Raw genomic sequence first — 57,671 nt, 5'->3', positions numbered from 1 at the left:
CCTTCGCCGGGGCACTCGACGGATCGGCGCTCCGGGCGCTGGCGGAGAATCCGGCCATCCGGATCCTGTTCGGGCCACCGGTCGCGCTCGACGATCCCGGTGGGTTCACCGTGTGGCGAACGGGGACGCCGGTACAGGTCCTGGTTGCCGTGTGGGCGCTTCTGACCGCGACCCGGCTGACCCGTGGTGACGAAGACGCCGGTCGCGCCGACCTGCTGCTCGCCGGACGGCTCCGGCCGCTGGACCTGGTGATCCGGTGCCTGATCGCCTTGGGTGCCGCGGCGGTCGTCATCGCCTCGGCCGTGGCGCTGGCCCTGCTGCTCACCGGAACCAGGCCCGCCGGTGCGCTCATCCACGCCGCCGGTCTGCTCGGCGTGATCCTAACGTTCGCCGCGGCGGGAGTGCTCGCGGCTCAGGTCCTGCCTACCCGTTCGGCGGCGACGGGCCTTGCCGTCGCTGTTCTCGGCGCGGGGCTGCTCCTGCGCATGCTCGCGGACGGCGCCGAGACGCTCTCGTGGGTCGCGTGGCTCACCCCGTTCGGCTTGACAGGCGAAGCGTCGCCATACGCGGGCAACAAGGCGGCGCCGCTACTCGTACTTTTCGCATTCCCGGTCGTGCTCACCGCCGGCGCGAGTGTGGCCGCCGTTCACCGAGACGTCGGCCGTGGCCTGCTCAACCCGTCCGGCTGTCGCCGGCCGCGGACACGGCTGCTCGGTTCCATCACCGGCTTCGCCGTGCGGCGCACCCTGCGTGCCACGGCGGGCTGGGCCCTCGGAATCGTCGCGTACTTCTTCCTTGTCGGGGTTTTGATCTCCTCCGTTCTCCGTTTCCTGCAGGAGAACCAGCGGTTCGCGGAGCTCGCGGGCGCGGCCGGGTTCGCCGGCCTCGGAACCGCCGAAGGGTTCGCCGCCGCTATGTTCGGTCTCCTTGCCATCCCTGCCGGTCTTTACGGCGCCACCCGGATCGCGGCTTTCGCCGTAGACGAGGCCGACCGCAGGTGGACGCCCTTACTCGCCCTGCCCATTCCACGCCGCAGATTCGCCCTTACGGAGATCACCGTGTCGGTGGTCGCGTTGCTCGCGCTTCTCGCCGCGGCAGGGCTGTCGCTCTGGACCGGTGCCACCATCGCGGTCGCGCCACTCGGCCTGGTCTCCGCCCTGACCGGCGCGTGGAACGCGGCGCCGGTCGCGTTGCTCTCGCTCGGTGCCGCGGTGTTCGCCCTCGGCTGGGCGCCGCGTGCGGTCGCCGTGCTCGGCGCGCTCCCCGTCGTCGGCGGCTTCCTTCTCAACGTCGTCCTGCGAAGCGTCGAAGCTCCGTCATGGCTGACTTACCTGACACCCTTCGGCCATCTCGCCTCGGTCCCGGCCGAGCCGCCGAACTGGAGCGCCATCGTCATCCTCCTCGTGACAGCGGGACTTCTCGTGCTCGCGGGCCTGGTCGGCTACGGCCGCCGGGACCTGAGCACCTGACCCCGATCACCTGGCGGCTCGAGAGGAGATGCGGTGCATGGGTTCTACGTCGTTGATGGCGTCGCCGGGTCCGTCTGGTCACCTGCGGGGGCGTAAGCCTCGTGGTACCCGTTGCGGCGTCCGAGTCCGGCGGCGAGCACCGAGGAGGCGGCCGAGGTGAGCAGGACGGTGGCATCGGTCAGGGTGAAGGAACGCCTTCGGCGGCTACGTCGCGCTTTCCGTCTATCTGCCCGCTTACTTGAAGGCCGCTTACGGGCTCACTCAGACCGACGTGGCCAACCGGATAGCCGGCTTCGTGCTCCTGGCCGTGCTGATGCGCCCCGCGGGCGGGTGGCTGTCCGACCGGATCGGTCCGGTCCGGGTCTTAGCCGGAGTCTTCGCGTTAATCGCCGCCGCGGCCGCGGTCACGGCGTTCACCCCGGCGCTGATGCCGGTCGGCACGATCACCTTCCTGTCCATGGCTGCTGCGCTCGGCGCCGGCAGTGGTGCGGTCTTCGCACTCGTCGCCCTGCTGGCACCGGGGAACAAGGTCGGTTCGGTCACCGGGATCGTCGGCGCCGCGGGGCTCACCACTGGGTGTCTGGCCGATCAGACGGATTGCTTCGAGCAGGGCTTCGCGGGTGGGGAGTGTCGAGTCGGTCATAGCCTGAAACCGTATCTGCGGGCTTGTGCGGATGGCCATCCCCGAAACGCGTGTGGCGGGTCCGCCCAGACTCGTGCCTACCGACGACCTGCCGACTCAAGGGAGTAACGCTGTGGCTGGCGGCAACGACTTGATGTGGGAGGTTGGAGGCCGCGATGCAAGTAATTCGGGAGCTGCTAATGGGTTTGGGTTTCTTGACCCTGTTGGCTCTGATTTGCGTTGCTGTCTACCAGTGGAGGGTCTGGGACTCGAAGCGCGCGGAGCGGATCATGCGGAAGTACAGGCGGAAACATCCACCCCTTGACGAGTAGGCGTGCCGCCCGTCGCATCAAACCGCCCCCCCCCCGAACATACATGCCTGGGTGACGATGGCGACATGACCGCGCTCCGGCTCCGCTTGAACGGCACCCTGCTACAGGGACCTGCTCGACTCGCTCGAAGACGATAGGAACCTCAACGTCTTCGACCTGCGAGTTCCCCCGTTGCCGAGGTGCGAGCTCTGCGATCTCAACGCGCCGACCCTGCCGGAGAGGATCCGCGCACACGGGTGAAACAGACCGCCACGGGCTCGTTACGTACGTCGGCCACCGTTCACCCACCGCTGAAACGTCGCCATCGACGAACTCGGCCGAATGACCGCGGCCGAGTCTCACATCGAGTACATCGATGACCACGGCTCCTATTGGGCCGGCCCGAAGGCGCATAGCACAACGGGATACATGCCGGTCGGCCACGACCGCGGCGACGGTGCTGGAGCACTCCTTCGAACCTTGGGGAGCCGCGATCGAACTGATGCACTGCCGGGACGTCGAAGTCATGTTGTCCGGCCCAGCAGGGTTGTCGCCGGTGCTGTTGCGGGCGGTGGCGAGCCTGCTCATGACGTACTTGCCGCCAGTTCCGTGACGCATCCCGGAACTGGCGGGCTCGGTTGGTTGCTCCCGTGAGTCAGGTAGGGGTGAGGTCCGGAGGTGGTGTAGCTTCGATTTGCATTGCCTCAAGTAAACTCGGCGGCGTCGACGGCCTCGTCGCGAAATAAGGCAGCGTTCTCCATGCTGTCTATTGCGCGTGCTGGCACGACCAGCCGGCCACGAACTCGTACGGCGGGAAATGAACCGGAGTCGATTGCACGATATAGTGTCATTGGTGACATGCGTAGAATTCTCGCGGCTTCGGCAACACTGTGGAAGCGTGGCGTCTCGGGCTCGTCATCTAGATTTCTCATTTTGGCCCCACTGGCTTAATCTGGCGCGTCGATGTGGGAAGGCTGCTGGTGTGCATGAATTGAAGGCCTGTGCTATGGGCCGCGTATTTGACGTGAATAGCGTCGTTCATGAACGAAAGTAGGCTCAAGTGGAATAAAGCCGACTTTCTCTCGATCACGGGTGAGTGCTGGCTCCGGAGTAAAGTAAGCGAATCGCGTTTGGTGGTGAAACGTTGGATACGTAGCGAATGGGGAAGCGTTTATGGTGTGAGCGACGTGCCTCTTGGTGAGTTCTTTCCACGCTGAACGCCACAACGTTTGTTCGTCTAGATGAGTGCGTCGCAGGCGTTGATAGTTTGCTGAGCCAAGGCTTAGCGTGTGGGGGGTGTACAGAATAGTGGGGGATTGGGTTAGGAGGCGCGATAATAGGTCGGCTAGGCGCTTTGTGAGTTGCCAGCTGTCGCAATCGTTGGGGCCGCCGTGGTAGCTATGGGTGCGATGAATGAGACCGAACAGTTCGGCTGTGTCACGTGCTCGCCGAACTGATTTGGGATCAAGGAGAGACCTCTCGGCCCACGATCGGACCGACATCGATCCGGATCGGGTGACGATGGCGGTCGCGATGGCGTCGAGCGCGGCGTACAGAGTTGCAGGCTTTACAGAGGCCTGCGTAGCGGGTGAACGCAGCAGATGCAGGGACGCTGTTATGCGCAGGAGCCGGCGTGTCAGGGCGATCTTGTTGCGCTGATCGCTGCTGGGCCCCGCCGGTGACTGCTGCTGAGTTGGACTAGTTCGGCGGCGGCGGGGACGGTCGGTACGCGCTTCCTCGAGCGCGGGTAGCCAGCGTTCGGTGCGCCAGCGTGTATTGCCGAGATACCGTGCTTGTACTGGGGAAGCTTCTGTGAAGTGTCGCCATGCGACATCTTCCAGGAGGCCCCGCTCGGCGTCGACGATCGTTTGGGCAGGGGCCCAGAACCAGCGTTGCCAGGCTTGTTTGCCGATTTCGGCTGCCTTGCTCCCGGGGCGGTTTGCTGCTCGCCATGCCTGGTCGGTGGTCCAGAGCGCGCGGGCCCGCCCGAGAGCGTCACCGTATTCGCCTTCCGAGCGGCTTCTGGCATGCGGCGATCGTGAAGGGAGCAGATGTGGACGAGATCGAGCGCAGAGTCGGGGCCGGTTTCGCGTAGGTGCGGGTAGGTCGCGTGCTTCCAGCGTGCCGTCGATGATCGGGCTGGCGAAGCCGAGACGGTGAGGCGCGGCAGTGAGGCGAAGTGTGGAGCGGACAGTCGCTGAGATGGCATGGTGTCGCGCGAGCTGAGCACAGAGGTTGCGAAGTTCCTGACGAAGCTCCGGCGGGACGAGGGCGATGAGATGCAGGTGGCCGGGTCTGCCGGAGGAGCGTCGCAGCCAGGGAAAGCCGAGGCGTTCGCACCAGGATACGAGGGCGTCGCCGAAGGCATGTCCTGCTTCAGGTGGTGCACCAGTGTCACTGGGATCGATGTCGATTCCGCAGGCAGCCGGGTGCAGGGTGCCGACGATACTAACTGCGTTGACAGGCCGATCGCCGGCGTGGGCGCGTCGCTCGTGAACCGCGGCGACGGCGGTGTTGTCGGCGGCGATGTAGATGTACGGAGGGCCGAAGAGCGTGTTGTCGAGTTCGGCTAGAGCCGGGTCCTGGGCAGTGCTGCTCAGGTCTTCGTGGCCGCATAGTTCGTCGGTCAAGCTGTACATGTGGATCACCAGTGGTGCGGTTGGGAGGTCTGGACGCTGGCGGATGCAGGAGCCAGTGCGGAGATCACGTGCATCGGCGGTTTCGCTACTGGTGAAGCCTCCGGACTGTGTCATTCGTGGTGTGTGCTGGCGTCCGGGTGGTCCAGGGGTGCAGGGTCGGTAGCTGGTAGTTCCGTATCTCGCTGGGGATTGCGGTGATGCGGAGAATGCTGGCGGTCCAGGTCATGCCGATGCCGATGCCGATGAGCGCGACATGGTCGCATGGCTCGACGGCGTGGCGCGTCAGCAGGTGTGTGAGGCCGATGAGCTGGTCGTTGGGGCCGACGTGGCCCCATTGGTCGCCGGCGTGGATCAGGGTGCGCTCCGGGGGAGCCTGAGCGGTTGTAGGCATTGACGGTGCAAGAGACGATGTCCGTAGTGCGGCAGAAGGACCCACCTCAGGTCGGCGGTGCCGAGTTGGGCGTGGTTGAGCGCTTCGTCCACGACGTAGGTCAGTCCGGTCGTGTTGCGCTGATGTATGGATGCGGCGCCGACCGTGTCGGTGTAATGGGCTTTGCGTTCGCGGATGGCTTCGATCCCGACTTCGGTGGTCCCGGGTGGCTGGAACCGTGTCGCGCCGCGGTGGAGCTGTTCCAGCGTAGGGTCGTTCCAGGAACTTGTCGCGAGGATTTCGGCCAGGCCGGGCTCGCGGCCGATGATGAGTGCGGAGCCGCCGTCGCCGTAGGCGATGTCGCGGTCGGCGGTGAGGTGGTCGAAGGCAGGCGGTCCAAAGGTTTCGCCGCCGGTGAGCATGACGGTTCCGGCGTCTTTGCTGCCCGCGAGGATGCGTGCGGAGAGGTCCAGGCCGCCGATCAGGGAGTTGCTCATGGCGTTGATTTCGGTGGCGATGCCGGGGCCGGCGGGGAGGCCGAGGCGGGAGCGGACGTAGGCGGCGCGTGACCAGAAGTCGAGTCCGCGGGATCCTCGCCAGATCGCGGCGTGGAAGTGAAGGTCGGGCACGGCCAGGGGTCCGTCGGTGGTCATAGCGAGACTCGCGAGCGCGTTGCGGCCTGCTTGGACCGCGAGGTCCATGCCGGTCCGGCCGCGGGCGAGGGAGATGGACCGCTGTCCGGTCGGGGAGTCGGTGCGGCGCGTCGAGGCGGCGGTGAGTTCGCGAACCGGCACGAGGTCGCCGAGCGCGGCTCCGACGCCGCGGATGTGGATGTCAGTCCAGCGCATGTGTACTCCTGGTTCCGGTCGAGCGATGGTGCAGGTCGCGGACGATGGCCTCGGGGGAGGTGTAGTAAGCGCGTAGGTGATGTCGGGACAGACCCGAACAGGCCGCGACTTCGTCTAGGGACAAAGCTGTCTCGTCACTGTCGCAGGTGTGGCGGGTCAGCAGGTCCTGTGCTGTGGCCAGGATGGTTGCTCGCATCGGAGTCTCCGGACGACGTTGTGGAGGCGTGAGGGGTCAGCGGATGCGGCGGACGTGACCGGTGCGGCGGCTCATGAGCCGGTGCATGTGGTCGTTGCGGAGCTTGTCCACTTGCCGGAGTACCCGTGGCCTCAGATCGGGGAGGTACTCGATGTCGGCGCTGAATCCCGGATCGCCACGAAAACAGGTGATGAGTACGGAGGCGTTGAGACTCAGATTCACTACGCAGTAGGGCATATCCGGTGGGATGTAGATCATGTCGCCGGGGCGGGGCAGAGCTGTCTCGAGGTGGTGTCCGGACAGGATCGCGGCGTATCCGCTGATGATGGTCAGTATTGCCTCGGTGGTTCGGTGACGTTGGGGCGTGGTGGTCTTTCCGCCGGGGATGTGCATGCGCCCGGCGGAGACCGCGCGAACGTGCACGGCTGGTGCGTAGATGATCGCGGTGTTGGCGCTGCCGTCGTCGTGGACGTGGGTGTCGGCACCGGTCGGTGGCCGGTGAACCGCCCTGCTTGTGCTGGTCATGACCTGCTCCTGACGGCGTGGGTTAGTGGAGGATGGGTGTGCGGGCGAGCTTTCGGGCGAGTCGTATGTTGGCGGCGGCGGCCTCGGGTGGGCGTCGGCCGAGTCCGCAAGATGCGGCAATTGTCCTGATTGGACGGTCAAATTCGTCCTCCGCGAGCTGGAGTGCGACGAAGGACGCTGCGGCGTGGCTTTCGTCGACAAGTCCCGCGATGATGTCGATATTGCTGCGGAGGTGCCCCAGCGCGCGATAGAAGGCGCGGTCGGTTGGTGGCGCGCTGGTTCCAGTGCACAGTGGGATGTGCGCGGTCGGTATGGGGTAGCCGGCCTTGGTCAGGCGGCGTTCGAGGGCGTTGAGGTAGAGGACGGCGGCGACCAGGTCCGTGGGTTCGAACATCGGCCGATGGGCCAGGTCGCCGTAGCAGAGGTGGATGATCCAATTGATCTCCGGCGGTGCGGCGGTGATCAGTTCTGCGGCCTGTTTCGCGAGCCCGAGGGCGAGCATCTTCCACAGCGGCCGCGGCGTGCGCTCGAACAGGGTGAGCACAGCAGGCGTCTCGAGCTGGAAGGTGACTTCGGCGTCCCAGCGATTGTGGATCTCGAGGACGTCCTCGATCAGCGCGTCGCGGAAGATCGGCAGTGCCGCGAGGGCGGGGCGGGGGGTGCCGAAGCAGAAGTAGCTGAGGTCCAGGGCGTTGGGGATCGATACCTGGTGTGGCGGTAAGTCCCCGGTTGTGCGCAGGCGTGGGCGGGTGGCCATGGCGACGGTGACGTCGCGGACGCGGCGCAGGGAGACGTCTTCGGGGGCGAGGAACCGGCCCGGTGCGAGGCGGTAGGTCGGCATGTCGTCATACCCGGCCGAGTTGCCGGTTCGGCGAGGCAGTAGAGCGGGGACGTTCGTGAGGTTGTCGAGCCAGTCGATGATCCAGCGCGGGTCGCGGTCGCTGGGGAGCGTGAGGAGGTTCGTGTCGGCTCCATGGTCGAGGAACCATTGCATGGCTTGCAGGTCGGTCTTGGACACCGCGGGTGGCAGTGAACCGACGAAATGGATCGACCGTTCGGAGATTTCGTCAGAGTAGGCGTGGGTGCGAGGGGTGGTCTCGGAATGGATGGTCGTTGACATGCTTTCTCCCCGTCGTGGGTAGGAAATCTCGGTGGGTATGGGGTGTGGGCGGCGCGGGGAGTTTCGCCGCGGTGCGGTGTTCGGCGGGTGGTCTGGCGGTGCACGTGACCCGTCCTCGTGTGGAGGCGAGGACGGGTCACGGCGTCGCCAGGTGGCTGGAGTTAGCCGGTGACCGGAAGGGATCCCGGTTTCGGCTGGGGTTTGGGCGCCTGCCGGGCCTCGGGGGCGTCGTGGTGGTTAGCGCGGTCCCCGGGACGGTTTGGCTGTGAGGCCTTGGGCGGCTCTCCGGGCTTGGTGGGTGTTGGGGTGCCTGGCGGATTGGTGACAGGAGGCGTGCCGGTGCTGCAGGAGACCGTCGCGACGGTGATGGTGAGCGCTGTGTTCTTGCGTGGTTCGCTCGTGGGTACGGTCGTGGTGCTACCGGAACCAGCTGCGGAGACGGTGATGACGGCGGCGGTGGCCTTGCCCTGGCCGGACGCGCCGGGGCGAACGGTGAGATTTCCCTTGCTGCCGCCGGGACCGCTGACGGTGGTCTTGCCGTTGCGGCAGGTGGCAGAGAACGGGCCGACTGTGGTTCCGCCTACGCGGACGGTGGCGACGGTCGCTTCGGCGAGCCCTGCGCCGGCCTTGACGCTGACTCCGCTGGCGACGACGGCGCCGGACTTGGTGGAGACCGATCCGCCGCCCGTTTTGATCGCGCCGCTGCTCGACACGCTGGGTTGTGGCGCGAGGGATTCGGCGCCACTGACGGAAATGCCGCTCGCGACAGAGATGGTTTCGGCGTGCGCCGGGGTGAGGCATGACGTCGCTCCGGCGGCGAGGAGAGCGCCGATGCTTAGTCCGGTGAGCATGACGCGTGTGTGGGCGTTATGGAATGCGGATGTGGTCATGATGGTCGCCTTCTATCGCTGTGGTCTGAACTTCAGTTGATGAGGACAGGGGTGCCGAGGGGCACTTCGGTGCTCAGTAGCCGGAGGGCGTCCGCGGGCACACGGATGCATCCGTCGCTAGACGGTTTTCCGAAGACGTTTGGGGTGGGCCATCCGTGGATTCCGGTGGTGCCGGGGCCGCCGCCGAAGGTTTCGAGGCTGGTGGAGTGCGTGCCAAGTGGAAGGATCACGGGGCTGAACTGCTGTGTCGGGTCGATCAGGGAGGCCAGCACGAACGTCCGTCCGGCCGGGGTCTCCGCGTTTGGTTTCCCGATTCCGACTGTCCATCGTCCAATCAAGCGGCTTCCATGGTGAAGGGACAGCTGGAAGGAACTCTGCTCGACTGTGATGAGATAAGGGCTTGTCGCGTGTTCCAGAGAATCGTCCTGAGTGGACAACCATCCGGTGGCGCCGTTGGGTCGAACTGGCAGGAGTACTTGCACCCAGCCTGGTTCCTCGACGATTACGGGCACCCAGGTGTCGGAGGTGATCTGCTTGGGCGGCAATGCGGCGATGGCGTCTTTGCCGGGGGCGGAAAACACGGGAATCGTCCTGTTTGGATGAACGACATGCCCGGTGGGCGCCTGGCTGGGTTGGAGATCAGGGGGAGCTTCGTTGATGACGTCGAACGTCGTGGCCTTGGGCAGGCTCGCCAGATCCGATACAGCGGGCGGCGCTGCGGGCCGGTGTCCTGCTGTCGTCGCGGTACCGGTATTGAGTGGCGTGCCCGACTCGTCGAAGAGGTTGGTCACGAACAAGGGCAAGAAGGCGCATGCCAGAAGAGCCAGGCCGGTGCAGGCAAGGAAACGTGTGAAGCTGACTGCGTCGGACACGTAGCGCGGCTTCTTTCGCCACAGTTTCTTGCTGTGTACGTCCTCGGGAAAGGGTTCTTCGGTCACGACGAGTTCTCCGGGTTTGTTTGGGGTTGCGGTCTTCGCCGTGCCCGCCCCCGACGAACGGGCACGGCGAAGGGAGCTAGCGGGCAAGCGAAGAAACGAACGCGGGGCCCGGGGTACCTACACCTGTGACGGGGTCCCAACCGCGGCCGCTAGCGAGGTTTTGCGGCTGGGCGTCGAAGTCGACCAGGTAGCTGCCTGCCGCGCCGGGGACCTTGGCGCCGGGCAGGGCGTGCATCACCGGTGTCCACACGCCTGCCTTCTGCGGCACGACGTCGACGAGCACGGAGGGGGCGTCGCGCAAGGCGTAGAGAGCGGGATTCAGCAGACCCCCACGCTGTGTACCGCCGCGGGCCTGCTGCGCGTTCGCAGCCAGGCCTGCCATCAGCGGCGCGGCCAGCGATGTGCCGCCGGAGACGCTGAGGCCGTAGCGGCCCGAGGTGTCGGTGTAGCCGATCAGCAGTCCGGTGTAGGAATCTGCGAGTGCGGCGACGTCCGGGATTGCTCGCCGCCCGTTGGAGACGCTGGCGGGAACGATTCCCTGTTGCCACTCGGGCGCGTCGTAAAGGGCGGACGGCCCACCGCCGGCTCCACCGGCGAAAGGTCCGTCCGCATCAGACTGCGGAACCCACTTCTGTCCGGTCAGCGTGTTACCGCTGTTCTCCCACCCGGTGAGGACTTTGGGCTTGTTGTCCTGGCCGAGCCCCACTGTGGTGCCGCCGACGGCGGTGACGTACGGGCTCGTGGCGGGGAAGCTCGCAGTGGGTGTCCCGACGGCACCGCTGTTGTTCCCGGCGTCGCCGCTCGACACCATGATCGACTGCCCTTGGATGGAGGCTTGCAACGCCATCTGGTTGAAGAGATCCCGTGCGGCGGGCGGCATGCGCCGCTCGCCGTCCGCATTGCCCCAGGAGGCGCTGATCACGTCGGCGACGTTGTCCCCGACCGCCTTGTTGAATGCCTCGTACAAACCGCCGATGCAGGACCTCGCGGCGTAGTAACGAAGTTTCGCCGCCGGTGCGATCGTGTGCGCGGCTTGCACATCGAGTGTCTGCTCGACGTTCCAGCTGCCGGAATCGCATTCCTTCTCGTCGGTGAAACCGCCGTCGGGAAGAACCTTGCTGTACTGGCCGGCCGCGAGCCCCGGTGTCTTGGTGTCTGCCGCTGCCCGGTTGATATCGGGGCCCAGCGTTGTTGAGTCGTAGGCGCCGACGATGCCGATCGTTGTTCCCGCGCCGGACTGGCCAGGGTTCAGGCCGTACATCGCGCGCACCGACGGTCCGGTGTAGCCGCACAGGAAGTTCGACTGGGCTCCGGCCGGATACTTCTGTGGTACGTCGCGGTTGTTCTGCTCGCCCCACCAGCGTGCACAGGTCTGGGCCTGGGCGGTCGCATGCGGAATGGTGTGCTGGGGCCTAATGGACTTCTCGCTGTCGTCGAGACCGAGGACGGCGGTGATGGAGGTCCTGAGTGCCGTCGGCACGCTGATTGGCGCCTCCGGGGCGACGAGCGTGGCGATCCGACCGGCGACCTTATCTCGGTAGGTGGCTAGCTGTGTGCCGAACGCCTTCTCCAAGACCGAGGTCGGGGCGTGGGCTTTGATCATGAAGCGGTTACTGCTGACTTCTTCGACCGAGACCCCCTGCCCGGTTAACCAGTCGCGCACGGAGTTCACCGCAGCTTCGGTAGGGGCGAACCGGTCGAGGAACTGCCGCGAGGTGAGGAAGTTGCCTCGCTCGGGGTTGTTCGGTGATGCCAGGCGTGTGGCAAGCGCGTGCGCGGAGGCCGGGTCGCGTAGGGAAAGGGCGACCTGGATCTGACGGACGGACTGATCGTTCGCTTCCCCCGTGCGTGATGGCGGTGTTGCCCACGACGGCACCGTCCCAGCGACGGTGGCACGGGCGTCGGCATTGAACGGCTGGGCCGAGGCCGGTGCGACGGTGGCTATCGTCGCGGCGGCCAAGCCTGCGACAGCAGCACTTAGCCAGGCGTTTTTCGGCATGGAAGTCCCCTCATGCGTAATCACGGAATGTAAATCGAATAGATGTGGGCGCGAATGTGCCCGAAACGAATTCCTCGGAACCCGACAGTCCTACCGAGGCCCTCGGAGTGACTTGCCGGATGGCCGGCGTGATGGGCGAGCGAGCCGTGTGCGGCGTTCACCGCACAGGACGCGACGCCTGCGGCGGTCCCCGCGCGTGGTATCCGCCGTCGGCAGTGGCTCCCGGAGTGTCCATTGAAGCCTTCAATCTTCGGACGCTGGAAGTGCGAAAAACTGGACGATCTGAGATCAAGGTAGGCCAAAGCGGCTAAAGCGTCAACTTTCTAAGACGATTAATGTGATCGGTGGACGCCAGCGGAGCAGGACTCCGCAGGCTGGCTCCATGGCGGATGGCCGGGTGGCCTTACCTGGGCCGAGGTGAGTAGATCCACTCAGTCGACAGGTCGACCGGTGCGGATACACCTGAATGGACTAGTTCCCATGTCGGGAACGCGGTGGACAACACGTCACCGTGTGGCACGATCCAATACCGGGGAGTGAGGGGGTCGATCAAATGGCCGAAATGCGAGAGGTGGCGAGCCCAGCAAACGGCGCTCGGCCATATCTGACGCTGGCCGAGAGGTTTCGTGCTGAGGTGGTGTCACTATGCGACGAGCGCGGCTGGACATTGCGCGAACTGAGCCGGCGGGCCTTCCTCGACGTCGGTTTCCTCAGCAAGCTGATCCGAGGTCTGGTGCCTGCCACGGTCGACGTCGCCAGAGCTCTTGATACTGCTTTCGGCACTGAATCCAGGCTGCAGAACCTGGTCATCCGGATTCGATCCGACCTTCATCCGCAACTCCCCGTGGGCAGGGAATTCGTCGGCAGGGAGAGCCAACGCGCACGGCTCGACGGCCTCGTGGCCCAGATGACGACAGACTCCCCTGCCGCAGTGGCGGTCCTCGCGGGCCCGGCGGGGGCGGGAAAGACCTCTCTCGCGGTCCACTGGGCCAACTCGCAGAAATCGGCGTTCGACCTGATCTTGTGGGCTGATCTCTACGGATTCACCGGCGACCAAAGTCAACGGGCTGAGCCTGGCGACGTCCTCGGTGAGCTACTGAAGGGCCTGAGTGTCTCAGCCGGTCGTATCCCGGTCACCGAGACCGAACGGCTGCAATTACTTCGCGGCAATCTCAGCGGTCGCACCGCGCGTGTGCTCATCGTGCTCGACAACGCGGTCGACCTGGCCCAAGTGAAGCCGGTACTCCCCGGGACACCGGGAACCCTGGTGCTCATCACCAGCCGCAGGCGAATTCGGGGACTGGCCCAGGTCGCGCGCACGGTCCACGTCCCGATACCGCCGATGACCGAAGCCGACAGCGTCGACCTCCTCAGCTCGCTGATTGGGGCTGAACGCGCCGCGCAGGAACCCGAGGCTGTCGCGCGCGTCGTCGACCTGTGCGCGTCGCTGCCGCTGGCGCTCTCCATCGCCGGGAACCTGATCTCCGCTGATTCCAGGACCAGTGTGACCCAACATGCTGAGGCACTTGCGGATCGCGGCCGGCTACGCATGCTCGACGGCGACCACGCCGGCATCGGTGTGCGCGCAGCGATCAGCTGGAGCGTCGCGTCCGCCCAGCCCGAGGAAGCTCGCTTGTTCCGCCTCCTCGGTATCCACCCGGGACCGAGGTTCACCGCTGGCGCTGCCGCCGCACTGGCCGGGATGACCGAACCCGAGACACTCCCACTGCTGGATCGGCTCGTGGACGCACACCTGATCCAGCAACACCAACAACGCCAAGGCGGCGGCTACCGGTTCCACGATCTCCTCCGCGACTATGCCACTGAAGAAATTCAGGACCCGCGCTGGGAAAACGAACGCCGCGACGCGACGGAACGCCTGATACGGTGGTATGTCCACAGCTGCCATGCCGCAGACCTCGCCCTGACACCGCGCCGTGATCACCATGAACCACTCGATGCGCCACCAGCCGGCATCTATCCCGCGACGTTCGACGACGCGAGCGCCGCGTTCGCCTGGTGCACAGCGGAGCTTCCCAACATCACTCCGGTCTCGCAGCTCGCGCTTGATCATCAGATGTGGTGGGAAGCCTGGCGAATACCGACCGTGCTCATCGACTACCACATCTTCGCTCGACCGTTCCACGTCTGGACGAGCAGCATGCAGATCGCGCTGACCGCTGCCGAGAAAGCGGAGAACGACCTCTGGCTAGCCGAAGTCGCGGACAAACTCGCGGCAGCCTACTCACGCATGCGGGACTACGACCGTGCGGACGACCTGAGCCGTCGGGCAATCGCACTGACCAAAGACCGCGTTCCCGTCTATCCGCGCCTGGGCTGGTCCTACATGAACCTCGGTATCAGCGCGCACGTTCGTGGCGACATCGCAACGGCGGTCGACCTGATCGGCCACGGTGTGGACGCGTTCGTCGCTGGGGGCTCGCGCATCGGCGAGCTTGCCGCACGTATCGAGTGGGGTACCTCACTCCGGGACGCCGGTGATCGCGACCGGGCGCTCCAGCAAGGCCGCATGGCGCTGGCAGCGTTCCGGGCCGACGGTGATTCCCACGGGCTCGCGTCTGCACTGGCTCCGCTCGCGCGCACATGCCGAACCTTCGGGGAACTCGACGAAGCACTGGCGTGTAGCGAGGAAGCCGCCGAATGCTTCCACTCGGTAGGCGACACTTGGGGCGAAGCCGACGCACTTGAGATCAAGGGCCTTGTGCTCGTGGACCTCGGCCGCCGCGCTGACGCTATCGAGGCGCTGACAACAGCGATGAGACTGGTGGAGCCTCTGGACGAGGTCAAGGCCGAGCAGTTGCGCCGAGAAATCAAGACGCACGACGCTGCTAGCGGCTCACATGACTGACCGCAACCAGGATCCGCTCACCAAGCCGGACGAAGCACGTCCCGTCATGCCGACGTCATACCCGTCAGCTGCACAACAGTACGGTCAGCGACTCTTCCAGCTCCGTACCAGCCACGGCCTCAAGGTCAGGGATCTCGAAGACCGGACCCGTGAAATCGTCGACGCCCGCATCGCCGAACTGCGCAAGCGCCCCGAGAACGCCAACCTGACAACCCCGGAGCTAGAGGATCTCGCTGGGAAGCCGGTCAGCAAGAGCGCGATTTCACGCATCGAGAAGGGAAAACCCCCGAGTGTCGACGCGGGCAAACTTCTCGACGAAGCCCTTAATGCGCACGGCACACTGGAGATCCTCGCAGGCCCGGCACGAGCAGAGCCCTCCGGTCACCTGCCCGTCACCCCGCCTTATTTCGTCGGCAGGCAAGCAGAATTGGAGCAGCTGGCCAGATTAACCTCCCAACCGCCCGCCCACGAAGCGCCGACCGTGATCGTCATCGGCGGACTGCCGGGCATCGGCAAGAGCGCCCTCGCGCTGCAATGGGCTCATGGCATGTATGCCCGCTTCGACCTCGTGCTCTACGCAGCCCTGGGCGGATACACATCGGGAAGCCCGGCGACCCACACGGAAATCCTCGCGGAGCTGCTCCGCGGCCTCAGCGTCGAGAGGGATCATGTACCAACATCTGAGCATCAGAGAGAAACGCTACTTCGCGAGCACCTCCGTCGCCGTAAACAACAGGTTCTGGTGCTGTTGGACAACGCACGCGATTCTCAGCAGGTCGAGCCGCTGCTGACCAGCCTGGCGGGCACGACCGTCGTGGTCACCAGTCGACAGGAGCTCTCCGGGTTGGTCATCGACCACAACGCCCGCACCGTCCGGCTCGACACCCTTTCTGACCACGAAGCGTGTGCGCTCGCGGCTGACATCATCGCGGACGAACGGGTCGAGGCCGAGCCCGATGCCGTGGCACAACTGGTAGATCTGTGTGCCTCACTTCCTCTGGCAATCCTGGTCGCCGCGGAGCGCATCGCCGCAGACCCTGACACCAGTATCAGGCAGCACGTCGCTGCACTGGCCGACGTCGAGCGGCGCCTGCAGCTGCTCGATATCGACGAATCCGGCGGCGTACGAGCCGCGTTCGAGTGGTCCTACCGGACACTTCGGCCCGACGCTGCACGGATGTTCCGGCTGCTCAGCCTGTATCCGCGACCTCGTGTCACTGCCCAAGCGGCGTCGGCGCTCGCGGGCGTGACCATCGACAAAGGCCTTCGTCTGCTCGATGACCTGGCGCAGGCATATCTGCTGCACCAGGTCACTGTCGACAGCTTCCATCTCCACGACCTTCTTCGCGTCTACGCCGCCGAACAAGTCGACCAACAACCGGAAGACGAGCGGCAAGACGCCATCGTCCGGCTGGTCACGTGGTTCCATCACACCGTGAACGCGGCAGCCTGGGTATTGACGCCGATGCGTGACCACCACGTCCATCTCTCTCCGGTCACGCACCAGGTGACCCCCTTGGCCTTCGATGACTTCGCCGCCGCATTCGCTTGGTGCTCGGCGGAGCTGTCCAGCCTGACGGCCATCGCACGTATCGGCATCGATCACGGCCTCTACTTCGAGACGTGGCGGATGGTGATCGATTTGTTCGAGTACCTGGTCCACAGCCGCACGACGGAGCTGTGGATCACGCTGATGGAACTTGCTGTCGAAGCTGCCGAAAAGGACGGCCACACTTCCCGGCTTGCCGAGGCCCAAGAGAAATTGGCGGAGGGATACCGGCGAGGCGGACGCCTCGACGACGCCCGCGAATTCGATGAGCGCGCGGCACGCACCGCCGGCGCGCGCGGACCGAGCCGCACACTCGGTTTCGCCCTGCTGGGTTTGGGAAAGGCAGCCCATACTGCAGGGGACCTGACGGAAGCCTTCGTGCTCACGCGACGCGCTCTCGACGTGGCCATTGCGACCGGAACGCGAATCGGCGAGGCCATGGGACACATCGCACTCGGCAGCGTGTACCGCGACCTCGCGACGCCCGACTTGGCGATCGAACACGGCGAGAAGGCTGTCGCGATGTTCGCATCCGTCGATGACCAGCATGGTGTTGCTGTCGCACTGCTGCCGCTCGCCCGGACTTATCTGGCGTTCGGGCAGTTCGGCCAGGCCCTCCATGCGTGCGAACGAGCTCAGGAAGCGTATGCCGCGACCGCGGACCGTTGGGGGCGGGCGGACGCACTCGGTGTCAATGCCGAGGTACTCGATCGGCTCGGCGATCGCCAGGCGGCGGCGCGGTGTTTGCGTGAGGCCTTGCCGTTGCTGCGAGGGCATGACGACGGGATGGCGGGTCGCTTCGCCGACTACTTGGCTGGCCTCGAGAACCGCTAGCCGGGTCGCTGATGTCCGGCGCCGAGTCGGCGCGCTGGGTGCTCTTTGGGCAGGCGCGGGCCGTTGCCGAAGAACTTGTCGCGCAGTGTGCCGGGAGCGTATTCGCGTTGCATGAGTCCGCGACGCTGCAAGATCGGGACGACGTGCTCGATGAACTCCTCGAAAGATCCAGGTGAGGTGACGTATTCGAGGTTGATGCCGTTGACGCCGGCGTTGTGCCAACGTTCGATGTTGTCGGCGATCTGCTCTGGTGTGCCGACGACCCGTCGGTTTCCCCAGCGGAGAAGGAGCTCGCCGAGTGTCCAGTCGTCGCGACTGGACAAATCGAGCAACTTCCGGACGGGAGCGGACACGTCACGATGCCGGAGGTCCGCGACTTTCGCGGTGAGGTCCTCGGATCCCCAATCGTGATAGAGAAACACACTCATCCTCGCGGCATTCCCCTCGATGGTCTGCCGTTCGAGAAGTTCTGTGTCGCGACGGCGGGCCTCCTGTTCGCTGCTGGCGAGCAAATAGGACTGTGGAACGAAAATCTTGACGTTGCTCGCTTCGCGTCCCGCGTTGATGGCTGCTTGCCGTACATCGGCCACGACGGGCGCGGCGGCATCGGGGTCGAGAGCGCTGATGAACAGTGCCTCGGCGTGTCGTCCCGCGAAGGCCCTTCCGGTGGGCGACATCCCGGCCTGGAATAGCAGCGGGGTCCGTTGCGGGGACGGTTCGCACAGGTGGGGACCATCGAGCTCGTAAAACTCGCCGCGGTGTTTGACGGCGTGGACTCTTGCTGGATCGGCGAAGGTGCGAGTCGCCCTGTCCCGGACAGCAGCGCCGTCTTCCCAACTGTGCTCCCACAACTTGTACACCGCTGCGGTGTATTCCTCGGCACGACGATAGCGCTCGGCGTGCTCGGGCAACCCTCCGAATCCGAGGTTTCTCCCCGCGCCGGGGAGAAACGACGTGACGATATTCCAGCCGATTCGGCCGCCGGTGAGGTGGTCCAGTGTGGACACGCGTCGCGCGAACTCATAAGGATGGGCCTGGAGGACGTTGGACGTGAAGACGAACCCGAGGTGCTGGGTGTGGTAGGCCAGTAGCGGGATCAGGACCGAGGGATCCCCGGTGGGGAACTGCATCCCCTCGGCGACGGTCGCGTCCCGGTTTCCGCGGAAAACCTCATATGGCGCCAAAACATCGGCGAAGAACACTGTGTCGAAGAATCCCTGTTCCAGCAGTATGGCAAGGTCGATCCAGGGCTGAGGAAGGTGATAGTCCAGCTGTCGACTGTCGGGCTCGAACGCGAGTCCGGGCGCATGATGGGATGGCGCGACCATGGTGAAGGCGTTGAACGTCATGTACGGGCGGTTATCCATGGTGTCCGTCCTGCGGGGTGGGGGAGAGGATGCTGGCGCCGATGGTGTCTTGGCAGATTTCGCCGGAGTAGGCCATGAGCCATCCGGCTTGCGCGTCGCGGAAGGCCCGCTCGGTGTCTCCGCGGATGTAGCCGGAGCCGCCGCCGACGCGGACACCCAGGTCGGCGACATCCCGGGCGATGGAGTTGGCCAGCAGCTTGGCGTGCATCGTGGCGGGCAGGAAGCCGGGATCGTTCTGGTCGGCGAGCCAGGTCATGTGCTGGGCATACATCGCGGCTGCTTCCAGCCGGGAGGCGACGTCTCCCACGGCGAAACGCACCCACTGCATGCCCGCCAGCGGATCACCGGTAGTTGGGATCCTTCGGGTTCGCGCGTGGATGGTGAGCGTGGTGAGCGCCGCGTCCGCGATGCCGAGAGACAGAAACGGGAGACCGGCGCCGATGTGGTTGGGCCGCGGCCCGGTCGACGGCGGGCAGCGCCGGTCTTCGGGGAGGAGGGTGCCGGCGAATTCGATGAGTTGGGATCGGCTGGCGCGCAGGCCCATGGTGTCCCAGATCGGGACGAAGGTCATCGTGGGATCGGTGTCTAGGCCGAAGAAAGTGGGCCTGTCGTCGACGAGCGCGTTGACCAGGAAGTGGTCGGCGACCTCACAGCCCGAGGAGAAGCGTTTCGCGCCGGACAGCCTGTATCCGCCGTCGGCGGGTTCGGCGTGCTGGAGGGGCTGTAAGAACAGGTTCCCGCTGCTCGGTTCGGACAGCGCGTTAGCGAACCGTGCGCCGCCGATGAGTTCGTCAGCCCAAAATGTCGCCATGTCCGGAGTGGACATTTCGATGAGGCCGACCGCCGCACCGATGTGCATGACCCAAATACACGCGGTCGACGGGCACGCGGCGCTCAGGGTGCGAACGATCGTTCCGTAGCTGCGATAGCTGAGTCCCTGCCCGCCGAATGCGGTGGGAACAAGAGCGGCGTCGATGCCGGCGCCGTGCAGGGCGCGTAGGTTCTCTACCGGCAGCGCACCGGTCGAGTCGCGCTCTGCCGCGCTCTTGGCGAATTCGTGTGCCAGCTCCGCGGCGGCGGCGATCCAGTGCTGTTCGTGATCTGGTGGCGCGAACGGGTGCGTCACGTCGGCTCCTTCTGTGGTGGGAGGTGGTGTGCGCGTCGGGCTCTACGCCGTCCATCGACGATGAGCAGAACGATTGAGGCGATCCATGGCAGCAGTTGATAGGCCTCGACCGGCAGGCCGAGCGATCGGGTTTGCGCGAGCAGGGCGAGGCTGTCGAAGATGCCGATCATTAGCGCCGTGGCGGCGACCCCGATCGGATGACGGCGCGCCAGGATGACGACTGCGAGCACGATGAAGCCACGCCCTGCGGACATCATCGGGGCGAAACTGCCGATCGAGGAGAGTGACAGCACCGCACCCGCGAGCCCACCGAATCCGCCCGCGATCAAGGCCGCAGTAGCGCGATGCCTGCGGACGGAGATCCCGAGGACGGACGCGGAGGCAGGATCATCACCGACAGCACGCAGCCGTAGACCGAGCCTGCTAGCCCGCAGCATCCACCAGACGGCCAAGGTCGCGGCGATCGCGAGGTAGGCGGAGACGCTTGTGCCAGTGAACAGCGGCCCGAGCACAGGGAGTTGTTCCAAGCCCGGCAGGGAGATAGTCGGCAGTGTCGGCACGCTCAGCGCTGTGGTTCCGGCAGGATCGGCGACCTGGGCAACGTACGTGCTGAGACCCGTGCCGAGCAGGGTCAGCGTGATCCCGATAAGGACCCCGTCCCCGCCGCAGGCCAGCGCCGCCGCGTACAAGACGCCGAAACTGAGACCAATGACGACGCCCGCGCCGAGTCCTGCCCAGGGACCGGCCAGCGCGGCACCGAGCACGCCAGCGAGTGCGCCGGATACCATCGTCCCTTCCAGGCCAAGACCGATTCCGGCGCCGGAACGCTCTAGTACCACCTCGCCGAGGCCCGCCAGGATCAGCGGCGTTGCCGAGCCGATGGCGCCGATCAGCACGAGGACCACAAAATCAGCCATCGTGGCCGCCACGTGCGGTGACAGTGTCGCCTGCCGCAGACCGGCGAGCCTTGGCGCGCCGGGCAAAAGCGATCGCGAGTACCGCCGCGCCGAGCAGGACGGCTTGTGCGACTATGCCGATTGCGGAGGGGATCCCGGTACGCACCTGTACACCGCCCGCACCGGTACCGATGGCCGCGTAGACGACACCGGCGACGACGATCGGGATGGGGCGGCACCCGCCGAGGACCGCGACGATCAGGCCCCCGAAGCCGACACCACCGGCGACCGCGGGGGTGAGTCGCTCGTCGACGGCGGCCAGTTGGTACCAGCCCGCCAGCCCTGCCGCCGCGCCGGACACGACAGTCGTTCCCACAAGCGCTCGCGCCGGTGTGACCCCTGCGCGTTCTGCGAGCCAGTGGCGCTCACCGAAGATCTCAAGCAGGACGGCGCTGCGGCCACGATGCCACCAGATCGCCACGATGAGCAGAACCAGGACGCCGAACACCGCGGAGCTCACCCGGCCAGGCACGGGAAGCCACGGAATGAGTGCGGCCTCGGGAAGGTTTGCGCTGCGCGCGGTCGCGGACCCGGCCGGGTCCCGCAGGTGGGTTCGCAGCAGATAGGCCAGCAGCTGCACGGAGATGAGCGTGGCCAGCAGCGCCGTCAGGATCTCCGATACCCGCCACCGCAGCAGTGCGACGCCGGGCAGCAGCGACCATGCCGCGCCTCCACCAGCACCGGCCGCCGCGCCTAGCGGAAGCGCGACCCAGGACGGCACCCAGTCCCCCAAGGACAGCAGAACGGCCGCAGTGGTGATGGCGCCGACGATCATCTGGCCCTCGGCACCTACCACGACAACACCGGCCCGCAGTGGCACCGCAGCGCCGAGCGCGATCACAACAAGCGGAATCGCGGACGTCACGGTCTGGGAGACGTTGTACGGCAGCCCGAACGCGCCGTCGACCCAGCCGACGACGGCGTCTACAGGATCACCGCCGGAGGCAAGGACGAGGACGACCACCAGGACGAAGCCCGCGACGGCGACCGCGGCGCCGATCAGATAGTCGCGTCGCAGTAAGGCCTTCACCCCGCATCTTCCTCAGCGGAGGCGTTCGAGGCGGCATCGGCGGCGGGAAGCCCGGACGTGAGCCGCCACACCACCGTGTCGTCGAGCTCGCCGATGGGCACGTCGGCGAGGATCCGGCCCTTGGACAGCACGACGACACGATCCGCGAGCTGACGGGCCTCGTCCAGATCTGCGGAGATCACCAGGACGGCTGCTCCGGCGTCGGCTGTCCGGTTGATCTCGGCATGGATCGCGCGGGCCGCCAGCAGGTCCAGGCCGAGTGTCGGTCCGTGGAGGACCGCGACATCCGGACCACTGGCGAGTTCGCGGCCGACGACGAGCTTTTGCTGGTTCCCGCCCGACAGTGCCGTGACAGCGACTCTCGGGTCTCGAGGGCGAACGTCGTGTCGATCGAACAACGCGTCAGCGGCCCGCACGAGAGCGGCCGTGTCGGGCGCGCCCCGGCGGGTAAACGCGGGTTCGCGCAGACGCGTCACCATCGCCGACCACCACGCCGCGCGCCCCGGTAGCAGCGCGTCGAGCCGACGTTCGGGCACGTAAGCCACTTGGCGCCCACCGGACACGGTGCCGTTCGCGGGGGCAATGCGGCCCGCCGCGACCTCGGCCAGCGCGCGCTGGCCATTGCCAGCGACGCCGACAACACAGACGACTTCACCAGCGCGTACCCGGAGGCTGATGTCCCGGACAGGGACCGGATCGCCGCATGTCGCAGAGACGCCCGACAGTACAAGAACATCCTCACCGGGTTCACGAGTCCGTACCGGAGGAGGTGACGGTGCCTGGTCATCGCCGATGATGGCGCGAGCCAAGGTCTCGTCGTCGACGGCGGCGACGGGTCCGCTGTGGACGACCCGGCCATGCGCGAGCACGGTCGCGGTGTCAGCGACCCGGCGCACGTCGGCGAGGTAGTGGGTGATGAGCAGGATCGCCACCCCGGCATCGGCCACCGCGCGCAGGTGGTCGAACAATGTGTCGACCTCCCGCGGTCCGAGCGCGGAGGTGGGTTCGTCCAGCAGCAGGACGCGAGCGCCCTGCGCCAGCGCGAGCACCAGTTCCCCGAGCTGGCGTTCGCCCCGGCTGAGATTCCGTGCCGGGGTGTCCAGGGCGATCGGAACTCCCGCCTGCGAGGCCACGGATCGCAACTTCGCCGTGAGCTTTTGCCGACGCACGACCCGGTGGGGCTGGCTCAGCGCCAGGGTCTCCACGAGGGTCAAATCGTCGACAAGGCTGTCAGCCTGCGGGATGATTCCGACTCCGTGTTCGATCGCGTCGATGCGTCCACCGAATCGAACCGGTGACCCTGCGACCTCGACATGCCCGTCGTCAGGCGCTTCCAGTCCGGCCAAGATCTTTCCTGCGGTGCTCTTCCCCGCTCCGTTCTGACCGAGCACGGCGTGAATGTGTCCGCTCTGCACGGCCAGGTCGACGTTTTCGAGGGCTTGGACCGCGGGAAACCGTTTGGAGACCGAGCGCAGCGCCAGCAGGGGCGCCGCGGTCATCGGCCCGGCTGCCAGGGCGTGATGGTTACCGCGCCCGCTCGTAGGCGCTCCGCTAGATCGGAGATCCGCTTGTCCAGATCGGCGGGCATCCCCGGAGCTGCGGCAACCTTGGTCAAGTCGGCGGGCACGAGAGAGGCGTTCGCGATGGTCGACGTCGTGCCTTTACCGCCGAACGTGCCAGCCTTCAACCTCGCCGTCCAGTCTGTCAGGATCGGTGTCAGGTCGGTCTTCACCTGGCCGATGTTGACCGATGCGGCGGCATCGCTGGTCGATGCCGCCAAGCCGATGGTCGCGATTCTGGCGGCTTGGGCTGCGGACGCGACGCCGGTGCTGTACCCCTCGGCGTTGGTGGCGATCAGCTTCGCCCCGGCTGCGATCTGCGCGGCGGTGGCCTGGCTGGCCCGCGCGGCGTCTTCGAACGATCCTGTGTAGACCGGTGGGAGCTGCCGCGCTGATGGGTTGGCGGCTGCGAGCCCTTGGCCGAAGCCGTGCCACTGAGCCTCGAGGAAGGGGGCTCGCTCGCCATCAACGACGCCGACCGGAGACAGCTGCGTCGAACCGGCGATATAACCCATCAGATAGCCGAGTTGTAGTGCGTCGTACGTCCACGTCTCGACAGAGGCGGTTGCCTTGTCCAGGATGTCCATCCCGCCAGTGGCGACGTACCGCGCTGAAGGAATCTGTTTCGCGACTTTGAAGACCGTGTCCGAGAACCCTAATCCCCAGCCGATGACGAGGTCGTAGCCCGAGGTCGCGTACTGCCTGAGGGTGGCCTCTGCTTCGGCGTTGGTGACGTTCTCCGAGACCTGGACAGTGACCTCGCCGCGTTTCTGAAGTTCGCGCGCGGCATCCGCGGCGGTTTGATTGAATCCGCGGTCGTTGGCGTTTCCACCCAAGACGATCGCCACTTTCGGCACCGCGCCGACTGGAGCCGAGTTGTCGCCACCTGCTTTGCAGGCCGTCAGTTGCACAGCCACCACCGCCGCCAGCATGGCGACGACCCCACGCAGTTTCGTGCCTTTCATCCCGTGTGTTCCTCCCAAGATCCCTCGGGCAGACCCTGCCAGACTCGACGCTGTCCCACAGAAAGAGGCAACACCTCCCGGCGAGTGGAATGGATCATTTGCGCAGGTCAGCGTTGTCCCTGCATGATCGGCAACGACTTGCCCTATCCAGCTCCGTTGGTTTTCAACAGACTGACAATCAACTAAGTAGACCGCCCATGCCGTCACAGTGGCGCCGGACTCGGCGCAGGCATGTGGCTTAGATCTGCCCGGTGCCGAACACAAGCGGGCTACCAGGCGTAGCGAGGGAGAGGGGACGCCATGGCATTCGGGGGCAGCCGGAGAGAACTCAGGCGGCGCTGCGACGATCTGATCGAGACGTTACCGATCCGCCCCGGGTTCGAAGTGACGACCTTCCTCGAGGAGTTGAGCGCGCAGCGGAAGACGCCCTTGACGCTGTGGCGGATGAACGCCACGGCGACGACGCCCAGCGGCATGCTCGTAACCACCGAGACGATGGACTATGTGTTCGTGGTGCGCGGTACCCCATTGGCGCACGTCGTGCACATCCTGGCCCACGAACTCGGCCACCTGCTACTGGGTCACCAGTGCGCGCGCAGCCCAGGATCCCCCGACAGTCGCAGCCAGCCTTGGGAAGAGCTGGAAGCGGAGGAGTTCGCGTACCGATTCGCGGCGCGGGTAAGGCTGGTGGAACGACGGCACCGGATGCGCGGGTCCTACCGGGAGGTGCTCGCGGCGTTCGGATCACGAAGCCACCGGTACCAGTACGGTGTCTGACCTTTCCAGCATGGCGGCCTACGTTGCCGCGCTGGTCGCTTTCAGCGAATGCGCGCGCAGGCTGGCCGTGGATCGGCACCTGCCTTCCGCGCTAAGCCGCGACTACCTCACGGTCGGGCTGTTGCTCGCCAGTGCCTCCCTCGTAGCGGGGGCACCGGCCACGATGTGCTGGAGTGACCAGCACACGGGAGTGCAGCACGTCGCCTATCTGATCCACTGCATCTTGACCATGCTTGCGATGGTCTGTATAGCGGGTTTCCTGCGTACGGTGACGATGACGACGGTCCGGGTGCGGACAACCGTTGCCTTGTTCGCGGGATGCGCTGGTGTCCTCGGCGGTTTGTACGTGCTGTTCGGCACGGCAGATCCGCAGTTCGGCGTTACCGGTCGACACCCGGCGTCGTTGGCGTTCACGCTGATCTATCTCGGGTTCATGATCACGTGGATTGTGGCGTTCATCCGTGGAGCTTGGCGGATATCTCGCGGCGCTGACTCGGAGGTGCGCTTCGGGATCTTCCTTGCTGCCCTGGGTATGGGTGTCGGGCTAGTCGGCTTGGTGTGGAAGGCGTTGGTACTGCTAGAAACTCTCGTCGTCCCTGACGCGCCGATCCGGAATTCCGCCTTCACGCTCGTCGCCGAAGCCCTCGGCGCTGTCCTGTTCGCGGCGGGATCGGGGTTCGCGGCCGCAGCACGCCGGGTCGACGAATCCAGGGATCAGGCACGGGCCGAAGCGATCAAACTCCTCTGGGAGCGCCTTCAGCCGGTCTGGTCGCAGTCCGAGTTGTACGCAGGGGAGGACGACCTGGACTTCCGTAGGCAAGTCGTCCAGGTCTTCGACGCCTGCCTGACGCTGCGAAGCTATGTCGATCCCACGCTGGAACCCACGATCGCCACGGTGATCGCACAGCGGCGGCTGGGCGCGAGACGCGGGGCGCGCGTGGCCGCGGCCGCTAAATTGAGAATTGCCCTCGCCGCCTTCGAGAGCGGCTCACACGTCGCAACGTCGGGGCAGAACGCCGATCCCGCGCCGCAGCCCACCCTGCTGACGGCCGACGAACAGCGCGAACTCGGCTGGATCGCCGAGGTGGCGCGCGCTTGGACCGACAACGCGGTGAACGACATCGTCCAGCGCGCCTGTGCCAGCATGGATCCCGGCAGGTGTCACAGGTGACCTCGTCGGCCGGCTACCGCTTCCCTGTGGTGGTACCCGTCATGACGATGGCGGCTGTTCGGTGTCCGGTGGTGACGACCGGCTGCGGTCGATCGCTTGCAGAACCTCCAGAAAAGCCATCCGCTGAACGACATCGTCCTGGCCCAGCGACTGAACCTCGCGGGGTCGGACCCCGGTGAACCCGATCTTGTTCATCAGCTCGTACGTCCGCCGGTCCAGATCGTCAAGCCCTTCGGGATCATCCAGAAGATCCTCGAGCTGACTGGACGGAACAGAAGGGTCCAGCAGGCGGGCATCGATACGCCAGAAGTCCGCCAGAGCGAGCGCGACCGGTGCACGGAGGTTGCGTGTCTTGCCACTGGCATAGGAGTAGATCATCGCGCGGCTAAGACTCTTCTCGCCTGCCCGGCGCTCGACCCACGACGCGATCTTCGGCGGGTACACCCTCTTCTGCTTCAAGCCGCGCGGCTTCTCGGCGATCACCTCGGGGTCGAACACCAGATCGCCCCGCCACAGGTAGCAGAAGGACTCGTGGTCGATCAAGTACGACAGGCGTTCTGCCAGGGTCGGGAGTGACAGCAGCGTGGTCGTCAGCTGGATCTGCGCTGCCGGCGCGCGCAGCGGCACCGGCGATTCGGCAGGCTCCTTGTCGCTGATGTCCTCTGCCGCTGTCGTGTCCGCGTCGTCAACCATCGGCATCCCCCTTTCAGTTCACCGCACACCGTACCCAGGCGGTCGCCTGACTGAGCGTCTGCTCGTCTGAATGCTCACTTTAGTTGACATTATCGCTTGATCGCCTAGTGTTGACGGTAGATAGTCAACAAAGTAAGACGATCTGAGCCCGGTTCGATGTGTGTCGTTCCGCCGTCGACCAGGGCTTCGTGTCGCTGGCTCCCGTACCGGCGGCATGCGTCAGGTCGCGAAATTACCCCGCATGGGCGATCGCCCACGCGGGTCCGGTCACTCTCCACCGGATCTTGTCGCCGACAACCCGACCGGGTTGTCGGCAGATCCCCGCTGGAGAGGAGGCGGAAGCGTGAGCCGACAAGTACCGCCGTCCAGGCCTTCCATAGCTAGACCCGCCGAATCGGCTATGAGCCGCCCCGATCTCCAGGCCGCTGTCGACGCGGAGATCCTTGCCCGTGGCCTCGAGGTAGGACAGAGCGGTGCGGATACATCCCCGTCGGCTCGCGACGTAGACCGGAGCGCTTCGGTCGCCGCGGCGACCGCACGTGCGGTCGCCGCCAGCGTCTGGCAGGCCGGGCAACCTACTGGTGACCCCGCCGACTGGGCGGACTTCGGGCGCGTGGTTCCGGTGCTCGCCGCATCACCGGGCGCAGGAGCCAGCGTCACCGCGGCCACCGTCGCCGACGCGTTACAGATCGCTGGCCGGTCCGTGCTGATGATCGACACAGCTGACCCGAGCCGATCCGGCCTGAGCTGCGCCTCCGCAGTTGACGGCCCCCAGGTGCCAGGGCCTCATCCGGCGATCCGGATACGGTTCTCCTGGCGTGCCCAGGCTCTGCTGGCCCGCGCGGAAACAACGCTCCCGGTCCTGGCGCCGGGAATGCTGCCCCCGCCGGCATTCTGGCGCCCAGGTCCACGCAAGATCGATGTCACGGTTGTCGACATCGGACACGACCCGTGGCGCGTCGGCGCCCACCCGCTCCTCGGGGCAGGAGCGTGGCTACGCGGCGGGAATCCTGCCCCGATACCGATTCTCGCCGTCCGGCCGAGCACGCCATCGCTGGCCCACGCCGAACAGATTCTCGCGAGGTTCGAAACCTGGACCCGCGTCGATGCCATAACGCTACCGGTGCAACTCGTGGTGGTTGGAGCCCGACGATGGCCCGCCACCGTCACGGCCACCGCCGGAATCCGCGTACAAAAGCTGCTCGACAGCGCCATCTTCCTGCGGCCCGATCCCGAGCTGGCCGCTCACGGTGTTACCGCCGACGTCACACCGTCCCGTATTCGCTCGGCCGTGCTCCCGATGCTACGGCGACTCGAACTCGTACCCATCGACAAGCCCTCCCGGCTCCGTACGCCCGGTCCGAAGGACCAGGCCCGTGAAAAGGGAGGGCGCACTCATGATCGCCCACACCATCGTGGAGTGGCTGACCCAGCAACCGGCCCCTCCATCGCCTAGCCCGTCACCTCTGCCGAACCCTGTCCCAGTAGAGCCGCCGGGCGCCAAAGCGATCCTCGGCCTCCTCAACAACGTCAAGTGGGCCGCGGGTATCGCCTTGATGGCGGCGTTCTTCATCGGCCTCACCGTCTGGGCTGGTGGCCGCTGGGTCGATCACCACCGCGCGGGCAAGGTCGGCTTGGTCATGATGCTCTGCGCCATCGGCGGAGCCATCTTGTACGGGATCGGCTACTCGCTGATCGACGGATTCTCCAAGGGGTGAGCGGCATGTTCACTCCCGACACCGATCGTCGCCTCGTCCGCGCCCGGATGACGATTCTCGCCCTCGTACTCACCACATTGTTTGCAGTTGGCCTCGCTGCGGCACTGGTCATCGCGAATTCCCGAACAACGACCACGCCGCCGCCAGGAGGAACAGGACCTAGCAACCCGGCTGCGCCCGGGAAGGTCACGACACTCGAGCCAGAGCCGACCCCGGAACCCGGCTGGGACGTTGCAGCACAGAAGAAACTCGCTCTGCGCCCGATGCTTCGCCTGCCGGCCGAGGCCGCGCAACCCCACGCGCTGACTCCACAGGCCGGGCCGGAGCTGAAGATCCCGGAACCGAGCCATACCGCTGGCGTGTGGATCCCCGGCGGGTTCCCGGGAACACCCGAAGGCGCCCTTGCTCAGCTGAAAGCAGCCGATGAAACGGGCCTGCGAGGAGGAGATCCGGCTGTCTACGACCGGGCCTACACCGAGATCGCCCTACCCGGCGCGCCTGAGGTCGACCGCACGGGACTGCACACCTTGCTGTCTACCTTCCGCATGCGTGCCGGAATCGCTTCCGGGGAGCCAAAGCCAGGCTTGACGGTCACCTACGACGTGACCCACGGTCAAGTCAAGGGCACCACGGACCAAGGACGTTACGCCGTGGTCTGCGTACTCGGCGTCCTCACCTTTGACTACAAAGGACAGTCGACGTCCATGGGGGTCGGTGACTGCCAGGCGATGCGCTGGACCGGGGGCGCGTGGCGGATCAGCACGGGAAACCAGGCTGCGATGGCAGCGAGTGCGTGGCCGGGGAGCGCCGAATCCGTGCAGGCCGGGTATCGCAGCCTGGGAGGTATTCCGCGATGACACCGGAGGACATCTTCGTCTGGCTGGGACGGACTGCCGGCGATCTGGTCGGTGGGCTGGCATCCAGCGTCTTCGAAGTAGCGATGCAGGGTATCTGGATCTCGGCGCTGTGGCTGCTGCGCGAGGCATTCACCCTGGTCGACTGGCTCTCGACGTTCACGGTATCGACAACGGACGGACCTGTCGGAACGTTGTGGCCGATGATGCTGTGGCTCGGCGGCGTCGTCGCGCTCGGGCTGTTCTTCTGGCAGATCACCGTCTCGGTCCTGCGTGGAGGTCGCGGGTTCACCCGCGTCATGTCCGGGCCCTTCCAGTACGGTGCCGCTCTCGCGGTCACGGTCGGGGCGATCGCCGGCTTCCTCGCCGCCGCGGACGGAGCCACGACCGGGATTCTGAACGTCCTGCACGTCGGAAACTTCAGCGACGCCCTGAAGGTAATGGGGCTGGTCGACGCCGGCACCGACTCGGTGAAGGCTGTCGTGCTCGGGCTGACCGCGATTTTCGGTCTCGTTCCCGCAGTACTGGGTTTCGCCATGGAGATGGTCTTCCGCGAAGCGGCCATCTATCTGTTGACGGCGACTGTGCCGATCATCGCAGCCGGCCTCATCTTGAACACGACCGCAGTCTGGTTCTGGCGCGGCATGCGATGGGTACTGGCGATCATCTTTATCAAGCCGGGAATCGCCGTCGTACTGGTGATCGGCATCGGTGCGACCGGTGAGGCGAAGGGACTTTCAGGTCTGCTCGCCGGGGTCGCCATCCTCTGGATGTCCGTCTGGGTTCCTCTCGTGTTGTTCAAGCTGTTCGCGTTCATCGATCCCAATACGGAAGCGGGGGCGGCCGTTCGTGGAGCGTTCTCCGATGCCGGGATGGACTCCTACGGCTCCGACAGCCCGGGAGGAAAAGCGGGAACGTCGGCGTTCAACGCGGCCAAGAACAAGCTGTTCGGTGGTTCTGACAACGACGAGGAAACCGGCACCCCGGATGATTCCGAGGTGGCGAACACTGACCGTTTTGACTCGGCCACGGACGACGCCGAACCGGCCGCTCCTGACGATGAACCCAGTGACTCCACCGCTGAGGCGGGGGACAGAGATGGCGACCGAAGTGGACCTGAGGAAGGTGCGATCGCCACGGGGGACAGCGACTCGCCGCCGCCTGATTCGGTCCGCGACGTTGGCGAGGCCCCCGAAACCGGAGACGTGTCAGCGGCCGGAGACGAATCCTCGGAGTCTGACGCCGCAGACGCGGCGGCTGGGGTGCTCCCGGAGGCAGCTGCCGCGTCCGCCGTCGAGGCCGCGGTTGAGGACGACAGCGACGACGAGGGCGGCGATCCGAACGCGGGGAAGGTGCTCGAATGAGCAGCCGCGTGTATCGAGGGCTCTCACGACGTGAGCACGACGGCTGGATCCTCGGGCTGACGCCGGCGCAGGCGCTGACGTGCGTCGCGCTCGCCGTGCCGGTGGTGATCACCCTTTCCGCAGGTGACATCACCAAGGCGTTAGTGATCGCGTGCGTCAGCTGCCCGCTGGCGGCGCTGGTTGCTGTGCCTGTCCGCGGACGGACCGCCGCGCGCTGGCTGGCTCATCTGCTGCTATTCCAGGTCGGCGCCGCCTTCGGCTGGACGCGCTGGCAAACCCGAGCCGCCACCGGGCAAGTCGACCCCGACGAGCCCGACTTGCCCGGCGCGCTGGCCAGGGTGCGATTCCCTGACGGGCCACCGCTGCGTGACCAGGGACGGATCTGCCTGATCCACGACACTGGCGAAGGTCGCTGGGGTGCGACCGCGCGCCTGTCCCACTCCGGTGTGGGAATGCTGTCAGACAACGAATGCGAGCTGCTCGCGGCGCGACTGGGGAACTTGCTCGAAGCCCTTGGGCAGCGTGAGGTCATCGACCGGATGTCACTTCTGGTGCGGACTGTTCCCGATGACGGCGCCGACTATCGTGCATGGCGGGCCCGCAACGAAATCGCCCCGGCGCCACCGCTGGCAGCCGAGACAACCAGGGAACTCGACCGCACCATCGGCCTGCCCTCGGTCCGCCACGAGATCTTCGTGACGATTAGCGGACGGGAAGACACCCTCCGGCGCCCAGCCATCGCCGCCGGAGGTGGCGCCAACGGCCGCGCCATCGTGCTCTACCGCGTCCTGGACAGCCTCGACGAACGGTTCCGTGCCCTCGGCGCCCACAGTGTTCGCTGGCTGTCGGGTGGACACCTGGCCGAATCGATCCGCACCGGGTTCAACCCAGCGACGGCGGCCATCCTGAACGCGAGTCATAACCAGGGAAAGCCCGCGTCCACCACGCTTCCGTGGGCGGCAGCCGGTCCGACTCATGCTCCGGCACCGTCAGCGCGGGCCTACCACCATGATGGCTTCTCCACCGTGTCGTATGCGGTGCTGATGCCACACCGCGGCACGGTGTTCGGTTCCCTCAGCTCTCTTCTGGCGGTGAAGACACCGGGCGAACGGCGCAGCCTCGCCGTGCACTACGAGATCATGCCGGCCAATCGTGCGCACCGGGCCGTCCGTGGCACCCGGTTCCGGACCCGCGTCATACGGGACTGGAAGGCGACCAAAGGGTTCGCCGCCAGTGCCGAGGACCGCCACGAAGCCCGACGCGCCAGCATTCAGGAGGACGCGATCGCGGCCGGTCACGGCATGGTCAGATTCGCGGTCGCGACCGCGGTCACAGTGCCTTCGACCTGGCCGGTCGAAGACCACGCGGCCCGACTGGAAAGCGCCATCGCCGGGAGATTCCGGTTGCTGCGCATGGAACTCGCACAGGATGCCGCGTTCGTCGCCACCGTGCTTCCGCTCGGCATCGGCCTTCCCCGGCTGCGTGGAGGTGGATGGTGACCCGCGACCACGCAGCCGCCGAACGGTCCGTGCGAGACCTGCTGTCCACCTTCGGCGCACCGCCAGCAGTGAGAAAACCCGAGCAGCCGCGAACTCGACGTCGTGAGCCGGTCAACCGGGCGATCGCGCCTCGCCGTGGCCGTCGCCGCCCCGGGAACGGGTGGTCACCAGTGCCACCGCCTCTCGCGGTGTATCAGGCCAGCACGCACGAAGTCGGTGGCGTCTTCCCGCTCCTGGCGTCCAGTCCGATGCCAGCGGTCGGGGCGAGGATCGGCTATGACGTCACTGCCGGGGGAGCTTTCTACGTTCATCCCGTCGAGGCCGTGCTCACTGGTGCCTGCACGAATCCGAACGTTGTCGTGTTCGGCGAGCCGGGAACCGGGAAAAGCTCCACCGTCGTCGCCTTCACGACGCGCATGATGCCGTTCGGCGTGAAGACCCTAATCAGCGGTGACGTCAAGGGCGAGTACACACCAGTCCTGAAGGCGCTGGGAGCGACACCGATCGTGCTCGGCCCCGGCAGTCCGGCCCGCGTGAATGCCCTCGACCTCGGCCCGCTCACGGCGCGCTGGGACACCTGGACCGCGCGGCGGCAACGCAATGAACTCACCTGGGTACTCGGCCGGTGGGTACAACTGCTCACCGCGCTCGCCGAAGCCCAAGGGTATGCCGCCACTGTGACGGACGAAGCGGTCCTTTCCGCCGTTCTGCACCGCGCCGTTGGCGCAGCGGACGCCAACACCCGGCTTCGCCCGATCGCCATCCCTGACGTACATCGCGCCCTTGCCGATCCGCCCGACGAACTCTGGCAGGAGAGCAGGTTCGCCGACCGGCGCCAGTTCCTCGACCACCTGCGCCCCATCACCGACGCGCTGAACAACCTGGTTTCCGGGCCGCTCGCCGGCATGTTCGACGCGCCGACCAATGTGGAACTCGACTGGGACGCCCCTGCGCAATCGATGGACCTGTCCCGGCTGGACAGCCGCGGGGACAAGGCAGTCGCAGTCGCCCTGACGTGCCTCGGGTCATGGTCTGCCATCGCCACCGACCTCCAAGACGATGGCGAGATCCGCATCGTCGTCCGCGACGAAGTGTGGCGCCAAATGCGGCTCGGAGTCCGCGCGCTGATGTCCTTCGACAGCGAACTGCGCCTCTCACGCAAGCACAAGATCATCCAGGTCGCGCTCGTTCATAAACCCGCAGATTTCCTGACCGTCGGCGACGCCGGATCGCAGGCAGCGTCGATCGCCCGCGACATGCTCAGCCTGTTTAGTACGAGAGTCCTTTTCGGACAGACAACCAGAGTCGCGTCCGAGCTCGGCGACGCGCTCTCGCTGGCGGAGAAAGAACAACAAGCGGTATCAGGATGGGCCAACCACCGCCGCGGACGCGCCCTGTGGAAGACGGAAAACCAGACCGGACGCAAAGTGCAGACCGTGCTCAGTGCCGTCGAACGACGCCACTTCGACACCAACGTCCAACTGCGAAGCACCCACCGAAGTATTCGGTCCGTGTCCGCCCAGAAGTCCGACGGCGGTGAAGAGGATGACGAACGAATCGTCGCCCGTGACAGTCAATCTCTTGAGGTGTAAGGAGCGGGCTGATGGGTGACGCACGGATTCGGCTACAGCCCCTTCCGAACCTGCATGCAGCCAGAGAGGTTCACGTCGGATGGGACCAGGCGCTCGAGACCTACTATGCGCACGTGTGTAACGGCGTCGACGCAACTGGACGCGAAAACTTCGCTCTGAGAATTGGAACCATATTCAAGGAGATCTCTGACCCTCTGGTGGTAGTGGAAGCAGTCAGCGCATACGCGGACGTGCCCGCTGAACTCGATCACCTCCTCGACGTCGGGCGAAGGCTTCCTAACGCAACGATGACTGACCTGCGTGAAGACTCCCGGGTCTATAAGAACGAACAACGTTACAACGACAAGATGAACGAGCTTTATCGACCGGGAGGATTCGCCACGCAACTGTCGCATGAACAGGTGAATCCCATCCTGGCTGAGCACGGCTGGGTCATGAGCGAAGTCAGTCTGATCAACGGCGGGCATTCGGAGACATACACCAGAGGCGGACACGAGCTTACGATCCCGTGGGGATGGCCGGATTCGCGCCACGGCGAAGAGCAGTTGCTGAGCCCAGTCATCGCCGACGGCCAGAAGTATGGCGTGTCGACCCCTGAAGCGCTAGCAAAGACTCTTGCCCATGTCCGATACACCCCAGTTCTTGATCCCCGCGATCTGCAGAGGCAACACGAAGCTGTAGATGAAAACGATCTGATGGAGCGTGACATTGCGCTGCGGGAAGAGCCACCCGACGATGATCTCAGCTTCGGTACCGGAATGGGCTACTGATGAGCCACGAGAAGCGCGCAGGATGGGGCGCCGTCGTCTTCCTCGCCGTGGTGGTGCAAATCGTGGCACCGATCGCGACACTCGGCCTCGTGTTCATCGCCGCCGGCGGTGGCCCCGGACCGATTTGCGAGCCGCCGGAAACCGGAATCGGCAGGATCGTCAAAGACCCCACTCCCGCACCGTCCGCTGAACAACTGGATATTGCCCGCACGATCGTCACTGTTGTCCGGCAACGAGGCCTGCCTCGCAGAGCAGCGGTCCTGGCCATCTCGACCGGACTCGTGGAATCCAAACTGGCCAACCTGGACTATGGAGACCGCGATTCTCTCGGCGTCTACCAGCAGCGTCCCTCCCAGGGCTGGGGCACACCGGCGCAGATCCTCAACCCGGTCTACGCCACGAACGCGTTCCTCGACCGGCTGGTCGCCATCCCCGGCTGGGACACCCTGCCGCCCGGACAAGCGCAGCAGCGGGTCCAGCGCTCCGGCTTCCCGGATCGATACGCGCCGCGCGAATCCGAGGCAGCACGAATCACCAACGCGGTATGGAACGACACAGCACCGCCGGCGGCGCCTGTCCGGCGACCTACCGAGACCGCGGACCTGCCCGCGGGTTGCGTCGACGACGGCGGCTCGGATATCCCGATCAGCCCGAACGAGGTAGACCGCACCAAACTGCCCGCCGGTTACCAATACCCAGCCGACCCTCGACAACGCGCAGCGGTCACCTACGCCCTCGCGCAACTGGGGAAGCCCTATGTATGGGGCGGAAAAGGCCCGAACGGATTCGACTGTTCCGGGCTCATGCTCGCCGCATGGGCCGCCGCAGGCGTAGGGATTCCTGCCGGAACTGTCAGCCAAGTCCATGCCGGACACGCGGTGCCCGGCCTGAACCAGCTCATGCCCGGCGACCTGCTCTTCATTCCCGGATCCCTTGGAACACCAGCTAATCCGCGCCATGTCGGCATGTACGCGGGGCACGGCCTGATCGTCAACGCCTACGACTCCAGCACCGGTGTGATCCTCGAACCGCTGTCCGCATGGAGCGGAAAGATCGTGATGATCCGCCGCGTCGCAGACCCCAGCACGCCCTCCCCGAACTCGGGAGGGAGACCGCCAGATGGGCAACAACCCGGCCCGCGTCAGCGGCATGGACCGCGACGCAGCCCTCATGGGCCTGATCATCGCCGCGCTCATACTGATCCTCGCCCTCGTGGCCGCGATCAACACTGCCGCGGCCGTGACATGCGGTGTCACCGGTAGCGGCTGGTCCTGGCCGCCCTTCCCGGCTTGGCTACCGAACGCGGGGCGCATCATCGTGGCCCCCGCCAGCCCCGGCGCGCACCTGCGCGAGCCGTGGGCATCGGCCCTCGACGACAACGCCACCGTGTTCTGGGCGATCACCGCTGTCCTTGTGGCACTGATCGCAACAGCCGTCGTCGCGCTCGCCATCGTCGGGCGACGGCGCTGGCGGCTGGTGAAACCCGGACACGCCACCCGCCGGGACATGCGCAAGACCTTGTCGCCGCGCCGTGCCCGCGTCACAGCCGCCTGGACCCGTGGTGACCTCACCAAGCAGGAACGCAAGGCCGCCGGCCTCACGGAAGTCGCCGTCCCGCTACACCGGGGACCGAATCACCAACTGCTCGTGACCTCCCTGGAGAACCCGACAGGGGTGATCGCGCCGACCCGTTCCGGGAAGAGCCGCACCGACCTCATCCATAAGGTGCTGGCTGCGCCCGGTGCCCTGTACGCCTCCACGACGAAGCCAGATCTCGCCGAGTGGGCGATGCTTGCGCGCACACGGCGGCCCGACGCCGGACCGGTCCTGCTGTGTGATGCCACCGGCACTGTCCACTGGCCCGCCCGGGTGCGCTGGTCACCGATCACCGGCTGCCACGACCCGTCCGTCGCGTTGCGCCGCGCCGAAACCCTCATCGAAGCGTCCTCGCTCGGCCTCCGCGAGACCGGCGGCAACGACAAAGTCTTCCGCGGCCGTGCTTCGATCGTCCTTCAGGCTTACCTGCTCGCCGCCGCGGACCATCAGCGGACTGTGACCGATCTCGTCAGCTGGGCGATCACTAAACCCGCCGACCAAGAACCGGTCGAGCTGCTCAGCGCCCGATATCCGAACTTCGCCTACAACCTCGCCTCGGAGATCGGCATGGTCGCCGAGACCTCCGACGCGGTCTGGATGTCGGTGCGCCGCGCCCTGGAACCCTTCATGAACCCCGCGATCCGAGACTTTGCCACACCACCGCCCGGCGAGGAACTCGACATCCAGGACTTCCTTCTGCGCAAAGGGTCCATGTTCGTCATCGCGGGCGAACACCAAGCACCGCAAGCCCGGCCAGTGCTGACCGCGCTCGGGGAGCAGGTCGTCACCACTGCCCAGGACCTCGCGCTCGAGCAGGAACGCCGACGACTCGAACCGGCCGCCACCATGATCTTCGACGAACTCTTCGACGGAACACCCGTACCGCGGCTACCCGGTCTGATCGCCGACACCTCCGGACGCGGCGTACTCATCCACTGGTCGGCACAGTCACGCTCCCAGCTCGACGAACTCTACGGCGAACACGGCCGACGGCAGCTGATCGATAACACCCTCACACTGACCGTTTTCGACAGCATCAAAGACGACAAGACGCTCGAATGGCTCTCCACCCTCGCGGGACACCACCGGCGCAAGACCTACCAGCAACACAGCGACGGCTGGTTCGGCGCTGGCCGCACAGCCACCGGCGCGGAAGACGCCTTGACCTACCGGCCTGGCGCCATCCGCACCCTCGACAAGGGCCGCGTCCTGATAATTCACGCCAATCTCCGCCCCATCCTCGGCCGCACCGTCGACGTATCTCGCCGACAGGACTGGGACCAGCTCAACGCGGACGTCGACGCCATCCGGTCCGGCAACGCCCAGATCACCACCGACGGCTACACCTACCAACGGGCCCAACAACTCCGTGCCGCCGCCACCGCGCTCGGCGGCTCGCGATGAGCAACGAGGACATCCCCCAACCCCCGCGGCGACAACCCGACGATCATCACGACGGCACAGGCAACCGGCAGGAACCGACGGCAGGCGACACACCCGAACAACAGATCGCGATCCTGCGTGCCGCCATCGGTGACCTACGACGCGAGGTCGCGCAGCAGCACGACCTGGCCAAAGACCTCGCGCTACAACTGCAACGACTCGTCGCGGACGACGAGGCCGACCCGGACCAGAGAAAGAACCTGCCGGCCCCCTGGGTACCTTTCGACCCTCCCGGCCGCACCGAACCCGCCTCAGGTGCCCGCGACCCGTTGGTCGGCATCGCCCTCTTCGTCGAGTACTACAACACCACTTACGTCGGCCTCCCCGGCTCGCGCGCCGTTGCCATCCCGGACTGCTGGCTGAGTCACCCCGGACTCCTGGCCGAGATCGCCACACTCGCCTACTTCTGGCGCGCGGCGAACACCGGCTCCAGAGCCAACGTCAAAGACGCGCAGTACTGGCACCACACGTTCCGGCCCGGCTTCGCCGCCCGCCTGTCCAGCGAGTGGACACACGCCCACTGCCGCGCCAGCAGCCACAAGGACGCCGGCGCACCAGCACGGCCCGATCGCTACTCCGCGCACGGAAGTGACCCCACCCACGACGCAGCGGAAGACCAAGCAATCCCGGCCGCGCAGCCGCAGCCCGACCACAACCAGGCGAACGACAAATAGGACAAGAGAGGAATAGGCCGTGGCGTACCCGAACAACCGTGTCCCCCTCACACCGCGGGACACGACCACGAACCCGCACCTGGAAATCGTCGTCGGATGGGACCGAGGAATGCAAACCTACTTCGCCCAAGTCTTCAACGGCACCAACGAATACGGCGAAGACATCATGCTGGTCGACATCGGCACCCGGGTCGGCGAGATCACCTATCCAGGCGCCGTCATTGACGCAGTCCGGCCGTACGCGGACATTCCCGACGACCTCGGACGAATGCTGGCCGCGCAACGAGAAGCCGACACCTCCACATACGGCCAGCTGCGCAGGGAAGCCGGACACGTCGCACGCGCTGCAGATCTTGCGGGGATCGATATCACAGTCGCACTGACCACCACCTCGCCAAAGGACGGTCGCACACAGGCCTTCGAGTCCACTGACGACGACGTCGACGGAGGTGAACACCTTGGACGCGGGATGGGGTACTGACGACAGCAATCGGTACGTGCGGTACCAAGCCGACAACGCGATCGACGAGTTCGAAGCACTGACCTCCGCTGGCATCGCTGCCCCCGTAGCTCGGCAGCAAGTGGCGATCGATAGCCCCACGACCTACGACGGCAGAACGATCGCCGAACACGCCGTCGACCAGTACACCAGCCTGCTCGACCAAAACGTCGGAGGAGACGAAGCTCAGGAACACGCTGCCGACGTCACCAGCTACGCGGTTACAGACTTCGAAGACGACGCGCACCTGCACCGTTCCACGGCCGCGATCTCCGAGGAGGACATCGTCGCCGATCTCGACGATCCCCTGAACTCCGGAGGCATCGAAGACCTTGGCCGTGGGCTCGGCTACTCCTGAGCACTCGGGACATTACGACTTAGCCATCGTTGCCGTGTCCACAATGGGCGCTGGGAGGATGTGGAAGCGCGGGCCCGGTGCGCTGAGGGGGAGGGTGCGCACCAGGCCCGCGTCCTTGAGGCTACAGCGCTGTCAGAAGCCCATGCCGTTTCGTAGGTCCGCGGCTTCGGTGTGAGCCGCGTCCATGTCTTCGTCGTAGTGCTGGTCGCGCTCGTCGTCGAGGCGGTCTCGGTCGGCCGCGGCTGCGTCGCTGAGCGCTGCTGTCTCGACGCCGTCGAGTGTGTCTCGCGCGGCCTCGACGCCGAGCAACGCGTCGGACTGCTGGTCTTCCGGATCGTGCGGTATGGCCATGATGCTCCTCCATGTGTTGGTGATGGTTTTCCAGGCCTGGGCCTTGGTGCCCGGATGACCGGGTTGAGAGCCCAGGGGCATGTGGGGGTCGTTGCTGGTGACATGGAAGTTCTCGCGGTAGGCGGCGGCGAGTCCGATGGTCGTATCCCAGCGCTCGGCCGCGGCTACGTCGGTGGGCCGCTGACCGATGTGTTCAGCCCACGAAGGGCGCTGGCGAAGCACCTGTTCACGGAGTTGGTGGACTCGTTCGGTGATCTCCGCGTTGAGCGCGTCGAGGCGCTCGATTCGGCTGGTGGGTTCGCTGGTGTGGCCGTGGTCGGCCACGGCCTGCCAGGGCAGCGGGAGATGGTGACCCTCGCCCGCATCGAACTGCTTCGCCAGGACGGCGACCAGCGCTTCCCCTACGTCACGTGGGAGAACGCTGCGGGTGAGCGGGACGGTCCCAGTGACCTGTTCCGCGGCTTCTGCCAGCGCCGTCTCGACAGCGAGCCTGCGGATTCCGCCGCCGGCCGCGTGCCGCCACACGATGCCCCACCGTTCGTCGTCAACGTCGGCGTCCGGAAGCCGCTCGGTGACGATGTTCCGCCACACTCGGACCTGATTGTCGTCCGGATCGCCGATTAGCGCGGGTGGGTCGTGGGCGGCGACGTGAGCGGAGACGCGCTTCGCGAGCACGGCCGCTGGGTCATCCGCCCAGCCGAAACCGGTGTGGTCGACGACGGCGCCGACGAGACGCTCGGCCTGCCAGCCGAGATCCTGGGCTCGGGACAGGGCGGCGAGCGCGGCAGGTTCTGCGCCTGCGTTGATCGCTCCCGGGACGTGGCGGGCGAGAATGTCCAGGTAGCGGTCCTCGTCGCCGTCGCGAGCGTGCATGTCGTACTTACGCACCAGGACGTCCAGTGTCTCGATGACGTAGCTGTTCTCGAGTGGCTCGAACTCGGTGGCTGCTTCCTCATCCTCGACGGATTCGTCCGCAACGCGAGCATCCTGGCCGGGAGCGGTGGTGGTTGTTCCCTGGACCAGGGCATCCCATCGGGAGGTCAACGCGTGCCACGCGTGAGCGCGGGCACCGTGGCTGTCGGGAGCGGGGCCAAGTGGCTCGATGGGGTCGGCACTGGTGATTCGGAAGGTTTCGCGGTAGCCCGCGGCCAGGCCTACGAGTTCGTCCCACTCATCCGCCGTGATCGGGTTGTCGGGGCGCGGTCCGAGTTGTGCAGTCCATGGGGGCGGTGTGCGGATGGCGGCGGCACGTAGTTCATCGACGCGGGACGTGATCGCGGTGTTCATCTCGGTGAGGTACTGGGCATGTCCGGGGACGTGACGGACGTGCGCGAAGTCCGGCCGCGCCAGCCACGGCACAGCGGGCCGATGGGCTTCGCCGAGCTCTGCGCGGCGTCCCAGTTCGGTGGCCAAGACCGCGTCCGCATAAAGATGATCGGGCATTGGATCCGGCCCGGAAGGACGACCGGCGAGTTGGTGCGCGACTCGTGTCAGTGCCGCGTCGATGTCGAATCCGGCGCCCAGCGCGCCGGTGGCGCGCTGCCAGACCCGCGTCCACGGAGGTTCTTCGACGGCGACGTGAGGAGCGATCGTGTCGATGATGACGCGCCACCGCGTGATGTCCTCGCTCTCGGCCGGCGCCAGCGGTTGCGGTGGCGACTGCTGGTCGACCTTTGTGGCGATGCGCTTCTGAAGAACCGCGCCAGGGTCATCGACCTTGTGCAGTGGACCGCCACGTAGCGCCTCTCGCACCAATGGGTCTGGTTGCCAACCGAGATCGTGGGCGTTGCGCAACGTTTGGATCAGGGCGGCTTCGCTGTCCAGATCGACGGTCATCGGAGCGTGCCGGGCGAGGACCGCGCGATAGCGGTCCTCGTCGCGATAGGTGGCAGTGTAGTTGTAGCGCAGCACCAGCGTGCCCAGCGAAACCTCGACGTCCTGCGCCTCACGCAGTGTCTCGGTTGCCGAGACCTCGGCGCCGGAATGGTTCAGGACCCCGATAAGAACCGCTTCCGGCGTTTGCGCCTCGGGTGTCTCCTGGTGCTGATCGATCACGTGATGCAACGTGATCACGTACATGAAGTTCTGCCACATCGCGCGAGTGATGCCGGGATAGAACTGTTCTCGGGTCATCGTCGGAGGCACCAGCAGGTGCGCGTTTCCCGTGCTGGTCATGCCCTGCACGCGGTTCACGGTCGCCGCGTACGCCAATTCGACATGGGCCTTCACGTACTCGGCGGGGAGGGTGATCGTCCCCTTGTGAGACCGGTGGGAGACCGTGATGCGCCCATCGCGGTGCACGGATTTCACGGTCCAGACGTCACCGTTCTTCACGAAGTCCTGGCCGCCGAACAAGCTCAGCAGGCGTTGGTTGTGCCGTGTGACGACCCAGTCCCCGACGCCGGCGGTAGTGGTGTCGTGCAGGTCGACCTCGCGACCGCGGACGATGTCGCCGCGCTGAAGCCGGACGTCGCGCGCTTCGGTGTTGAGCGCGACGGTGTCCTCGTTCGTCGGGACGATCAACAGCGACTGCACGCCACGGTCGAGGTCAGCCCGCCAATTGGCGTGCGCGGCGTCGCGCATGGTCTCCAGCGAACCGTCGAAAACCCGGTTGGTCTCGAAGTAGTAGTTGAGTCCCTTCGGGTTGGCGTTGCGGATTTGGAGCGACGCGGCCGCTTGGTCAAGACGGTCCTCGCCTTGGAAACGCACGATCTCCCGGAACCGCACGGCCCCGACATCGTGCGCGATCAGCCGGATCGCGCCACCCGCCTCCACGGCGGCGAGCTGTGCGTCGTCACCGATCAACCGGACATCCGCGCCGCGTCGTAGCGCGTACTGGACGACCGCGTGCAGCGTGTGCGTCCCCGCCATAGCCGCCTCATCGATGATGACCAGATCCCCGGCAGCGATCGGGAACGCCCGGTCGACGAACCCGAAGCGTTGCGCCGTGGTCAGCTGGTGCAACGTGTGCGGTCGAGCCCCGATCGAGGCACCAAGTTCCTGCGCGGCGCGCGCGGACGGGCCGAAGGCGTACACACGGTGGCCTGTCCGGCGCCAGGCCGTGGCGAGCACCTTCATGGCGGTGGTCTTCCCTGCGCCGGCCGGAGCCAACGCGAGCTGCAGACGGCAGCCAGAGCGGGCGAACTCAGTCACCATCCGCCGTTGGCCGGCGTTGAGCTTATGGCCCGCGATCGCCTTGTCGACGGTGTCAGAGCGCAGCCGGTGACCGCCGCGGCGACGGGCCCAGGCGACCAGGTCTGCCTCGGCGGCGAGCGTCGCGGTGGTGGTGTAGCGCGGTGACCGATGCTCGACGAAGACCGATTCACCGTCCCGGCGGCGCAACGACACCGGTTCCGAGACCGCGACAGGTCCGGTCAACGCGAGCGTGTCCGGCTCTGCTAGCACCGCTGCGACCACGTCGTCGACGAGTCGTTCACGCGTCGCGGTAGGCACCGTGAGATGCGCGGACTGACGGTGTGCCTCGGCGGCGAGGTTCCACCACGAGAAGTGGCTGTAGTGGTCGGAGACGACCTGGCGGGTGACGCGGGCCAGCTTCGCGACGTCTATGGGCGACGATTCCTTTGTACCGGTGAGGAACACTCGCCGCCCGAGGACGTCCAGGATGCTCGGCGGGACGATGGTGATCGCGTGTTCGCGCCAGACACGCAGATGTTCTGCCAGCGTCCGGGGAGGCTGCTTCCCGGGGCGGTTGTCGTACTGCGCGGCCCGGTCGATCGCGAAGATCTCTTTCGGTTTCGGTTCGCGGCCGTGGGCTGCGGTGAACTCGACGATCCGCTTCGCGCGCGCCGCTTCGAATTGCTTGTGGCGCTGAGAGAACGCCTTCACCAGCGACACGGGGATTCCGGCGAGCTGCCACACCGGTCGGGTCATGTCGACGCCGTGCGCGCCGCGCTGCGTCCAGGACGCGCCGTGTTCGCGGAACAGGTCACGCACACGGCTGTCGAAGTACTCGCTCGCGGTGACGGTGGCCGCCAGGATGGTGCGACCGTCCAGCGCTGTCCACTCGCCGTCGTCGCTGCGTTGTACCTTCGAGGAGATCAGCGCATGGATGTGCAGATGCGGGTCCGAAGCGCGGGAATCCCAATGCTCGAACAGCGCGGCGGTGATGCCGTTGACGTCCACCTGCGCCTCGCCCAAGTTGCCCCGGCGCGTGAACGCCGCATGGCGGTCCACATAGGACAACGTGTCGCGGGCCGCCTGACGCACGATGCTGACGATCAGATCGCGCTCGATGGGCTTGGCGTTGGCCCACGCGAGGGACACCGATTTGTCCGGCGCGAACACCATCTCGAACCCGGACACCGCGTTCTTCAAGCTGCGCTTCTGTTCAGCGAGCCACTTCTGAAGCTCCTTCTCATCCCCGGGGCCAGCGCCATCGTGCGCCTTCGTGTACGCGGCGGTCTGAACGGCGTGACGTAGTTCGGCGCGCTTCGCCGCGGGAATCGTTGCCCCAACGGGATGGCCGTTCTCACAGTTGTAGCCCTTGTAGGCCTGCGCGACCTGGCTTCGCATGTGGTCAAGCTCGGAGTACTGCGGGAACCGGCGGCCCAGCCGCGTCGCACGCAGCGCCTCTTCCGCTGTGGCCCCATCGGCGATCTTCTCGTTCTCTATGGCATCGGCGTGCGGATGCCGGCCCTCGCCGAACAGCGCGTTCATCTGCGCAGCAGTGACTTCGCCGGACAGTCCTAATCGGTCTGCTCCGGCGCCGAACCATTCGCCTGCCGGGTAACCACGGGAGAGGTAGTAGTCACTCAACAGCTCGCCGGGCTCGAGCTCCCGGTCGCGATCGGAACACGCGACCGAGTTCGTGAGGTACTCATGACCACCAGGGCTCAGCTTGCGTAAGCCCATCACCACCTTCGAGCGTACGCGCGAAATTTGAGGATGCCCACCCGGTTCAGATGATCTGCAAGACGTGCTGTGTGCGGTAGGGGCCTGGTGGGTGGTGAGGTGGTGGCGGTGGGGGTGTGGTCGGCGGTGGCGCGGTGGGGTGGTGGTGTCGGGTGAGTGTGGCGGGCGGTAGGTGGGCGGGCTGGTAGGTGAGCGGGGGCTGGTAGGTGAGCGTGCGACGTCGCGCGCTGGCCGCGCGGCGGGTTTGCCTCGGCGCCGCCTGCCGGAGTGAAGCGTAGGCCGGTGGCGCCGAGGCGAACCCTGGTGACCAACACAAAGAAGCGGCCCGTCAGCCTGTGGCTGACGGGCCGCTTTGCTTCGGTGATGGTGGGCCTACTGGTTCGCGAGTTCCGTTCGTAGCTGCATCAGGTAGCGGCCTAGGAAGTTCTTGCCGGGGCGTGCACACACGGCGCGGCCACACCGGCAGTCACCCCAAAACTGGTCATGCCACCGGTTCCCCTCGACTAGGTGGGCGTCACCGGTCGCGAGAAGCTGACGTGACAGGTTGGGATCGGCGAACTTGGCACGCAGTACCGCGCGCATGACGACGTGGCGGTGGGTTTCGTTCCAGTCGGAACGCAAGGTGACTAGCCGTCCGCGTCGCTTCGCCTCGCTTGGAGTTGGTGCGGCTGCGATGAGGCAACGCTCTAAGAGATTGCGTGTCTTTCCCGCGTGGTATCCGGCTTCGTTCCAGCGGTAGGGTATACCGCCTGCACCCACGATCGTGTGCCTGTAGAAGCTGCTTAGGAACGCGTACTTTCCGCGAAACTCTTCGATGGTGTGCATTAGGTCCCTGTCGTGGCTGGGCTAGTGCTGGGTGAGGTGGAAGATCTCGCGCCGGATGGTGTCGGCGGTGACCACTTCGGACACGCTTCCCCGGACGGTGGCCCACTGGCCGTGCCGGGTGAGTAGTTCGCGGAGATAGGCGGCGACTGCTGTGGGCTCGCTGGTCGGGATGTGCTCGGCGTCGGTGAGCTGCTGGTCTATGTCGGCGAGTACTTCGGTGAGTGATCGCACGGGTTCGGCTCCTGCCGGGTGGGGCCTGGCACCCGTGCGGGTGTCAGGCCGTTCGGGTGTCAGGCTGCGGCGAGTGCTGGCGCGGTGCGCGGGCGGGCCTGGAGGCTGCGGAGGACGTCTACCGCGTCGAGTCCGTACAGGGTGTCAATGATCGCGTGGCCCGGGTTCGGGCGCTGGGCGGCGATCGCGACTTCACACCGAATTACCGCGAGCGGGACGCGGTCCCGGTCCTGGCATTCCTGGCACCGGTCGTCGCTGCTGTCGGGGGCGTGTGCCTCGCGGGTGGGGCGTTCGAGGTTGCACGCGGAGCATTGATCGGTTGCCCGGCTGGGACGCAACGCCATGCGGTCGTAATCGTGGTCGGTCACGCGGTGGCCGGTGAGGTCGTCGACTCCGTCCCGGCTGTCGTCAAGGTCGCGTGCCCGCTGCCGCTCGTCTTCGTACCGGTCGACGGTGCCCTCGTTCTTGCGCACCACCCCGGCGCTCGGGATCGCGGCCACGATTGCGCGGTAATGCTCGTCGTACTGCTGTTCCAGTTCACCGGTTACGGTTTTTGCCTTGGCGCGTTGCTCGGCACGCTGCCGCTTCCGCTTGGTCGCTTTGACTTCCGGCCGTGCTGGGGCCGAGGTGGCGTGCTGCTCGGGCACGGGACGCTCGGCCGATTCGGCGTCGCGTCGGCAATTCTCGGAACAGTAGTTCATGTCTTCGGGAAGGTGGCCGTCACAGTTGCCGCACCGGTGCGGCTCGTCGGGCGTCTCGGCTTCGATCCGTGCGTGCCGTTTGGCGGCGCGGGCGCGCGCGACTTCCGCGCGCGCTTTGCTGGCGTACACGCACGCCATGAACAGTGTCCGGTTTTGCTCGTCAAGCTTCGGCCACACCCGGTAGCCGGTCTGGATGGCCTCGACTACTGCGGGGTGGTCCGCGCTCGGGTTCGACAGCAGTACGAAGCACGCCATGTACGCCTCACGGTGCGCGCCTTGGGTGGCGGCGTTGAGCCAACGCAATGCGGTAGCGGCGTCTTTGACGCGCGGCGGGGTCGCGCGGAGCATGACGGTAATGTCGTTCGGTTCCGTCGCCGTGATCGCGTGCCGTGATTCTGTCGAGTAGACGCACGCGCTGTACAGCTTGCGCTCTAGGTCGCCGTAGCTGTCCCACTCGGCGTGTGCCGTGCGCACTCCGGCCAAAATGTCTGCGGTGAGCTGGTCGTCCGTCTTGAGCGCTGCGGCGCACGCGGTGAGGATCGCGGGCGGCTGCTCGGAGCTGCTGACGAAGATGCGTTGCAGCTCGGTCAGCGCGGAACGGACGCGCGGGGGCTGAGACTGCAACGCGGTGACGATTTTTTCCACACTCGTACGGTGTGTTTCATGAATGGTGGAAACCATGATGAGTGATCCTTAACTGTGTTTTTTGTGGCGCTCGGGCTTGGCGTCCCAATTGCCTTGCATGATCGATATTAGTAGGTGTTTCCGCAGGTCACAAGGCAAAACGAATTGTCGGGGGTACTCTTTTTCGGTGAAATATTGGAAGGGTTTTCGGTGACTATCTGTATGTCGTTGACGGGGCGTTATCCCGTTCGGGGTGGAATTGTGCTCGCGTGCCTGCTGGCGGATTTACCGCGTTTCGGTAGAGGTGAGAGGGGGCTGAGTGGGTGGTGGGTGGCCCCGGCGCACCTGGGGGCAGGCCTCCGGCCTGCCCCTTAATGCCTGTCCAAGGGAGCAAGGGGACCCGAATACAAGGGTGGGGCCTCAAGATGTTTTTTGACCACGCTTTTCGGTCAAAAAAGATCTTGGGGTGCCCTTGTATTCGGGGCAGCGACCGGCACAATGCCGGGGCCGCCCACCACCCGCGGACGGGACATCCGCGGCGAACCGGACCACTGTCAGTTGCCGACGGCGCGGCCGGATGCCGGCCGGACCAGGAGGTTGGTCGGCTCATCCCGCGCGAGCGGCGACGCTATCCTGGCTTGAGCGCTCCGTAGGCTGACTGTGCCTTTTGGCGGAGCGTCAGCGGGTCCGTCGCGGCCTTGGCGGACCACCGCATGCGGTGGGAGCCCTCCGGGGCTGTCGCGGCGGCCCCGCGCCCGAGGTGACGGGGGCGTCCGCACAGAACTCGCCACGACCGTGCCCGCTCCGCGCCGTCGGCGCTCCGGTGGTCGTGACGGTAGCCTCGGACGTATAACCGCAGCCCTCCCCGGCGGGGAGGTTCGGCATGGCCGAGAACACGGCGAGGCCACGGCGGCGGCGATCCACGGCGGCGCTGGAGCGTCTGGAGTCGGCGCGCCGGCGACGCGCGGAGCAACTGGAACGTGAGCGGGCCAACGAACGCCGGATCGATGAGGCGCTGGGTCCGTTCGCGGAAGCGGCGGCCGCGGTCGAGAGCATCGAACGCAAGCGGAACGGCCGGATCTCCGCTCTGGAAGATCAGTTGGACCGCAAGCTCGCTGAGCTGGACCGGCAGAAAGAGGTCAAGACCGGCGAACACCACCGGCGGTGTGACGAAGTCCGTGCGGACGCGGAGATGGAGATCGCCGAATGGCGTCAGGTGATGAGCGCCTCGGTGCGACAGATCCGCGCGGCCGAGGTGACGCTCAGCGCGACGGCGACGCTGCTGGGCTTGCCCGTCAAAACCGTCACAGCTCTTCTGCGCGATAGCGCCGACGACGAAGCGGAGGCGACGGCTCCGACGAGCACGGCCCCGGAGGCGAGTTCCGGACCAGTCAGTGCGTCCGGCGTAGACGGCGGGACGCCGGCGAACGATAAGGCCCCGGCCAGCGAACTACTGGATCGGGCAGTGCCTGACGTCGGTGACGAGGGCGTCGGCGCTGACGCGCACACCGCGCACCAGGAGATGTCGGACTAGCGATGAGTGCGTGGATGCCGCCGGTGAGGGCCCCCACAGCCAGGGGCGGTGGTCAGCACTTTTCGGTGCGGCCACCACCCCTGACTGTGGGTCAGGCGACTGTGGTGTGCTGGCGCGCGCGGTTCTCGGTGGCGCGGCGGGCGTGCTGTTCGAGGGTGTGCCGCTTGCGCCAGCGGTAGTGGACGGCGATCCCGGCGAGACCGCAACAGAGGATGAGCCCGATCGCCCACCGGCTTGGCTCGGGGCTGCTGGTGAGTTCCTCGATGCGGCCGATGAAGAAGAAGCCGGGCATGGTGATCAACCCGGCGATGACGAAGCGCCGGTAGCGCTGGGTCATTCTCGGGCGGATCGCGTTGCGGGTGCCGTAGGCGACCAGGACCCCGGCGAGCGCGCCGAGGACGAGCGCGCCGGGCAGGGCTGCCAGCAGAGCTGGGTTGCTGAAGATGGCGGCGAGCATGGCGGCGTGGCCGATGGGGACGACGCCGCAGAACGCTCCGGCGCCGGCGGCGAGGGTCAGGCCCGAGAACGTGATCCCGTAGCGTGTGCTCATCATTCGAGCGTAAAGCACCCTGAGCACGCTTGAGGGTGATCTTCCGGCCGGTGCACGCCGAGGTGATCGCGTTGGTCGGCTTGACCGGTCAGGCACGGCCGAGCCTCATGGCGAGCCCTCCCTCTGGGCGGGCGACGGTGCTTCGACCGGATATTCGCCGGGGCGGAGCCACAGTTCATTCCAGCCGTCGACGGGGCCGCGTCCAGCGTGGCGCAGCAGGTACACGGCGAGGTAGCCGAGCGCCCGGCGGTCCGAGGGGAGGGTGAAGTCGGGATCGGGTTCGAGCTGGCGCCACAGCAGTCGTGGAATGTCCGGGATGGAACCGGTGGCCACGAAGGCGTAGGACGCGTCGTTGTCGCCGGAATAGAAGCGGGCGGCGATCGTGCGAACGAACGCGTCACTGGCTCGACCATCGAGGGCGGTCGGGGATTCGATGGCGGTGCGAAGGGCGGCTTGGATCAGGCTGGCGTCGTCCATGTGGGTCTCCGGGGCGGTGAGAACGGAATGACACGAGGCGAGGCCGGTGGGCCAGCCGGGGCGGCTGGCCCACCAGCCTCCGGGTGGGTTGGTGTCCGGCCGGTGGGGAAGTCCCGGCCGGACACTGACCCGGCTTAGAAGGGCGCGTCGCTTCCGGCGCCCGCGCCGGCGCCGACGAGTTCCTGCTCCGGTGCCGGACCCCACGCGTCATCGACGGCCGCAGTCGCGGGAGCGGAAGCCGTGCTGGCGAGCTGGGCGCTCGGCGTCCTCGTCACCTTGTTGACCTTCGCGGTCGCGTAGCGCAGGGACGGACCGATCTCGTCGACGTCGAGTTCCACGACGGTTCGCTTCTCACCGTCGCGGGTCTCGAAGGAACGCTGCTTCAACCTGCCCTGCACCACGACGCGCGCGCCGCGGGTGAGGGATTCTGCGACGTTTTCGGCCGCCTGCTGCCAGATGGTGCAGCGCAGGAACAGTGCCTGTCCGTCTTCCCATTCACCGGTCGCACTGTTGCGGGTGCGCGGGGTGGAGGCGACGGTGAAGTTCGCGACCGCCTTTCCAGAGGGAGTGAAGCGCAGCTCCGGGTCGGAGGTGAGGTTTCCAGTGACGGTGATGACGGGTTCGCCAGCCATGGTGTTCTCCTGGTTGTCGGGTGAGTGGAACGCGGCGTAGCCCTAGCGCGCCCGGTCCGGGGGCGTTCCCGGACCGGCTCGTCCGGCTGGCGTGGACCGGCCTGGTCGCGGCTTACGGCGGCGGACGGCGGGCGACGGGGCCGGTTCACCCGGGCGGATCGAGGCGGAACTCCGGGAACGAAGCCTCCGGTCTGGGGGTGCTTGACTTTGTGCGGTCCACACACCCACGGCCAGGGGAAGGCCAAACCAACGATGTGCGGGCTGGGCGGGACGCCTATCGGGCGTCCCAGCCCAGTTAGTGCCGAGTCGCCGCGTGATCGTGACGGTGGGCGCGTAGTTCAGTGTCGAACACGCAAGAAGGCAATCCAGTGTTCGACCTCGTAACGGACATACGGCTCATGGAGCGGACGGGAACCGGCGTCGAGGTGGTGGCGCTGGGCGAGGACGAGGTTGGTGCCGACGTTGACGGAATCGGCGAACCGGAGAGGCAGTTTCGCCCATGCCATACAGCGCTCGTACTCATGTCCGATCGGGCCCGGAGACTGCTCGATGCGGGGATGGAGTCTCCTAGCCTGCGCGAAGAGTTCCTCGGCAGCGACGCAATGCGCGGCTGCGCTTAGAGGTTGTGACGGGCCACGGGCGTCGAGTACGGACGGCCCCTAAGGTTCAAGGCGTGGACTCATGACGTCTCCCTGTTTAAGAGGTGGCGAAGGCAGATTTGGTTGACAGCGGCGGAAGTCCCAGCCGTGACGGTGCGGTAGCTGCCGGTATCCGTGAAGGAAAATCCGGAACCTAGGAGTTCGGCTGGGCGTCGTCCGCGGCGGGCAACTTCGAGGAGGCGTTTTCGGGGATTCCGGCGGTTTTAAGGATTTCGTCGACCGACGTCACCAGCGTGGCCTCGCCTTCGCGGATCAGCGCGTGACAGCCAGCGGACGTCACTGAAGACACCGGTCCCGGCATAGCCATCACGACCTTGCCCAGGGCGCCGGCTGTGCTCGCGGTGTTCCGCGCGCTACTGCGCCTTCCCGCCTCGACCACGACAGTCGCGCACGTGAGGGCAGCGAGGATCCTGTTCCGGACGAGAAACCGATGCCTCGCGGGCAAGGTGCCCGGCGAATACTCGCTGATGAGTGCACCGGTGCGTGCGATGCTGTGCAGCAGTGTCGCGTGCTGGGCCGGATACGCCACGTCGATCCCGCATGGCAGCACCGCGACCGTCGGCCCGTCCGCGCTCAACGCGCCCCGGTGGGCCGCGCCGTCGATGCCGTACGCCGCTCCCGAGAACACCGTGATCCCGCGGCTCGCGAGGTGATAGCCCAATTCGGCCGCGTTGTGCTCGCCGTACTCGGTCGCCGCGCGGGCACCGACGATCGCGATCGCCCTGTGCACCGCCTCGTCGAGCCTGGCGGGACCGCGTACCCACAGCGCCAGCGGAGGCACCATTCCGGAGATGCTTTTGTGCTGGGCGGCGGCGAGCGATCGCAATGGCCAGGCTGGCCATTCGTCGTCCTCGGGCGTGACGAGCCTGGCTCCGGCGGCGGCGGCACGCTCCAGATCTCGTTCGGCGTAGTCGACCTCCCGTCGTGCGCTGGTCGCCTCCTGGACCGTCGGAGGGCAGTCGGCGCGTTTGATCCGCTCCGCGGCTTCGATGGGACCGTGTTCACCGACGAAGTCGATCAATGCTGGGACTGGAGGCTCGGCCACGCCTAGCAGGTACGCCCGCGCGATCGTTTCTGGCTGGTAGTCAGTCATCGAAGCCCTTCTTGCGTGTAGTCGTCGCTGTAGATCTCGGAGGCTGTGGTGCGGGAACGTCGGTGCGGGTTCTTCCCGGAGACCGCCGCGCCGAGCCCATTGGAAGGGGGTGTGTGCCTCCAGCCGGCGCCGCTTTCGAACACTGAGGAGGACTGGGAGACAGGTCGACGTCCGTGGCATCTCGCGCGTGACCGACGCGGAACCCGCCGCCGTGGGTTGTCCAACAGACCGCCTGCGAGGATGCGGCCGTTCCGAGAAGATCCATCGATCCGGCGGCGTACTTCGTCGTGTTTACCGGGTTACGGTGCGTCCGGCTCGAGTCGATCGAATGTGTCGTCGGAGTCGCCCGAGCTAACAGGACGTGCGACTGATTCCGGACTTTCTGGCCGCTTCGGGGTGATGAGGTGGGCGCGCGCTTCGGCGGAGCCCTCACTTACCGCCACCCTGAGCCCGCCGTGTGGCACCTGTGTCGCCAGGGCGTGACGGAGAAGGCCGAGCAGTGGAAGGGGAACGGTACCCGCGTCGACGGCGATGGAGGCGCGGGCGCCTGCGCCCAGCAAGTAGGCGTGAAGAGCGATTACCGCGGCGAGGTGGCTCGCGCAGGGTTCGGGGGCGAATCGCCAGAGATGCGTCGTCAACGTCTCGACCCCATGCAAGAGATCCGTCGAGTCAACGCTGAATGCGGCACTGCGGAAGGGTTCAATACTGAAGGTGGCGATCAGGTCGGCGAGTTCGGTGTCTCCCGTAGGAAGCACGCCGTAAGAGGCTGCAGCGATCGCGGTATCTGCGCGGGCGAGTCGATCGCGTGCGGCGTCCGACTGATCCCGGTCGGCGCGGGATTGCGCCAGAGCGGAGATGATGTGCGGTTCCAGTCGGGCTCGGTCGGTCTCCGCGGCCGGTGAGAAGGCGCCGACAAGGGCGTCACGTGACCGCGCGGTGACGATGCCCTCGGCGACGGTGGCGGCGGCGATCGGAGTGGAAAACGGATCGGGAAGGTGGCCTGATCGTTCCATGTCCACATAGGAGCGCCACAACGCGCCTTCGCTGAAGTCGGGGACATGGCTCACCTCGTCGACGCGGAAGCCGAGCTGCCGGATCTCGTGCGCGAGAGCGAGCACATAGGTCCGATAGGGAAGTCCAGGCCCTGGCAGGGCGGGACATACCACAAGACCGATGACTTCGCGCACCGGACGGTCCATGACAGGGCGAGTCAGCAGCCGTGCGAGGGCGGAAGGATCTTGGTCAAACTGCTGGAGCGAGACCCTGGCAGCCATTTCAGTGCGGTTGGGTCGGGCTGGATCGCTGCCTACGATGATGAGCACAAAGGACTCTTCGGGAACATACTGGAGCAGGTGTGGGACGGCCGCGAATACGTCGCTGGAGGTGGTGACTTTGACGGAGCGGGGCATGCCATAGTCCTTTCGGGACGGGGCGTCACGCTGGAGACCCAGCGTCTGAGGTCGTCGGGGAGATGGGGCGCTCCCGGCCTGTGGCGCCAATGCGGCGCGTTGGCTCAGGGGCCGCCAGTGATGTCGCCGCCTCTGCCGCTGCGGCAGAGGCGGCGACGGCGTCTGCTGTAATCCCTGGTGCAGTGTTCGGCCTAGTTGGGCCATCGTGTTCGCATTGCTGGGCGGATGCGCAGTGGTGGCCTGAGCAGGTAGGACGCTGCGGGGTTGCCAAAAAGGGTGACCACGTCGTAGCCGGTCAGCCAGACAGCGAACCACTTCTCGGCCGCGGATCCGCGTCGGGCACCGGAATCATTGGCGGAGACCATGTTCGCGTCCAGGGTGCGCGGTGTGGATCGGTAATGGTCGCGGCGGCCGGCGACCATCGGGCACGCGACGGTGGTGTAGGCCGCGCATACCGGATGTAGTGCCGGTTCGGTGCTGGCGCGCCGAGACAGATCAGATTCTCTGAGAAGCAGCACCAGAGGTCGTGTGAGGGCACGGCCGCATACCCCGCACAGTCGGTATCGAAGCGCCCGGTGATTCAGTTCTGCGCTGACAGTACCGAAGAGATAGCGCCCACTGGCGGACTGTGGAGTGTTCCAGGGGACCACGAGACCAGCGTGGATGGGCCGGTGAGCGAGAGCGGCGGGAATCGCTGGCGGACTGGAAATGTCGCGGTTGGCCTGTGGCATGACGGCCCTTTCCCGTTTTCTGGGCGTACCGAGCACGTCCGGAAGACGTGGATGTCTGGTGTAACTGCGTCAGGTGGTGAGGTGCTGGTCCGGGAGCGGGCAGGGGCACGAGCGGATGTCTGATCCGCAGCCATCGCAGGGAGCGGTCAGAAACAAGCGGTAGCAGCCGCGTCCGCACTCGCTCTCCTCGCCGCCGCACATGGGGCAGAACCCGCACGAGAGACAAAGACCGGTCTCGGGATCGATGCAGTCGTTGGCGCAGCAGAACATGCAGCCGTCGTCGATCCCCCACCAGGCAGCATGGCCCGGGCGGAGATCGGAATAGTGATACTCAAAGTCGTAATTGGAGTACCAGGAATTGCCGTGCCAGATCCCGGCCTGTTCGTTGAAGATGTAGCCGGAGTAGTGGTAGCGCGGGTCCACCGTGAGAATGACGATCTTGTTTGATCGCCCAAGCCATCGTTCGATGAGTTTGCGCGTGGCGGGGCGGTCAAACGAAGAGAACGGGTCGCTGGGAAAGAATTCATCCGCCGCGATGCGGGTGTCCGATCGGTCGTCGCCCTTCCCGGGCTGAGCCTCCACTGGCAGGATTCCGTTGTGAGCCAAAACGGTACGCGCGTCGGCGCCGACGGGGAACGGATGGTTGTTGGCCTCGCCGATCGATCCGTGTGTGGCAAGTCGGCTGTGGAAGAGCGCGGGGCCGTCGGGGTGGAGGCGCCGAAGTGCGGCGAACTCCTCGATGACTACGGAATCCTGCATGCCTCTGCCAGTGATGATGCGGTCGTTCGCCACGATGGCATAGCCGTGACCGTTGTCATTGTGGCTGGCGCCATTGCCGAGTGCCTCGACGTCCGGCTGTATTGCCTCGGGGAGGTAGGTCAGCATGCACATGCGAGGCCTTCCAGATCGTGGGTCAACGGCGAGTACTGCTGGTGGGTGAGAAGCCATTGAGTGAAGCTGTCCCAGGTCCATGCGCCACGCCGCGTGATGTCAGCGACGGTCAGATCGCGTGTGTAGCTGACAGAGGCGTCTGCGAACGCGAGAGCGGCTTTGACTTGGCCGGGATCGAGGCTGGAGGCGAAGACGCGCAGTTCGAGTGTCGCTTCCGGCTGTGTGTTGATCGCAAGGCTGCGCCGTGCAACGCGCTCACCCTTGCAAGTCTCTTTGACCATGGACCGTTCGAGACTGTCGAATTCGGCGTAGTCTGAGTCTCGCCTGGCGAGTACTTGGACGGCGGAAGCGTTGCGGTAGATGAATTTCATCCATCGGTACACATGACAGGGGCCTGCGAATGCGTCGCGGCTGATGTGAACGTGCATGCCGACGCCGTCTCCGGTGCACCCCTTGCCCTGAAGGACGGGGAGGAGTTCCCACGGAAATGACTCGAGCGCCCACTGGTAGGACATCGGGTGCGTCACCAGTTCGAAGCCGTGGGAGATGGAGCCATCCTCTTTGAGGTAGCCGAGTCCGTCGAGGGCAGCGATCGCGTCGGCGGCGCGGTCGCTGATGTCGCCGAGAGGAACGTTGATCTCCAGTTCCATGCCGAGGTAGCGGGGACCGATGCCATGGAAGACCGGTTCGGGCTTGTAGCTGTATTCGTGTAGCTCGTCGTACCCGGCTCGGGCGACGTGCGCGTCGCAGTAGGAGCCGTAAGAGATGAGCGTGTCGCAGTCGATGCATTCGTAATACCCGTGATCGCGAGCGCAGTTATAGCAAAGCGGGCGAGTTGGGCTATCGTCGGTAAGTGCTGTGCTGTATTCATCGAACAGATCGCATTCTTCGCACAGGTGGAAGAAGTCCACACATCGGAAGCACAATGTCCGTTCGAGCGTCGCGTGCGACGGGGTCTGGTCTGTGTGGGTGGCGCGGCAGTGGTCACAGATGAACGCGAGTTCTCGTAAGGTCGAATGGACACTGCACGTTTCGCCTTCGTTGATGAGTGTCGAGCAGTCATCGCAGTGGTAGAATCCAAGGGATTCGATGCACGTAGCGCATAGTTCGCCACTGGTGTCGGTCGAGCAAATCGACGTGGCCGGCAAGTCGCAGCGATCGCATGTATCCATGGCGTCTACGCAGGAGTCGCATGCGCGTTTACCGCTCGCGGTACGCCGTAACCCAATGGCGGGCAAATTGCAGATGTCGCATGTGTCCATGGCGTGGGAGCAGGACTCGCATACCCATTTGCCGCTGGCGGCTCGCCATTGCTCATGGGTGCCGACGGTGCAGCGATCGCAGGCAATGGTGAGGAACGTAAGTGGCATAGGGGTAACTCCGTTCTAAATAAGGAATGCCCCCGCGGCGAACCCGCGAGGGCATTCGGAAGCGTGGAGATCGGAAAATTTGCGTGTGCGTAGTGGTGCGCGCGATGGAGTGCGGCAGAGCTGGTCGGTGCCAGCTAGCCCTTGAACGTCAGGATGTTCACGCCCGTACGGCTTGGCTTGCGCCAGTCGATGGTCGGGCCAACTTCGTACTCCGTCAGGCGATCTCCCACACCCAGCCTCTCCACCCGATGGCGTACCGACCGTCCGCACCGGGTTCGACATGGTCGGGGCGGTACCCCTCTAGGGCAGCGGCATTGCTCTCGACGACAATGAGGGTGTCGCCTTCCCAATACGTACGGCTATACGCGTCATCGAGCGTCAAATGGGCGTAGTTCAGCCATGCACTGACGATCTTCGCGATCTCCGGCCGGAAGTACGGCACTGCGGCCTGGTTCCAGGGTTCGTCGTCCAGAATTGCGGGGAAAGCGACCGGGGAATTGGCGAGCGTGACGAGGACCTCTCCTGGGGCGGGACGCAGATGCGACGGCTTGTGGAGTTTTCGGTGGATTGATTTGATCACTGCTGCGGTCGTGGTCGGGACCGACAGCTGCAGGAACCAGGTCGTGTCGCCGTGGAGTTCGTAGAGGCCGTCGTCTGGCCAGAGCTTGAGCGTGCGCTCCCACCGAGGTCCCCTTGTACGAAGGGTAAGGAATTGGCGGTTCGAGCCGTCGTTGCCCCAAAGATACAGCTGCAGCTGCATTCCTAGTGCGGGGTTGTCGAGCATCCAGCGCTGCATGGCTAGCAGGGTTTCGGCGCGCAGTCGCGCACGTGCGCCGAAGCGTGAGGACCTCAGCGGGGTGTCGTCGATGCGGGCGGGGAAACCGGGGAGGTCATCGGGATTGATACCTTCGGTGACGAATTCGACGTAGTGTTCGCCGGGAAGTGCGTGCAGCATCGTGTTCTCCAGGAGGTCGCGGTCGAACGATTGAATGGCCTGAACGTGGTGAGCGGTTGTGCTGGACCGGTTCGTGCCGGGAGCCGTGTCAGGTGTCGAGCCCGGCGTTGAGGGCTTCGTGAGCGAGATGGGCGATCGTCCTCGGCAGAGGGCGCGTGATGCTCACGCGCGAGACGGGAATCAGCCCGTTGACAGCGACGGACCATCGACCGCCGGACCTGGCACTCTGTGCGGACTCACTGCGATAGATGACGATCGTGTCGTTCCCGTGCGGCGGTCGCGCACGTGCGGTGATTCTGAGTCCGATGTAGTCCCGGCTTCGTGGGCGGGTGAGTTCGTGGTAGCGCAACGAAATCGGCGCTGCTCGGAGTTCGTGGCACAGCTCGCTGAGGATTCCTCGGGCGATTGACCATGCGGCGGGGTCAGCGACGCTCCACTCACGCGGGATGTTGCTGTCGACAGAAGCCGGCAGGTTGTAAGGCGGGCAGGAGTCAAGGTGCGCCCGCCCGCTGCCTTCGTGTTCGCTCATGGTCAGGCTGTCCTCGTTTCGAGGACTTCGGCGAGTGCGTTGGTCAG

Annotated in this window: 47 protein-coding genes and 1 pseudogene (2 of these 48 running past the window's edge); 19 read left to right on the top strand and 29 right to left on the bottom strand. The window is 66.0% G+C overall.

What is annotated here, in order from left to right:
- Together ACLJO0_RS41915 and ACLJO0_RS41910 are read left to right on the top strand one after the other, a co-directional pair.
- Positions 1–1,469: the 3' portion of an ABC transporter permease gene (locus tag ACLJO0_RS41915; RefSeq protein WP_410585475.1), read on the top strand. 172 nt of this gene lie to the left of the window's left edge; only the last 1,469 of its 1,641 coding nucleotides appear in the window; its start codon lies off the left edge, out of view; its stop codon occupies positions 1,467–1,469.
- Positions 1,470–1,662: 193 nt separating this feature from the next.
- A pseudogene (locus ACLJO0_RS41910) lies at positions 1,663–2,034 on the top strand (MFS transporter); the annotation flags it as partial.
- 1,072 nt (positions 2,035–3,106) lie between these two features.
- Here ACLJO0_RS41910 and ACLJO0_RS41905 read toward each other — a convergent pair.
- A complete protein-coding gene (locus tag ACLJO0_RS41905) occupies positions 3,107–3,334 on the bottom strand; it encodes a helix-turn-helix domain-containing protein (RefSeq protein WP_410585474.1) in 228 nt (75 codons plus the stop codon).
- A gap of 1,278 nt (positions 3,335–4,612) precedes the next feature.
- Between ACLJO0_RS41905 and ACLJO0_RS41900 the strand changes: the two genes are divergently transcribed.
- Positions 4,613–4,975 (top strand): hypothetical protein, encoded by a 363-nt coding sequence (locus ACLJO0_RS41900; protein ID WP_410585473.1) that lies wholly within the window; start codon positions 4,613–4,615, stop codon positions 4,973–4,975.
- Between the two features lie 151 nt (positions 4,976–5,126).
- Here ACLJO0_RS41900 and ACLJO0_RS41895 read toward each other — a convergent pair whose 3' ends face one another.
- The 7 genes from ACLJO0_RS41895 to ACLJO0_RS41865 all read right to left on the bottom strand — a co-directional run bounded on the left by ACLJO0_RS41895 (position 5,127) and on the right by ACLJO0_RS41865 (position 11,927).
- Positions 5,127–5,432: a 3-oxoacyl-[acyl-carrier-protein] synthase III C-terminal domain-containing protein gene (locus tag ACLJO0_RS41895; RefSeq protein ID WP_410585472.1), complete on the bottom strand. Its 306-nt coding sequence runs from the start codon at positions 5,430–5,432 to the stop codon at positions 5,127–5,129.
- Positions 5,393–6,259 (bottom strand): hypothetical protein, encoded by an 867-nt coding sequence (locus ACLJO0_RS41890; RefSeq protein WP_410585471.1) that lies wholly within the window; start codon positions 6,257–6,259, stop codon positions 5,393–5,395. Before ACLJO0_RS41890 ends, ACLJO0_RS41895 begins: the two co-directional genes overlap by 40 nt.
- A gap of 232 nt (positions 6,260–6,491) precedes the next feature.
- Positions 6,492–6,980: a hypothetical protein gene (locus ACLJO0_RS41885; protein WP_410585470.1), complete on the bottom strand. Its 489-nt coding sequence runs from the start codon at positions 6,978–6,980 to the stop codon at positions 6,492–6,494.
- 22 nt (positions 6,981–7,002) lie between these two features.
- The gene (locus tag ACLJO0_RS41880; protein ID WP_410585469.1) at positions 7,003–8,100 is read right to left on the bottom strand and encodes a hypothetical protein; all 1,098 of its coding nucleotides are present in this window, start codon (positions 8,098–8,100) and stop codon (positions 7,003–7,005) included.
- Between the two features lie 161 nt (positions 8,101–8,261).
- Positions 8,262–8,990 (bottom strand): hypothetical protein, encoded by a 729-nt coding sequence (locus ACLJO0_RS41875; RefSeq protein ID WP_410585468.1) that lies wholly within the window; start codon positions 8,988–8,990, stop codon positions 8,262–8,264.
- Positions 8,991–9,022: 32 nt separating this feature from the next.
- Positions 9,023–9,928, bottom strand: a complete 906-nt coding sequence (locus ACLJO0_RS41870) for a L,D-transpeptidase (RefSeq protein WP_410585467.1) — start codon at positions 9,926–9,928, stop codon at positions 9,023–9,025.
- Between the two features lie 76 nt (positions 9,929–10,004).
- On the bottom strand, positions 10,005–11,927 hold the full coding sequence (locus ACLJO0_RS41865) for a protease pro-enzyme activation domain-containing protein (RefSeq protein ID WP_410585466.1): 1,923 nt from the start codon (positions 11,925–11,927) through the stop codon (positions 10,005–10,007).
- A 553-nt stretch (positions 11,928–12,480) separates the two neighbouring features.
- On the opposite strand from ACLJO0_RS41865, the gene ACLJO0_RS41860 reads away from it, so the two are divergent.
- Positions 12,481–14,796 (top strand): NB-ARC domain-containing protein, encoded by a 2,316-nt coding sequence (locus ACLJO0_RS41860; protein ID WP_410585465.1) that lies wholly within the window; start codon positions 12,481–12,483, stop codon positions 14,794–14,796.
- Positions 14,789–17,179: a tetratricopeptide repeat protein gene (locus ACLJO0_RS41855; protein ID WP_410585464.1), complete on the top strand. Its 2,391-nt coding sequence runs from the start codon at positions 14,789–14,791 to the stop codon at positions 17,177–17,179. Before ACLJO0_RS41860 ends, ACLJO0_RS41855 begins: the two co-directional genes overlap by 8 nt.
- Here ACLJO0_RS41855 and ACLJO0_RS41850 read toward each other — a convergent pair.
- From ACLJO0_RS41850 to ACLJO0_RS41825, 6 genes are read right to left on the bottom strand one after another with little or no spacing between them, the layout of a single operon-like run.
- Positions 17,176–18,546 (bottom strand): NtaA/DmoA family FMN-dependent monooxygenase, encoded by a 1,371-nt coding sequence (locus ACLJO0_RS41850; RefSeq protein WP_410585463.1) that lies wholly within the window; start codon positions 18,544–18,546, stop codon positions 17,176–17,178. The two genes, ACLJO0_RS41855 and ACLJO0_RS41850, sit on opposite strands and share 4 nt — an antisense overlap.
- Positions 18,539–19,672 (bottom strand): acyl-CoA dehydrogenase family protein, encoded by a 1,134-nt coding sequence (locus tag ACLJO0_RS41845; protein ID WP_410585462.1) that lies wholly within the window; start codon positions 19,670–19,672, stop codon positions 18,539–18,541. The genes ACLJO0_RS41850 and ACLJO0_RS41845 overlap by 8 nt, the downstream gene beginning before the upstream one ends.
- Positions 19,669–20,601 (bottom strand): ABC transporter permease, encoded by a 933-nt coding sequence (locus ACLJO0_RS41840; protein ID WP_410585461.1) that lies wholly within the window; start codon positions 20,599–20,601, stop codon positions 19,669–19,671. Before ACLJO0_RS41840 ends, ACLJO0_RS41845 begins: the two co-directional genes overlap by 4 nt.
- Entirely contained in the window at positions 20,582–21,658 is a 1,077-nt protein-coding gene (locus tag ACLJO0_RS41835) for an ABC transporter permease (protein ID WP_410585460.1), read from the bottom strand. The genes ACLJO0_RS41840 and ACLJO0_RS41835 overlap by 20 nt, the downstream gene beginning before the upstream one ends.
- Complete coding sequence (locus ACLJO0_RS41830; protein WP_410585459.1) at positions 21,655–23,157, bottom strand: ABC transporter ATP-binding protein; 1,503 nt, start codon at positions 23,155–23,157, stop codon at positions 21,655–21,657. The genes ACLJO0_RS41835 and ACLJO0_RS41830 overlap by 4 nt, the downstream gene beginning before the upstream one ends.
- Positions 23,154–24,182 carry a BMP family ABC transporter substrate-binding protein gene (locus ACLJO0_RS41825; protein WP_410585458.1) on the bottom strand — a complete coding sequence of 343 codons (1,029 nt, stop codon included), beginning with the start codon at positions 24,180–24,182 and terminating at the stop codon, positions 23,154–23,156. The genes ACLJO0_RS41830 and ACLJO0_RS41825 overlap by 4 nt, the downstream gene beginning before the upstream one ends.
- A 300-nt stretch (positions 24,183–24,482) precedes the next feature.
- Between ACLJO0_RS41825 and ACLJO0_RS41820 the strand changes: the two genes are divergently transcribed.
- Positions 24,483–24,959 carry an ImmA/IrrE family metallo-endopeptidase gene (locus tag ACLJO0_RS41820; RefSeq protein ID WP_410585457.1) on the top strand — a complete coding sequence of 159 codons (477 nt, stop codon included), beginning with the start codon at positions 24,483–24,485 and terminating at the stop codon, positions 24,957–24,959.
- A 10-nt stretch (positions 24,960–24,969) separates the two neighbouring features.
- Positions 24,970–26,130, top strand: a complete 1,161-nt coding sequence (locus tag ACLJO0_RS41815) for a DUF6545 domain-containing protein (protein ID WP_410585456.1) — start codon at positions 24,970–24,972, stop codon at positions 26,128–26,130.
- Positions 26,131–26,169: 39 nt separating this feature from the next.
- Here ACLJO0_RS41815 and ACLJO0_RS41810 read toward each other — a convergent pair whose 3' ends face one another.
- Positions 26,170–26,823, bottom strand: coding sequence for a hypothetical protein (locus ACLJO0_RS41810; protein ID WP_410585455.1), 654 nt, complete (start codon positions 26,821–26,823; stop codon positions 26,170–26,172).
- A 1,397-nt stretch (positions 26,824–28,220) separates the two neighbouring features.
- Here ACLJO0_RS41810 and ACLJO0_RS41805 point away from each other — a divergent pair.
- The 11 genes from ACLJO0_RS41805 (at position 28,221) to ACLJO0_RS41755 (ending at position 39,190) form a co-directional block, all read left to right on the top strand.
- Positions 28,221–28,541 carry a hypothetical protein gene (locus ACLJO0_RS41805; RefSeq protein ID WP_410585454.1) on the top strand — a complete coding sequence of 107 codons (321 nt, stop codon included), beginning with the start codon at positions 28,221–28,223 and terminating at the stop codon, positions 28,539–28,541.
- Between the two features lie 5 nt (positions 28,542–28,546).
- On the top strand, positions 28,547–29,398 hold the full coding sequence (locus ACLJO0_RS41800; protein ID WP_410585453.1) for a hypothetical protein: 852 nt from the start codon (positions 28,547–28,549) through the stop codon (positions 29,396–29,398).
- Positions 29,395–30,759 carry a hypothetical protein gene (locus ACLJO0_RS41795; RefSeq protein ID WP_410585452.1) on the top strand — a complete coding sequence of 455 codons (1,365 nt, stop codon included), beginning with the start codon at positions 29,395–29,397 and terminating at the stop codon, positions 30,757–30,759. Before ACLJO0_RS41800 ends, ACLJO0_RS41795 begins: the two co-directional genes overlap by 4 nt.
- Positions 30,756–32,258 (top strand): SCO6880 family protein, encoded by a 1,503-nt coding sequence (locus tag ACLJO0_RS41790; protein ID WP_410585451.1) that lies wholly within the window; start codon positions 30,756–30,758, stop codon positions 32,256–32,258. The genes ACLJO0_RS41795 and ACLJO0_RS41790 overlap by 4 nt, the downstream gene beginning before the upstream one ends.
- A 188-nt stretch (positions 32,259–32,446) precedes the next feature.
- Positions 32,447–33,850 (top strand): ATP-binding protein, encoded by a 1,404-nt coding sequence (locus ACLJO0_RS41785; protein WP_410585450.1) that lies wholly within the window; start codon positions 32,447–32,449, stop codon positions 33,848–33,850.
- An 11-nt stretch (positions 33,851–33,861) separates the two neighbouring features.
- Positions 33,862–34,620, top strand: coding sequence for a hypothetical protein (locus ACLJO0_RS41780; RefSeq protein WP_410585449.1), 759 nt, complete (start codon positions 33,862–33,864; stop codon positions 34,618–34,620).
- A complete protein-coding gene (locus ACLJO0_RS41775) occupies positions 34,620–35,882 on the top strand; it encodes a C40 family peptidase (protein WP_410585448.1) in 1,263 nt (420 codons plus the stop codon). The genes ACLJO0_RS41780 and ACLJO0_RS41775 overlap by 1 nt, the downstream gene beginning before the upstream one ends.
- Positions 35,770–37,620, top strand: a complete 1,851-nt coding sequence (locus ACLJO0_RS41770; RefSeq protein ID WP_410585502.1) for a type IV secretory system conjugative DNA transfer family protein — start codon at positions 35,770–35,772, stop codon at positions 37,618–37,620. Before ACLJO0_RS41775 ends, ACLJO0_RS41770 begins: the two co-directional genes overlap by 113 nt.
- Positions 37,617–38,333: a hypothetical protein gene (locus ACLJO0_RS41765; protein ID WP_410585447.1), complete on the top strand. Its 717-nt coding sequence runs from the start codon at positions 37,617–37,619 to the stop codon at positions 38,331–38,333. The genes ACLJO0_RS41770 and ACLJO0_RS41765 overlap by 4 nt, the downstream gene beginning before the upstream one ends.
- Before the next feature lie 19 nt (positions 38,334–38,352).
- Entirely contained in the window at positions 38,353–38,814 is a 462-nt protein-coding gene (locus tag ACLJO0_RS41760) for a hypothetical protein (protein WP_125677046.1), read from the top strand.
- Positions 38,792–39,190, top strand: a complete 399-nt coding sequence (locus tag ACLJO0_RS41755; RefSeq protein ID WP_410585446.1) for a hypothetical protein — start codon at positions 38,792–38,794, stop codon at positions 39,188–39,190. The genes ACLJO0_RS41760 and ACLJO0_RS41755 overlap by 23 nt, the downstream gene beginning before the upstream one ends.
- Positions 39,191–39,322: 132 nt before the next feature.
- Here the strand turns inward: ACLJO0_RS41755 and mobF are convergent, their stop codons facing one another.
- The 4 genes from mobF to ACLJO0_RS41735 all read right to left on the bottom strand — a co-directional run bounded on the left by mobF (position 39,323) and on the right by ACLJO0_RS41735 (position 46,851).
- Positions 39,323–44,413: a MobF family relaxase gene (gene mobF, locus ACLJO0_RS41750; protein WP_410585445.1), complete on the bottom strand. Its 5,091-nt coding sequence runs from the start codon at positions 44,411–44,413 to the stop codon at positions 39,323–39,325.
- Positions 44,414–44,785: 372 nt separating this feature from the next.
- Entirely contained in the window at positions 44,786–45,238 is a 453-nt protein-coding gene (locus ACLJO0_RS41745) for an NADAR family protein (protein ID WP_410585444.1), read from the bottom strand.
- A gap of 21 nt (positions 45,239–45,259) precedes the next feature.
- Positions 45,260–45,469, bottom strand: a complete 210-nt coding sequence (locus tag ACLJO0_RS41740; RefSeq protein WP_410585443.1) for a hypothetical protein — start codon at positions 45,467–45,469, stop codon at positions 45,260–45,262.
- Positions 45,470–45,528: 59 nt separating this feature from the next.
- Positions 45,529–46,851 (bottom strand): hypothetical protein, encoded by a 1,323-nt coding sequence (locus ACLJO0_RS41735; RefSeq protein ID WP_410585442.1) that lies wholly within the window; start codon positions 46,849–46,851, stop codon positions 45,529–45,531.
- Between the two features lie 826 nt (positions 46,852–47,677).
- Here ACLJO0_RS41735 and ACLJO0_RS41730 point away from each other — a divergent pair.
- Positions 47,678–48,328, top strand: a complete 651-nt coding sequence (locus tag ACLJO0_RS41730) for a hypothetical protein (RefSeq protein WP_410585441.1) — start codon at positions 47,678–47,680, stop codon at positions 48,326–48,328.
- Between the two features lie 91 nt (positions 48,329–48,419).
- Here ACLJO0_RS41730 and ACLJO0_RS41725 read toward each other — a convergent pair whose 3' ends face one another.
- From ACLJO0_RS41725 to ACLJO0_RS41680, 10 genes are all read right to left on the bottom strand, one after another.
- Positions 48,420–48,878, bottom strand: a complete 459-nt coding sequence (locus tag ACLJO0_RS41725; protein WP_410585440.1) for a hypothetical protein — start codon at positions 48,876–48,878, stop codon at positions 48,420–48,422.
- A 105-nt stretch (positions 48,879–48,983) separates the two neighbouring features.
- Entirely contained in the window at positions 48,984–49,355 is a 372-nt protein-coding gene (locus ACLJO0_RS41720) for a hypothetical protein (protein WP_410585439.1), read from the bottom strand.
- A 134-nt stretch (positions 49,356–49,489) separates the two neighbouring features.
- Positions 49,490–49,987 carry a single-stranded DNA-binding protein gene (locus ACLJO0_RS41715; protein WP_410585438.1) on the bottom strand — a complete coding sequence of 166 codons (498 nt, stop codon included), beginning with the start codon at positions 49,985–49,987 and terminating at the stop codon, positions 49,490–49,492.
- Between the two features lie 792 nt (positions 49,988–50,779).
- On the bottom strand, positions 50,780–51,739 hold the full coding sequence (gene dprA, locus ACLJO0_RS41710) for a DNA-processing protein DprA (RefSeq protein ID WP_410585437.1): 960 nt from the start codon (positions 51,737–51,739) through the stop codon (positions 50,780–50,782).
- Positions 51,740–52,038: 299 nt separating this feature from the next.
- A complete protein-coding gene (locus ACLJO0_RS41705) occupies positions 52,039–53,148 on the bottom strand; it encodes a DUF4192 domain-containing protein (RefSeq protein WP_410585436.1) in 1,110 nt (369 codons plus the stop codon).
- Between the two features lie 800 nt (positions 53,149–53,948).
- Positions 53,949–54,764, bottom strand: coding sequence for a hypothetical protein (locus tag ACLJO0_RS41700; RefSeq protein ID WP_410585435.1), 816 nt, complete (start codon positions 54,762–54,764; stop codon positions 53,949–53,951).
- Complete coding sequence (locus ACLJO0_RS41695; protein ID WP_410585434.1) at positions 54,758–55,681, bottom strand: hypothetical protein; 924 nt, start codon at positions 55,679–55,681, stop codon at positions 54,758–54,760. Before ACLJO0_RS41695 ends, ACLJO0_RS41700 begins: the two co-directional genes overlap by 7 nt.
- A gap of 673 nt (positions 55,682–56,354) precedes the next feature.
- Complete coding sequence (locus ACLJO0_RS41690) at positions 56,355–57,095, bottom strand: hypothetical protein (RefSeq protein ID WP_410585433.1); 741 nt, start codon at positions 57,093–57,095, stop codon at positions 56,355–56,357.
- A gap of 88 nt (positions 57,096–57,183) precedes the next feature.
- The gene (locus ACLJO0_RS41685; RefSeq protein ID WP_410585432.1) at positions 57,184–57,624 is read right to left on the bottom strand and encodes a hypothetical protein; all 441 of its coding nucleotides are present in this window, start codon (positions 57,622–57,624) and stop codon (positions 57,184–57,186) included.
- 2 nt (positions 57,625–57,626) lie between these two features.
- On the bottom strand, positions 57,627–57,671 hold the end of the coding sequence (locus ACLJO0_RS41680; RefSeq protein ID WP_410585431.1) for a hypothetical protein. 357 nt of this gene lie beyond the right edge of the window; the window shows 45 of its 402 coding nt (coding positions 358–402); the start codon falls outside the window, past its right edge; its stop codon occupies positions 57,627–57,629.

The sequence above is a fragment of the Amycolatopsis sp. lyj-108 genome (assembly GCF_046549005.1).
Lineage (GTDB): Bacteria > Actinomycetota > Actinomycetes > Mycobacteriales > Pseudonocardiaceae > Amycolatopsis.
This window is presented reverse-complemented; position numbering and strand designations above follow the sequence as displayed.

Coding starts and splice junctions, on each gene's coding strand:
- ACLJO0_RS41830 (WP_410585459.1), bottom strand. CDS start 23,157: ATGACCGCGGCGCCCCTGCTGGCGCTGCGCTCGGTCTCCAAACGGTTT.
- ACLJO0_RS41860 (WP_410585465.1), top strand. CDS start 12,481: ATGGCCGAAATGCGAGAGGTGGCGAGCCCAGCAAACGGCGCTCGGCCA.
- ACLJO0_RS41715 (WP_410585438.1), bottom strand. CDS start 49,987: ATGGCTGGCGAACCCGTCATCACCGTCACTGGAAACCTCACCTCCGAC.
- ACLJO0_RS41735 (WP_410585442.1), bottom strand. CDS start 46,851: ATGGTTTCCACCATTCATGAAACACACCGTACGAGTGTGGAAAAAATC.
- ACLJO0_RS41780 (WP_410585449.1), top strand. CDS start 33,862: ATGGGTGACGCACGGATTCGGCTACAGCCCCTTCCGAACCTGCATGCA.
- ACLJO0_RS41820 (WP_410585457.1), top strand. CDS start 24,483: ATGGCATTCGGGGGCAGCCGGAGAGAACTCAGGCGGCGCTGCGACGAT.
- ACLJO0_RS41850 (WP_410585463.1), bottom strand. CDS start 18,546: ATGGATAACCGCCCGTACATGACGTTCAACGCCTTCACCATGGTCGCG.
- ACLJO0_RS41810 (WP_410585455.1), bottom strand. CDS start 26,823: ATGGTTGACGACGCGGACACGACAGCGGCAGAGGACATCAGCGACAAG.
- dprA (WP_410585437.1), bottom strand. CDS start 51,739: ATGACTGACTACCAGCCAGAAACGATCGCGCGGGCGTACCTGCTAGGC.
- ACLJO0_RS41905 (WP_410585474.1), bottom strand. CDS start 3,334: ATGAGAAATCTAGATGACGAGCCCGAGACGCCACGCTTCCACAGTGTT.
- ACLJO0_RS41815 (WP_410585456.1), top strand. CDS start 24,970: ATGGCGGCCTACGTTGCCGCGCTGGTCGCTTTCAGCGAATGCGCGCGC.
- ACLJO0_RS41725 (WP_410585440.1), bottom strand. CDS start 48,878: ATGAGCACACGCTACGGGATCACGTTCTCGGGCCTGACCCTCGCCGCC.
- ACLJO0_RS41885 (WP_410585470.1), bottom strand. CDS start 6,980: ATGACCAGCACAAGCAGGGCGGTTCACCGGCCACCGACCGGTGCCGAC.
- ACLJO0_RS41770 (WP_410585502.1), top strand. CDS start 35,770: ATGGACCGCGACGCAGCCCTCATGGGCCTGATCATCGCCGCGCTCATA.
- ACLJO0_RS41895 (WP_410585472.1), bottom strand. CDS start 5,432: ATGCCTACAACCGCTCAGGCTCCCCCGGAGCGCACCCTGATCCACGCC.
- ACLJO0_RS41730 (WP_410585441.1), top strand. CDS start 47,678: ATGGCCGAGAACACGGCGAGGCCACGGCGGCGGCGATCCACGGCGGCG.
- ACLJO0_RS41875 (WP_410585468.1), bottom strand. CDS start 8,990: ATGACCACATCCGCATTCCATAACGCCCACACACGCGTCATGCTCACC.
- ACLJO0_RS41775 (WP_410585448.1), top strand. CDS start 34,620: ATGAGCCACGAGAAGCGCGCAGGATGGGGCGCCGTCGTCTTCCTCGCC.
- ACLJO0_RS41705 (WP_410585436.1), bottom strand. CDS start 53,148: ATGCCCCGCTCCGTCAAAGTCACCACCTCCAGCGACGTATTCGCGGCC.
- ACLJO0_RS41765 (WP_410585447.1), top strand. CDS start 37,617: ATGAGCAACGAGGACATCCCCCAACCCCCGCGGCGACAACCCGACGAT.
- ACLJO0_RS41690 (WP_410585433.1), bottom strand. CDS start 57,095: ATGCTGCACGCACTTCCCGGCGAACACTACGTCGAATTCGTCACCGAA.
- ACLJO0_RS41855 (WP_410585464.1), top strand. CDS start 14,789: ATGACTGACCGCAACCAGGATCCGCTCACCAAGCCGGACGAAGCACGT.
- ACLJO0_RS41685 (WP_410585432.1), bottom strand. CDS start 57,624: ATGAGCGAACACGAAGGCAGCGGGCGGGCGCACCTTGACTCCTGCCCG.
- ACLJO0_RS41890 (WP_410585471.1), bottom strand. CDS start 6,259: ATGCGCTGGACTGACATCCACATCCGCGGCGTCGGAGCCGCGCTCGGC.
- ACLJO0_RS41745 (WP_410585444.1), bottom strand. CDS start 45,238: ATGCACACCATCGAAGAGTTTCGCGGAAAGTACGCGTTCCTAAGCAGC.
- ACLJO0_RS41700 (WP_410585435.1), bottom strand. CDS start 54,764: ATGCTGACCTACCTCCCCGAGGCAATACAGCCGGACGTCGAGGCACTC.
- mobF (WP_410585445.1), bottom strand. CDS start 44,413: ATGGGCTTACGCAAGCTGAGCCCTGGTGGTCATGAGTACCTCACGAAC.
- ACLJO0_RS41880 (WP_410585469.1), bottom strand. CDS start 8,100: ATGTCAACGACCATCCATTCCGAGACCACCCCTCGCACCCACGCCTAC.
- ACLJO0_RS41720 (WP_410585439.1), bottom strand. CDS start 49,355: ATGGACGACGCCAGCCTGATCCAAGCCGCCCTTCGCACCGCCATCGAA.
- ACLJO0_RS41865 (WP_410585466.1), bottom strand. CDS start 11,927: ATGCCGAAAAACGCCTGGCTAAGTGCTGCTGTCGCAGGCTTGGCCGCC.
- ACLJO0_RS41805 (WP_410585454.1), top strand. CDS start 28,221: ATGATCGCCCACACCATCGTGGAGTGGCTGACCCAGCAACCGGCCCCT.
- ACLJO0_RS41800 (WP_410585453.1), top strand. CDS start 28,547: ATGTTCACTCCCGACACCGATCGTCGCCTCGTCCGCGCCCGGATGACG.
- ACLJO0_RS41825 (WP_410585458.1), bottom strand. CDS start 24,182: ATGAAAGGCACGAAACTGCGTGGGGTCGTCGCCATGCTGGCGGCGGTG.
- ACLJO0_RS41790 (WP_410585451.1), top strand. CDS start 30,756: ATGAGCAGCCGCGTGTATCGAGGGCTCTCACGACGTGAGCACGACGGC.
- ACLJO0_RS41795 (WP_410585452.1), top strand. CDS start 29,395: ATGACACCGGAGGACATCTTCGTCTGGCTGGGACGGACTGCCGGCGAT.